48 protein-coding genes (2 of these 48 running past the window's edge) are annotated in these 57,671 nt (G+C 72.0%); 26 read left to right on the top strand and 22 right to left on the bottom strand.

What is annotated here, in order from left to right:
* The 8 genes in view from ACQP00_RS30850 to ACQP00_RS30815 are tightly spaced (at most 52 nt apart) and all read right to left on the bottom strand, a layout consistent with a single transcriptional unit that may run on beyond the window.
* A protein-coding gene (locus ACQP00_RS30850; protein ID WP_433201616.1) for a BTAD domain-containing putative transcriptional regulator crosses the window boundary here: on the bottom strand, positions 1-463 show its 5' portion. 2,645 nt of this gene lie to the left of the window's left edge; only the first 463 of its 3,108 coding nucleotides appear in the window; it begins with the start codon at positions 461-463; its stop codon lies off the left edge, out of view.
* Between the two features lie 13 nt (positions 464-476).
* Entirely contained in the window at positions 477-1,121 is a 645-nt protein-coding gene (locus tag ACQP00_RS30845) for a response regulator (protein WP_433224052.1), read from the bottom strand.
* Positions 1,122-1,131: 10 nt separating this feature from the next.
* Complete coding sequence (locus tag ACQP00_RS30840; RefSeq protein ID WP_433201613.1) at positions 1,132-2,412, bottom strand: sensor histidine kinase; 1,281 nt, start codon at positions 2,410-2,412, stop codon at positions 1,132-1,134.
* Entirely contained in the window at positions 2,382-3,227 is an 846-nt protein-coding gene (locus tag ACQP00_RS30835) for a lysostaphin resistance A-like protein (RefSeq protein ID WP_433201610.1), read from the bottom strand. Before ACQP00_RS30835 ends, ACQP00_RS30840 begins: the two co-directional genes overlap by 31 nt.
* 52 nt (positions 3,228-3,279) lie before the next feature.
* Positions 3,280-4,092: a metal ABC transporter permease gene (locus tag ACQP00_RS30830; RefSeq protein ID WP_433201607.1), complete on the bottom strand. Its 813-nt coding sequence runs from the start codon at positions 4,090-4,092 to the stop codon at positions 3,280-3,282.
* Positions 4,085-4,942: a metal ABC transporter permease gene (locus tag ACQP00_RS30825; protein WP_433201604.1), complete on the bottom strand. Its 858-nt coding sequence runs from the start codon at positions 4,940-4,942 to the stop codon at positions 4,085-4,087. The genes ACQP00_RS30830 and ACQP00_RS30825 overlap by 8 nt, the downstream gene beginning before the upstream one ends.
* A gap of 5 nt (positions 4,943-4,947) precedes the next feature.
* Entirely contained in the window at positions 4,948-5,658 is a 711-nt protein-coding gene (locus ACQP00_RS30820; RefSeq protein ID WP_433201601.1) for a metal ABC transporter ATP-binding protein, read from the bottom strand.
* Positions 5,651-6,580 carry a metal ABC transporter substrate-binding protein gene (locus tag ACQP00_RS30815; RefSeq protein WP_433224050.1) on the bottom strand — a complete coding sequence of 310 codons (930 nt, stop codon included), beginning with the start codon at positions 6,578-6,580 and terminating at the stop codon, positions 5,651-5,653. Before ACQP00_RS30815 ends, ACQP00_RS30820 begins: the two co-directional genes overlap by 8 nt.
* A gap of 83 nt (positions 6,581-6,663) precedes the next feature.
* Here ACQP00_RS30815 and ACQP00_RS30810 point away from each other — a divergent pair, with 83 nt between their 5' ends.
* Entirely contained in the window at positions 6,664-7,353 is a 690-nt protein-coding gene (locus tag ACQP00_RS30810) for a peptidylprolyl isomerase (RefSeq protein WP_433201598.1), read from the top strand.
* Between the two features lie 229 nt (positions 7,354-7,582).
* On the opposite strand, the gene ACQP00_RS30805 is transcribed toward ACQP00_RS30810, so the two are convergent.
* From ACQP00_RS30805 to ACQP00_RS30785, 5 genes are all read right to left on the bottom strand, one after another.
* Complete coding sequence (locus tag ACQP00_RS30805) at positions 7,583-7,969, bottom strand: SCO5389 family protein (RefSeq protein ID WP_433201595.1); 387 nt, start codon at positions 7,967-7,969, stop codon at positions 7,583-7,585.
* Positions 7,950-8,918, bottom strand: coding sequence for an ATP-binding protein (locus ACQP00_RS30800; RefSeq protein WP_433201592.1), 969 nt, complete (start codon positions 8,916-8,918; stop codon positions 7,950-7,952). The genes ACQP00_RS30805 and ACQP00_RS30800 overlap by 20 nt, the downstream gene beginning before the upstream one ends.
* A 104-nt stretch (positions 8,919-9,022) precedes the next feature.
* Positions 9,023-9,703 carry a hypothetical protein gene (locus ACQP00_RS30795; RefSeq protein ID WP_433201589.1) on the bottom strand — a complete coding sequence of 227 codons (681 nt, stop codon included), beginning with the start codon at positions 9,701-9,703 and terminating at the stop codon, positions 9,023-9,025.
* A gap of 29 nt (positions 9,704-9,732) precedes the next feature.
* On the bottom strand, positions 9,733-10,662 hold the full coding sequence (locus ACQP00_RS30790) for a Ku protein (protein ID WP_433201586.1): 930 nt from the start codon (positions 10,660-10,662) through the stop codon (positions 9,733-9,735).
* A 93-nt stretch (positions 10,663-10,755) separates the two neighbouring features.
* Entirely contained in the window at positions 10,756-15,321 is a 4,566-nt protein-coding gene (locus ACQP00_RS30785; RefSeq protein WP_433201583.1) for a LamG-like jellyroll fold domain-containing protein, read from the bottom strand.
* Positions 15,322-15,666: 345 nt separating this feature from the next.
* Between ACQP00_RS30785 and ACQP00_RS30780 the strand changes: the two genes are divergently transcribed.
* Entirely contained in the window at positions 15,667-22,533 is a 6,867-nt protein-coding gene (locus ACQP00_RS30780) for a polymorphic toxin-type HINT domain-containing protein (RefSeq protein ID WP_433201580.1), read from the top strand.
* A gap of 13 nt (positions 22,534-22,546) precedes the next feature.
* Positions 22,547-23,068, top strand: coding sequence for an Imm21 family immunity protein (locus ACQP00_RS30775; protein ID WP_433201577.1), 522 nt, complete (start codon positions 22,547-22,549; stop codon positions 23,066-23,068).
* A 15-nt stretch (positions 23,069-23,083) separates the two neighbouring features.
* On the opposite strand, the gene ACQP00_RS30770 is transcribed toward ACQP00_RS30775, so the two are convergent.
* Together ACQP00_RS30770 and ACQP00_RS30765 are read right to left on the bottom strand one after the other, a co-directional pair.
* The gene (locus tag ACQP00_RS30770; RefSeq protein WP_433201574.1) at positions 23,084-23,743 is read right to left on the bottom strand and encodes a permease prefix domain 1-containing protein; all 660 of its coding nucleotides are present in this window, start codon (positions 23,741-23,743) and stop codon (positions 23,084-23,086) included.
* Positions 23,740-24,057, bottom strand: coding sequence for a PadR family transcriptional regulator (locus ACQP00_RS30765; RefSeq protein WP_433201571.1), 318 nt, complete (start codon positions 24,055-24,057; stop codon positions 23,740-23,742). The genes ACQP00_RS30770 and ACQP00_RS30765 overlap by 4 nt, the downstream gene beginning before the upstream one ends.
* Before the next feature lie 107 nt (positions 24,058-24,164).
* Here ACQP00_RS30765 and ACQP00_RS30760 point away from each other — a divergent pair, with 107 nt between their 5' ends.
* The 7 genes from ACQP00_RS30760 to ACQP00_RS30730 are packed head-to-tail and all read left to right on the top strand — an operon-like array spanning position 24,165 to position 31,687.
* Entirely contained in the window at positions 24,165-25,367 is a 1,203-nt protein-coding gene (locus ACQP00_RS30760; protein ID WP_433201568.1) for an ROK family protein, read from the top strand.
* A gap of 11 nt (positions 25,368-25,378) precedes the next feature.
* Positions 25,379-26,449 carry a sugar ABC transporter substrate-binding protein gene (locus ACQP00_RS30755; RefSeq protein WP_433201565.1) on the top strand — a complete coding sequence of 357 codons (1,071 nt, stop codon included), beginning with the start codon at positions 25,379-25,381 and terminating at the stop codon, positions 26,447-26,449.
* On the top strand, positions 26,437-27,183 hold the full coding sequence (locus ACQP00_RS30750) for an ATP-binding cassette domain-containing protein (RefSeq protein WP_433201562.1): 747 nt from the start codon (positions 26,437-26,439) through the stop codon (positions 27,181-27,183). Before ACQP00_RS30755 ends, ACQP00_RS30750 begins: the two co-directional genes overlap by 13 nt.
* Positions 27,180-28,319 (top strand): sugar ABC transporter permease, encoded by a 1,140-nt coding sequence (locus ACQP00_RS30745; RefSeq protein WP_433201559.1) that lies wholly within the window; start codon positions 27,180-27,182, stop codon positions 28,317-28,319. The genes ACQP00_RS30750 and ACQP00_RS30745 overlap by 4 nt, the downstream gene beginning before the upstream one ends.
* Before the next feature lie 14 nt (positions 28,320-28,333).
* Positions 28,334-29,656 carry a GH1 family beta-glucosidase gene (locus tag ACQP00_RS30740; protein ID WP_433201556.1) on the top strand — a complete coding sequence of 441 codons (1,323 nt, stop codon included), beginning with the start codon at positions 28,334-28,336 and terminating at the stop codon, positions 29,654-29,656.
* A gap of 19 nt (positions 29,657-29,675) precedes the next feature.
* On the top strand, positions 29,676-30,485 hold the full coding sequence (locus ACQP00_RS30735; protein WP_433201553.1) for a phosphotransferase: 810 nt from the start codon (positions 29,676-29,678) through the stop codon (positions 30,483-30,485).
* Between the two features lie 5 nt (positions 30,486-30,490).
* The gene (locus ACQP00_RS30730) at positions 30,491-31,687 is read left to right on the top strand and encodes an alpha-amylase family glycosyl hydrolase (protein WP_433224048.1); all 1,197 of its coding nucleotides are present in this window, start codon (positions 30,491-30,493) and stop codon (positions 31,685-31,687) included.
* Here the strand turns inward: ACQP00_RS30730 and ACQP00_RS30725 are convergent.
* Positions 31,651-31,830, bottom strand: a complete 180-nt coding sequence (locus tag ACQP00_RS30725) for a DUF6767 domain-containing protein (protein ID WP_433224046.1) — start codon at positions 31,828-31,830, stop codon at positions 31,651-31,653. The two genes, ACQP00_RS30730 and ACQP00_RS30725, sit on opposite strands and share 37 nt — an antisense overlap.
* Before the next feature lie 92 nt (positions 31,831-31,922).
* On the opposite strand from ACQP00_RS30725, the gene ACQP00_RS30720 reads away from it, so the two are divergent.
* Positions 31,923-32,360 (top strand): MSMEG_6728 family protein, encoded by a 438-nt coding sequence (locus ACQP00_RS30720; RefSeq protein ID WP_433201550.1) that lies wholly within the window; start codon positions 31,923-31,925, stop codon positions 32,358-32,360.
* A 4-nt stretch (positions 32,361-32,364) separates the two neighbouring features.
* On the opposite strand, the gene ACQP00_RS30715 is transcribed toward ACQP00_RS30720, so the two are convergent.
* From ACQP00_RS30715 to ACQP00_RS30705, 3 genes are all read right to left on the bottom strand, one after another.
* The gene (locus tag ACQP00_RS30715; RefSeq protein WP_433201547.1) at positions 32,365-32,790 is read right to left on the bottom strand and encodes a hypothetical protein; all 426 of its coding nucleotides are present in this window, start codon (positions 32,788-32,790) and stop codon (positions 32,365-32,367) included.
* 85 nt (positions 32,791-32,875) lie between these two features.
* Positions 32,876-33,859 carry a hypothetical protein gene (locus tag ACQP00_RS30710; protein WP_433201544.1) on the bottom strand — a complete coding sequence of 328 codons (984 nt, stop codon included), beginning with the start codon at positions 33,857-33,859 and terminating at the stop codon, positions 32,876-32,878.
* Positions 33,853-34,170, bottom strand: a complete 318-nt coding sequence (locus ACQP00_RS30705) for a PadR family transcriptional regulator (protein ID WP_433201541.1) — start codon at positions 34,168-34,170, stop codon at positions 33,853-33,855. Before ACQP00_RS30705 ends, ACQP00_RS30710 begins: the two co-directional genes overlap by 7 nt.
* Positions 34,171-35,076: 906 nt before the next feature.
* On the opposite strand from ACQP00_RS30705, the gene ACQP00_RS30700 reads away from it, so the two are divergent.
* Genes ACQP00_RS30700 through ACQP00_RS30630 form a run of 15 tightly spaced genes read left to right on the top strand, consistent with a single transcriptional unit; the run spans position 35,077 to position 53,828 of the window.
* Positions 35,077-36,588 (top strand): NAD(P)/FAD-dependent oxidoreductase, encoded by a 1,512-nt coding sequence (locus tag ACQP00_RS30700; protein WP_433201538.1) that lies wholly within the window; start codon positions 35,077-35,079, stop codon positions 36,586-36,588.
* Entirely contained in the window at positions 36,585-36,857 is a 273-nt protein-coding gene (locus ACQP00_RS30695) for a phosphopantetheine-binding protein (protein WP_433201536.1), read from the top strand. Before ACQP00_RS30700 ends, ACQP00_RS30695 begins: the two co-directional genes overlap by 4 nt.
* Positions 36,858-36,892: 35 nt before the next feature.
* On the top strand, positions 36,893-40,729 hold the full coding sequence (locus ACQP00_RS30690; RefSeq protein ID WP_433201533.1) for a non-ribosomal peptide synthetase: 3,837 nt from the start codon (positions 36,893-36,895) through the stop codon (positions 40,727-40,729).
* Between the two features lie 8 nt (positions 40,730-40,737).
* On the top strand, positions 40,738-40,935 hold the full coding sequence (locus ACQP00_RS30685; RefSeq protein ID WP_433201530.1) for an MbtH family protein: 198 nt from the start codon (positions 40,738-40,740) through the stop codon (positions 40,933-40,935).
* Positions 40,932-42,449: an amino acid adenylation domain-containing protein gene (locus ACQP00_RS30680; RefSeq protein WP_433201527.1), complete on the top strand. Its 1,518-nt coding sequence runs from the start codon at positions 40,932-40,934 to the stop codon at positions 42,447-42,449. The genes ACQP00_RS30685 and ACQP00_RS30680 overlap by 4 nt, the downstream gene beginning before the upstream one ends.
* Before the next feature lies 1 nt (position 42,450).
* A complete protein-coding gene (locus ACQP00_RS30675) occupies positions 42,451-43,728 on the top strand; it encodes an ATP-grasp domain-containing protein (RefSeq protein ID WP_433201524.1) in 1,278 nt (425 codons plus the stop codon).
* Positions 43,725-44,963, top strand: coding sequence for an MFS transporter (locus ACQP00_RS30670; RefSeq protein ID WP_433201521.1), 1,239 nt, complete (start codon positions 43,725-43,727; stop codon positions 44,961-44,963). Before ACQP00_RS30675 ends, ACQP00_RS30670 begins: the two co-directional genes overlap by 4 nt.
* Before the next feature lie 13 nt (positions 44,964-44,976).
* Entirely contained in the window at positions 44,977-46,191 is a 1,215-nt protein-coding gene (locus ACQP00_RS30665) for an argininosuccinate synthase (RefSeq protein ID WP_433201518.1), read from the top strand.
* Between the two features lie 15 nt (positions 46,192-46,206).
* Positions 46,207-47,427, top strand: a complete 1,221-nt coding sequence (gene argG / locus ACQP00_RS30660; protein WP_433201515.1) for an argininosuccinate synthase — start codon at positions 46,207-46,209, stop codon at positions 47,425-47,427.
* 30 nt (positions 47,428-47,457) lie between these two features.
* Complete coding sequence (argH, locus tag ACQP00_RS30655; RefSeq protein ID WP_433201512.1) at positions 47,458-48,990, top strand: argininosuccinate lyase; 1,533 nt, start codon at positions 47,458-47,460, stop codon at positions 48,988-48,990.
* Complete coding sequence (locus tag ACQP00_RS30650; RefSeq protein WP_433201509.1) at positions 48,983-50,134, top strand: homocitrate synthase/isopropylmalate synthase family protein; 1,152 nt, start codon at positions 48,983-48,985, stop codon at positions 50,132-50,134. The genes argH and ACQP00_RS30650 overlap by 8 nt, the downstream gene beginning before the upstream one ends.
* A 2-nt stretch (positions 50,135-50,136) precedes the next feature.
* Positions 50,137-51,174, top strand: coding sequence for an isocitrate/isopropylmalate dehydrogenase family protein (locus ACQP00_RS30645; RefSeq protein ID WP_433201506.1), 1,038 nt, complete (start codon positions 50,137-50,139; stop codon positions 51,172-51,174).
* Positions 51,155-52,399, top strand: a complete 1,245-nt coding sequence (locus tag ACQP00_RS30640) for a 3-isopropylmalate dehydratase large subunit (RefSeq protein WP_433201503.1) — start codon at positions 51,155-51,157, stop codon at positions 52,397-52,399. Before ACQP00_RS30645 ends, ACQP00_RS30640 begins: the two co-directional genes overlap by 20 nt.
* Positions 52,396-52,884, top strand: a complete 489-nt coding sequence (locus tag ACQP00_RS30635; RefSeq protein ID WP_433201500.1) for a 3-isopropylmalate dehydratase — start codon at positions 52,396-52,398, stop codon at positions 52,882-52,884. The genes ACQP00_RS30640 and ACQP00_RS30635 overlap by 4 nt, the downstream gene beginning before the upstream one ends.
* Entirely contained in the window at positions 52,881-53,828 is a 948-nt protein-coding gene (locus ACQP00_RS30630; protein WP_433201497.1) for an aminotransferase class IV, read from the top strand. The genes ACQP00_RS30635 and ACQP00_RS30630 overlap by 4 nt, the downstream gene beginning before the upstream one ends.
* On the opposite strand, the gene ACQP00_RS30625 is transcribed toward ACQP00_RS30630, so the two are convergent.
* The 3 genes from ACQP00_RS30625 to ACQP00_RS30615 all read right to left on the bottom strand — a co-directional run.
* A complete protein-coding gene (locus ACQP00_RS30625) occupies positions 53,825-55,471 on the bottom strand; it encodes a DUF885 domain-containing protein (protein WP_433201494.1) in 1,647 nt (548 codons plus the stop codon). The two genes, ACQP00_RS30630 and ACQP00_RS30625, sit on opposite strands and share 4 nt — an antisense overlap.
* Before the next feature lie 91 nt (positions 55,472-55,562).
* Positions 55,563-56,924 (bottom strand): ABC transporter substrate-binding protein, encoded by a 1,362-nt coding sequence (locus tag ACQP00_RS30620; protein ID WP_433201491.1) that lies wholly within the window; start codon positions 56,922-56,924, stop codon positions 55,563-55,565.
* A 41-nt stretch (positions 56,925-56,965) separates the two neighbouring features.
* Positions 56,966-57,671, bottom strand: partial view of a carbohydrate ABC transporter permease gene (locus ACQP00_RS30615; RefSeq protein WP_433201488.1) — the 3' portion only. It continues 155 nt past the right edge of the window; 706 of the gene's 861 nt are visible here — the last part of the coding sequence; its start codon lies beyond the right edge, outside the window — the gene reads right to left on this strand; the stop codon is at positions 56,966-56,968.

The raw sequence follows: 57,671 nt of genomic DNA, 5'->3' as shown, positions 1-57,671 counted from the left end.
CGAAGCGGTCCTCCAGGGTGCTCAGGCGCAGCCCCTCGAGGCGGGTGACGGCCGCGTCGTAGGCGGCGCTCTCCTGCAACCCGACGTCCTGCATGGCGGCACCCCGCCACAGGGCGAGGGCGGCCGGCAGGTCCTGCTGCGGCCCGGGCGCGGCCAGCCGCTCGAACCGCACCGCGTCGACGGCGTCCGGGGCAACGGTCAGCCGGTACCCGTCGGTGTGCCCCTCGATCGAGCCGTCCGGCAGGACCTTGCGCAGCCGCGAGACGAGGCGCTGCAACGCGTTGGCGGCGTCGGCGGGCGGCTGCTCGCCCCAGATCCAGTCGACGAGCGTCGCCTTCGGGACCACCTGGCCCGGGCGCAGCGCGAGCGCGACGAGCAGCCCGCGCAGCCGCGCCCCGGGCACGTCGGCGAGCGCGCCGCCGGCCGTGCGTACCTCGAATGGCCCAAGTATCCCGATCTGCACCTGCGCGATTCTGTCACGCCTTCAGGTAGCGCAACACGGCCAGCACGCGCCGGTGATCTTCGTCGGCGGCGGCCAGGCCGAACTTGCCGAAGATGGCCGAGACGTGCTTCTCCACCGTCCCCTCGCCGATGTGCAGCAGCTGGGCGATCGCCGTGTTGGAGCGGCCCTCGGCCATGAGGGCCAGCACCTCGCGCTCCCGGGCGGTGAGCCGGTCCAGGGTCTCGCGCTGCCGGTTCGCGCCGACCAGCTGGCTGACCACCTCGGGGTCGAGCACGGTCTCGCCGGCCGCGATCCGGGTCAGCGCGGCCATGAACGCGCCGACGTCGGTGACGCGCTCCTTCAGCAGGTACCCGACTCCGCCCGCCCGCACCGCCAGCAGTTCGGAGGCCCAGCGCGCCTCGATGTACTGCGAGAAGACCAGCACCCCGAGCTGCGGCCGGTCCCGGCGCAGGGTAACGGCGGCGCGCAGCCCCTCGTCGGTGTGGGTGGGCGGCATCCGGATGTCGACCACCGCGATGTCCGGCTCGTGCGCGGCCACCGCGGCCAGCAGCGCGTCCGCGTCCCCGACGGCCGCGACGACCTCGTGACCGTACGTGTCGAGCAGCTCGACCAGCCCGTCGCGCAGCACGACGGCGTCCTCGGCGACCGCCACCCGCAGGCCCGTCGGGTCAGGCATGGTCGGGTACCTCCACGGTCAGGATGCTCGGGCCGCCCGGCGGGCTGTCGACGGTGAGCCGGCCGTCGAACGCGCGGAGCCGCTCGGCCAGCCCGTCCAGGCCGGTGCCACCGCCGGGCCGGGCACCGCCGCGGCCGTCGTCACGGACCACAAGCCTGATCATCCCGTACCGTCCGGTCACCGTCACCGCCACCTGCCCGGCGCCGCTGTGCTTGGCCGCGTTGTTCACCAGCTCGGTGGCGCAGAAGTACAGGCAGGTCTCCACCGCCGCCGACGGCCGCCGGGGCAGGTCAACGGCCAGCTCGACCGGCACGGCGCTGCGGGCGGCGACGGTCTGCAGGGCCGCCTCCAGGCCGCTGTCGAGGATCGGCGGGTGGATGCCCTGGGCCAGGTCGCGCAGCTCGCCGATGGCGTCGGTGGCCCCGCGGTGGGCGGCGTCGATGAGCGTGAGCACCCGGTCCAGGTCCGGCGGCTCGGTGCTCTGGTTCAGCATCGTGCGGGCCAGGTCGAGGCGCATGGCCAGGGCGACCAGCTGCGGCTGGGTGCCGTCGTGCAGGTCCCGCTCGATCGCCCGCAGCCGGGTCGCGGCGTCCTCCACGGCGTGCGCCCGGGTCCGCTCCAGGTCGCGGATGCGCTCGCCCGCGCCGCCGCCGCCGAGCAGGGCCCGCACCAGCCAGGCGTCGGGCGCGACGACCGCCCGCAGCACCCACGGCGCGGCGAGCAGCAGGATCAGCCCGGCCGCGCTGGTGGCCAGGGCGCGCGGCCAGGTGTCGAGGTACACGCCGCCGGCCAGGCCGAGCCCGTGGTGCGCGCGGCCGTCGTCGTCGAGCTGCACCGGCGGGAGCCGCCACCAGGCCGGATAGGCCAGTGCGACGAGGCCGTACCCGTAGCAGGCGAGGGCGATGACGGCGGCGAGCGCGGCGAGGGGCAGTTTCAGCAGGCGGTACAGCAGCGAACGCCACGCCACCGCGTCGCGCAGCCGCTCCCGGATCCAGCCGATCGGGCCCGACGCCGACCGGCCCGGGCTCGGCGCGGCGACGGTGACCCCGAGGAGCCGCCGGGCCGCCCAGCGGTCCACGGCCCCGGCCGCCCGCGCCCCGAACAGCGCGGCGGCCACGATCGGCAGCCCGATGACGGTGATGGACAGCGGGGTCCCGACGAGCACCATGGCCAGCAGCGGCAGCAGGCTCACCGCCGCCCAGGGGAGCCCGGCGAGGGCCCAGGCGAGCTCGCGCAGCCGCCTCACGACGACCGCCGCCGCTTCCAGGACCACAGGCCGACCAGCAACAGGACCTCCAGCACGATCGTCAGCACATCCGTGTCCGCGTTGTTCGGCCCGCCGACGAGCAGCGGCGAGCCGTCGAGCCGCAGGTGTACCAACGCGTTGTGGTAATCATCCTCACCGGCCACCCCGGTGCCGAACACGTAGTCCTGGGCCCAGTTCCAGGCGGCGTGGAAGCTGATCGCGGCCCACAGCGCCCCGCTGCGCAGCCGGGCCAGGATCATCAGCGTCGAGAACAGCACGTAGTCGAGCGTGCCGATGGCCAGGTGCAGCGGCCCGGACGAGCCGGCCAGGAAGTGCGGTGCGGCGAACAGCACGCCGACGAGCAGCACGGCGCCGGCGGTCGGCATGGCCTCGCGCAGGTTCTGAAAGATGTACCCGCGGTAGGCCACCTCCTCCACGGTCGCGCTCGTCAGGTAGAAGACCAGCCCGGCCGCCAGCAGCCCGGCCATGCCCACGGCGCCCCGTTCGGTCAGCTCGTACCCGGTGACGGTGGCCGTGCCGAGCGCGAGCTGCAGCGCGAACCAGGCCCCGATGACCGCCAGGCCCGCCGCGAAGCCCCCGGCGATCCACGCGACCTGCCGGCGGTCCGGCCGGATCAGGCCGATGTCGTGCCAGGGCCGCCGGTCGACGTACCGGCGGAACAGCGCGGTCAGGCCGACGACGGCCGCGGCCACGTCGAGGTGCGCGACGATGTTGCGGGTGACGCCGGGGTCGGGGCCGGCGAGCAGGTAAGAGAGGCCGCCGTAGAGCAGCAGCCAGCAGACGACGTATCCGGTGACGCGCCAACCGGTGGTGATGGCCATGGATGGCACGGTATTGCCGGCCGCGCCCGCGCAGAACGACGCTGACCGCCACCTATCGCTGGGGGACAGCCCCCAGGCGGGGCCGGGCGCGCGCGAGCATCGACACGATGAACGCGAGCGCGGCGAGGAGGCTGATGGCGCCGCCGGCCGCGATGTCGAGGGCGCGGGAGAGGTACAGCCCGCCGGCCGCGCTGCCCACCGCCAGGGCCACGGCCACGGCGGTCATCGGGACGAGGCGGTCCGTCCACAGCCGGGCCGCGCCGGCCGGGGCGACGACCAGGGCCAGGGTGAGGATGGTGCCGACGGCCGGGACCGCGGTGGCCACCACGGCCTCGATGAGCACCAGCACGAGCAGGTCGATCGCGCCGGTACGGTAGCCGGCCGCCCGCGCCCCGCCCGGGTCGAACGCGGTGAACAGCAGCTCCTTGTGCAGCACGGCGAGCACCAGCGCGACGGCGGCAGTGACGGCCGCGGCGACGACGAGGTCCCGGGTGCCGACGGTCAGGATGGAGCCGGTGAGGTACGCCGTGAGGTCCCGGGTGAACCCGTCCTGGGCCGCCATCAGGGCCACCCCGAGCGCGAACCCGGCCGCGAGCGCCACGGCGGTGGCGGTGCTGGAGTCGTGGCCGCGCCGCCGGGACAGGGCGGTGACGGCCAGGGCGGCCAGCACGCCGGCCGCGAACCCGCCCAGGTACAGGTTGAGGCCGGTCACCGCGGCGATCACGACGCCCGGGAACGTGGCGTGGGTCATGGCCATGGTGAAGAAGGCCTGTCGCCGCAGCACGACGTGGACACCGATGAGGCCACAGACGGTACCGACGAGAACGGCTTCGATCAGGGCACGGTTGAAGGCGATGTCAAGCACCGGCGGGCCTCCGGCGCACCAGGGCGGTCACGAGCATGGTGAGCAGGTGGACCGCGACGAGGGTGAGCACGACCGTGGCCCCGCCGGCCAGCCGCAGCCCGTGGCCGACCGACGCGTGGTAGCTCACGGCGAGCCCGAGATAGCCGGACAGCGCGGCCGCGGCGACGCCGATCGCGGTGATCGGGCCGATCCGGTCGGCGACCAGGCGGCCGGTCGCGGCCGGGACGACCAGCAGCGCGATGACGAGGATGGTGCCGACCGACTGCGCGGCGGCCACCACGACGAGCGCGACGGCGAGGTTGAGGATCAGGTCGAGCAGCCAGATCGGGTAGCCGAGCGCGGCCGCACCCTGCTGGTCGAACGCCCGCAGCAGCAGTTCCTTGTGCAGCAGGGCGAGGGTCAGCAGCACGACGCCGGCCACGAGCGCGGTCCGGGTGATCTGCCCGGTCGTCACGGTCAGCAGCCGGCCGAACAGGAACGAGGTCAGGTCGGCCGTGTACGACGAGCGCCGCGACACCAGCACCACCCCGATCGCGAACATCGCGGCGAGCAGCACGGCGAGGGCGGTGTCGTCGGTGACCCGCCGGACCCGGGTGAACGCGGTGAGCAGGATCGCCGTGACCGCGGCGGCGAGCAGCGCGCCGGGGAAGACCCCGCCGATGCCGCCGGTGATGAAGCCGAGCACGACGCCGGGGAACACGGTGTGGGTCATGGTGTCGGCGACGAAGCCGAGCCGGCGGGTCAGCACGTGGACGCTGACCACCCCGGCGAGGACGGCGAGCAGCAGCAGCTCGATGAGCGCGCGGCCCATGAACGGGGCCGTGAAGGGCGCGACGAACGTGGCATGCATGACGCTCACACCTGGTAGGCGGCCTGGAGCCGGTCCATGGTCAGGGTCTCGTCCGTCGGCCCGAACCCGATCATGCGCCGGTTGAGCAGGCAGGCGTAGTCGCTGACGTCGTGGGCGAGGGTCAGGTCGTGGGTGGAGATCAGCATCGCGGTGCCCCGGCCCTTGGCCGCGGTGAGGACCTCGATCAGGGCCTGCTGGCTGGTCGCGTCGACGCCGTTGAAGGGCTCGTCGAGCAGCAGCAGCCGGGGTTGCTGGGCGATCGCCCGGGCGAGCAGCACGCGCTGTCGTTGACCGCCCGAGAGGGTACCGAACGTGGCCCGGGCGCGGCCGGCCAGCCCGACGCGCTCCAGGGCCTCGGCGGCGGCCTGTCTGTCCTCGCGCGAGGGGCGGCGGAACCAGCCGATGCGGCGGTACCGTCCCATGAGGACGACCTGCCCGGCGGAGACCGGGAACTGCGCGTCGAGGGTGTCCGCCTGCGGCACGTAGGCGACGTCCCGGCGGGCGGCGGCGGGGGAGCGGCCGAGCACGGTGATGCGGCCGCGGACGACCGGGACGAGCCCGAGCACGGCCTTGATGAGCGTGGACTTGCCGGCGCCGTTGGGCCCGATGAGCGCGACCACCTCCCCGGCGCCCACGGTGCCGGTCACGCCGGTGAGGACCGGCTCGGCACCGTAGGCGACGGCGGCGTCGTCGATGACGAGGGCCGGGTCAGGCACTCAGGGCCTGCACGATGACGTTGGTGTTGTGCTCTTCCATCTTCAGGTAGGTGTCGCCGTCGGAGCCCGCGGGACCCAGGGTGTCGCCGTAGAGCGAGTCCTCGCCGGCCACCACCTTCACGCCCGCCTGCTTGGCGATCGCCTCGGCGGTCTTCGGCGGCAGCGAGCTCTCGGAGAACACCGCTTTGGTGCCGGTCTGCTTGATCTTCGCCACGATCTCGTCGATGTCCCGCGCGGAAAGCTCGGCCGAGGTGTCGAAGCTGGGGATGATGGAGCCGACGAAGTCCAGCTTGTACCGCTCGATGTAGTACCCGAACGCGTCGTGGTTGGTCACCAGCTTGCGGTCGCCGGCCGGCAGCTTCCCGATTTTGGCCTCGATGTCGGCGTCGAGCTGGTCGAGCTGGGCCGAGTAGTCGGCGAGGTTCTTGTCGTACGTCGCCGCGTCGGCGGGATCGGCCGCGCTGAACGCCTTCGCGATGTCCTGCGCCATGATCTTCGCGTTGTGCGGATCGTGCCAGATGTGCGGGTCGCCCGCCGCCTCTTCCTCCTCGCCGTTGCCCTGCCGGACCTGCACGCCCTGGCTGGCATCGACGGTGGTGCCTTTGAACCCGGCCGAGGTGATGGTCGCGTCGAGCCACTTCTCCAGCCCGACCCCGCTCTTGACGACCACCTTGGCCGCCCCGATCGCGGTGATGTCGGCCGGCGTCGGCTCGTAGTCGTGCGGGTCGATGTTCGGCTTGAGAATCTGGGTGACGGTCACCTTGTCGCCGCCGATGTTCCGCGCGAAGTCGGCGACCTGCGTGGTGGTCGCGACGACGGCCAGCTTCCCGCCGTCGTCGCCCGCCTTGGCGTCTTCCGCGCAGGCGCCGAGCAGCCCCGCGAGCGCCAGAACCGTTATGGAACCCAGCAATTTACGTGTCATTGTGCTCACGCGGCCAGACGCTACTCGTTTTCATTTCCAATAACGAGCCGTCGCATCGCGATGTGCGCATGTACCGTGCACCCATGCTTCGTCGCTTCCGCGGTCTGCCGGCTCTGCTGCTGACCGCCTCGCTCCTGGCCGCCTGCACGACGTCACCGTCCGCCGGGCCGCCGGTCGCCGCGCCCGCTTCGCCGGCCGCATCGCCATCGGCCGCTGGGTGCCTTTGGAAGCCGGCCCCGGCCGGGCCCTCCGTCAAGGACGTCGGCACGCCTCCGGCCGCGCTGCCCAGTGCCACCGGGGCGACCATGGTCCTGACCACCAACCTGGGCGCGATCGAGATCGCCCTGGATCCGCGGGCGACCCCGTGCGCCGTGGCCAGTTTCGCGTTCCTGGCCGGGAAGGGCTTTTTCGACGGTACCGCCTGCCACCGCCTCATCACCGAGCTGCTGTTCGTCCTGGCGTGCGGCGACCCGTCCGGCACGGGCGAGGGCGGCCCCGGCTACCGGTACGCGGAGGAGCACCTCGGCAACGACAAGGGCTGGCTCCGCGGCTCGGTGGCGGTGTCCCACAACGACACCCGCGACGCGAACGGCAGCCAGTTCTTCGTCAACTACGCCGACAACCCGGAACTGCACCACAGCTACACGCCCCTCGGCACCGTCACGAAGGGCATGGACCTCATCGACAGGGTCGCCGCCGCGGGCGTCACCCCGGGCGGCACGACCCCGAAGCTCAGCCTCGTCGTCCAGCACCTGACCGTCGTGTACAGCTGACGGAAAAGGCACCCACGCCCGCGCTGAACGGCCGGCCGGCGGCGGCGGTCAGCGGCGGTTGGCGCGGCGGGCCAGCAGCACCACGACGATGATGATGACGGCGATGCAGCAGAGCCCCGGGGTTGCCATCCCGACGGCGTAGGCGACATTCTCGACGGAGGACATGAGCGGGCAGCGTAGATCATCTCCGGCCCGGTCACAATGGGCCGGAGATGCGACGGGCGGCGGTTCAGCAGTCGCGCAGCAGCGGCGACTGGTTCAGCAGCTGGCCGCGCGGGGAGACGAACGCCCGGTACCGCTCGCCGTCCACGGCCGACGGTGCGAACGCCGCGACCCGGTGGCAGTTCTGGAAGGCCAGGGTCACCCCGAAGTGCCGCTCCAGGCCGCCGCGGATCGCGTCGCTGGCCAGGGCCCGCAGCAGCTGCCCGCGCTCCGCCTCGCTCGGCGGCGGGACGCTGTGCTCGGCGAAACCGTCGGCGCCGAGCGCGCTGGCCACGCCGCTGATGACCTGCCAGGCGTACGGTAGCGACGAACGCACGCACGCGACGAACTCGGCGTCGTCGACCGGGCCGGCCTCGGCGCGCTCCAGCAGGGCGCTAGGAACGTTGAGCGACATGGTGCTCTCCAATCAGGAAGTCGGGCGAGATCTGGGCGGTGAGGTCGGCGCCCGCGCGGGTGTTGCCCCACGCGAGCGCGTTGCGGGTGTGGAACTCGGCGGCCTGCGCGGCGTACCGCGGCCAGTCCTTCACGCAGCCGTCGAGCGCGCCGCCCAACGACTGCAGAGCCTCCACATTGGACGGCTCCAGCGCCGGCAGGGGTAGGTATCGGCCGCGCTCGGCGGCCTTCACGAAGGCGGAACGGCTGAACCAGCACAGCAGGTCGTCGCCCACCTCGGCGCGCAGGAAGTCCACATCGGACTCGTCGTCGACCTTGTTGCCGACGACGGCGACGCGCACGTCGTGGTCGCGGGCGTAGCCGACGTACTGGCGGTACACCCCGACGCTGCGGATCGTCGGCTCGCACACCAGGAACGTCAGGTCGAACCGGGTGAACAGGCCGGACGCGAAAGAGTCGGCACCGGCCGTCATGTCGACGACCGCGTAGTCGCCCGGGCCGTCGGCGAGGTGGTTGAGCAGCAGCTCGACCGCGCCGACCTTCGAGTGGTAGCAGGCCACCCCGAGGTCGTCGGCGGCGAACGGGCCGGTGACCGCGAGCCGGACGCCGCCGACGGTGCGCACGAGGCGGTCCCACAGCGGGTTGGGCTCGTCGACGCGCACGAGCCGTGAACCTGGTCCGGGCGGGGTTGTCTTGAGCATCGCGGCGGCCGAGGCGATCAGCGGATTGTCCCCGCGCAGGTACTCCTTGATCTCGTCGAGGTGATCCCCGAGCGCGGGCAGCCGGGCGGCCTCGGCGGGGTCGGCCCCGAGCGCCACGGCCAGGTGCTGGTTGATGTCGGCATCGAAGGCGAGCACGCGCGGGGCGTCCCGGGCGGCCAGGTATCGGCAGAACAACGCGGCCAGGGTGGTCTTGCCGCTGCCACCCTTGCCGACGAACGCGGCTTTCATGCCTTCTTGATATCGGTTTTCATTTTCAAACACAAGCGAAACGCCCGAACGGACCCCGCGGGGTAGGTCAGGTGGCCTCTCGACCGGCCGATCCGGCGGGGCGGCTACTGCATGGTGGTGGCCGGCGGGTGATCGAAGGAGGCCGGGCAGCGGAACACGTACACGGCGTAGCCACGGTCGATGACCACGTCGGTCGGGCCGCTCGACGCCGCGGCCGGTTCCTCCAGCGGGCGCCAGGTGCCGTCGCCGCCCTCCCATTCGTGGGTGGCGGCGGTGAACAGCAGCGTCATCGGCGTACCGCAGGCAGAGCAGTCCATCGGCTGCGGGTCGGTCAGCGACCAGTTCGCGAAGCCGCCCACCTTCCAACCCGGAGCCAGTGACAGGTCCGACTGGCAGTTGACGCTGTCGTCGCGGTCCTCCTCCCACGCGGTGATCCGGGCGTCGAGGTCCGCGGGCAGCAGGCCACCGTACTGGTACTCCACGATCTGCTCCGGATGCACGACGCACGGCGTGGGCAGGTACGCGTCGTTGACGACGGGCGGTTCGGGAGCGGCGGCCAGCGGATCGGCGACGTCGGCGCTGCGCCGCCAGTACAGCTGGACCCGCGGGTTGCCGCCGAGCTCGGCATGGTCCAGCGGGCACCACAGCACCTGCAGCAGGTCCGTGCCGGGCGGACCGGCGAAGTCGGGGACGTGCCGGCGGTACAGCTGGGCGACCGGAATCAGCGGGATGGGCTGATGCGCCAGGTCGTGCGGCTCGGAGAAGTCGGCACGTGCGTTGCGCATGTGTTCGCGGCGGGCGAGCCGATGCTGTGTCAGGCCGCCTTCTTCTTGGGTGCCGCCCGCTTCTTCGGAGCGGCCTTCTTCGCCGCGGCGGTGGGCTTCTTCGCGGCGGTGGACTTCTTCTTCGGCGTGGCCGACTTGGAAGCGTTGGAGGCGGCGGCCTTCGAAGGAGCTGTCCGGCGGTTGCGGGCGGCCTCGACGCTCTGCCGCAGGACCTCCATCAGGTCGCTGACCCCGGTGGCCTCCGGCGGCTCCTCGGCCTGGGTGAGCTCGTCGCCCTTCACCTTGGCCTCGATCAGGTCCTGGACCCGATCCTGGTACGTGTCGCGGAAGTCCTTCGGCCGCCACGGCCCGCTCATCGACGCGATGAGCTGCGTCGCCATCCGCATTTCCGGCCGCGAAAGCGTGACCTTTCCCGGGTACCGGTCGAGCTCCCGCTTCGGGTCCCGGATCTCGTCGGCGAAGTACATCGTCTCCAGCACGAGCAGGTTCCCGTCGGCGCGGATCGCGGCCAGGTACTCCTTGCCCCGCATCACCAGCGTCGCGATCGCGGCCCGGTTGGACTCCTCCATGGCCGCCCGCAGCAGGGCGTAGGTCTTCTTCGTCTCGTCGCTGCCGGGCTCGAGGTAGTAGGTCTTCACGTAGTGGACCGGGTCGATCTCGTCCAGGTCCACGAACCGGTGGATCTCGAGGCTGCGCGACCGCCCCGGCGCGATCTCGTCCAGCTCGTCGGGGTCGAGCATCACGTACTGCCCGTCGCCCACGTCCGCGCCCTTGACGATGTCGTCGAACTCGACCTCTTTGCCGGTCCGCTCGTTGACCCGCTTGTACCGGATGCGGTCGCTGGTGCCCTTCTCGAACTGGTGGAACGACACCTCGTGCTCGTGCGTGGCCGGGTACATCGCCACCGGCACCGACACCAGCCCGAACGAGATGACCCCGCTCCAGATCGGACGCGCCATCGTCCCCACCTCCGACCTGTCACTTTCCCGCCCGGCCGGCGGGCAAACCCGGCGGGCCGGCCCTCCGGGGAGGACCGGCCCGCCGAGGTGCGGTCAGAGCCCGTTCGGGCCGCTGACGTACCGCGTGGTCGGGGCGGCGAACCCGCTGCCGGTCGACATGAAGCCCCACAGCGTGAACTGCTGGCTGCCCGGCGTGGTGCGGATGCCCAGCAGGTCCTTGTCGGCGTCGCCGTCGAAGTTGCCGGCCACGAAGTCCAGGTCGGCCCAGCTGTTCATCGCCGTCGCGCAGCCGGTGCAGGTGGCGGTGTCGGTCCAGACCGCGGGCGCGGCCAGGCCGGTGCCGGTGGACGTCCACTGCCAGAGCTGGCGGCCGGTGCCGGCGTTGTAGTACACGACGACGTCGGCCTTGCCGTCGCCGGTGACGTCGGCGACCACGGGCTTGGCCAGGGCCATGGACAGGCCGTTGGCGCCGCTGTCCCAGACCAGGGTGCGGCCGGTGAAGCGGGTGCCGTCGGACGGGTTGAACCAGATCGTCGTGCGGTTGTTGTCCTGCTGGTAGAACATCATCAGGTCGGCCTTGCCGTCGCCGTTGTAGTCGGCGACCCGGTTGGTGATCCGTTTGGCGTCCGCGTTGGAGAACTGGGCGCCGAGGCCGTACCACTCGACCGGGGCCAGCAGGCCGCGGTCGTCCGGATCGGCCGGGTTCTGGAAGCCGGCGAACGTGAAGACGTGGAAGCCGGCGGCGGCGTCGTCACGCATGATGACGAGGTCGCCCTTGCCGTCGCCGTTGACGTCCCCGGCGTCGACCTTGAGGTGGTCCAGCGGCCAGGTGCCGTCGCCGCTCTCCCACGCCAGCCGCGGCGCGTCGAAGCCGTCGCCGGTGGAGTAGAAGAGCCAGACCTGGCTGTTGCGGACCCACGCGCCGGGTTGCATCGCGTCGTTGCGCAGCGTCAGCGAGATGTCGGCCTTGCCGTCGCCGTTGAAGTCGGCCGCGTTCCACCGGGCCCCGTCGTGCTGCCAGCCCGAGGGCATGTCCCACGGTGCGAACTGGCTGTCCCACACCTCGATCGGGGTGGCCAGCGGCTGGCCGGTGCTGCTGGTCAGCTGCCACAGCTTCATCTGCTGATCCGGGTACGCCTGGATGACCAGCGAGTCCGCCTTGCCGTCGCCGGTGAAGTCGGCCGCGAGCTGGTGGGTCGCCGGCAGGCGCCGGGCCCGGTCGGCCAGCACCGCGATCTGCTGCGCGTTGAGGGCGCCGGTGTGGGCCATGACCTCGTCGATGTCGCCGTAGAGGAAGTCCACGGCGGTGCCGCTGGTCTTGCCGCGGCCGATGACGAGCGGGCCGGTGGCGTCCCAGTGCGGCGAGGTGTTCGCGGTGGCCTGCAGCGCCCCGTCGACCCACAGCTGCATCTGCTGGCGTTCGGCGTCATACACCCCGGCGAGGTGGGTCCATTCGCCGATGCGGGCCGGCTCGTTCGACATCACGCTGCCGGACGTGGCGGGATTGTCGGCGTCCTGGTCCGGGAGGTGGAACTCCCAGCGTTTCGAGCCGCCGTTGTACTTCAGGAAGAAGCTGCTGATCCGGTTGCCGTCCTGGCTCACGACGGTCTGCCAGTTCTCGCCCCGCAGCAGCCGGACCCAGGCGCTGACGGTGAAGCTGCCGTCGGTACGGACAGCGGGGCCGGCCGTGGTGACCTGACTGTTCGTGCCGTTCAGGCTGACCCCGTGCCCGGTGAAGCCGGGGCTGACCGCGGTGCCGTCGACCAGCGTCGCACTGCGGCCGTTGCCGGTGCGGTCGGCCGTGGTGCTCAGCCCGTCGTCGAAGCTCCACCAGGCCTCGGCCCGGCGGGTCATCCCGACGAACTCCTCCGGCGCGACCACCCGGTTGTAGGCGCGCACGTCGTCGATGTCGCCGTGGAACGGGGTGCCGGAGGAGCCGGTCCACAGCACCGAGCCGATGTCCAGCGGGCCGCCCGCCTTCCACACGGAGGTCACGGGCTTCTCGGCGACCTTGACGCCGTTGACGTACATCATCGCCTTCTTCGACCCGGCGTCGTAGACCCCGGCGATGTGGGTCCACACGCCGAGCCGCGCCGGGGTGGGCGCGGCGGCCCGGACCCACGAGGTGTTGCTGGCCTCGCTGTCGGCGGCGCTGACGGTGAAGCCCCACGACTGCGTGGTGGGCCCGTACGACAGGTTGAACGCGCTGACCCTGGTGCCGGCCGCGGTGACGACCGGCTCGTTGGTGGTCGGCAGGCTCGGGCCGGTCAGCCGGGCCCAGGCCGAGACGGTGTAGCTGCGGGTGGTGTCCAGGACCGGGCCGCTGGTGCTGACCCGCTGGTACCCGCCGGTCGAGTGCAGGTAGGTGCCGTGCTCCAGCTTGTCCTCGACGTGGTCGCCGACCCACTGCATGCCGCCGTTGCCGGTGATGGTCAGCGGCTTGTTCACGTCGTCGGGGTTGCCCGGGTACGCGGTGTCCGCCGCGCTCGTGCCGCTGCCCTCGTCGAGCTTCCAGTGCCCGACCGGGTCACTGGGGGCGCCGGCGACGTACTGGTAGTGGTAGGTGGTGCTCTGGTTGCCGGCGGCGTCGACGGTCTTGACGTGCACGAAGTTGACGCCCTGGGCCGTCGGGGTGAGCTGGACCGTCGGGTTGGCCCCGCTCAGGTCGAGCGACGTGGTCGGCGGGTCGCTCGGGCCGTACAACACCTTCGTCGCGTCGGCGGGCACCTTGAGCAGGAAGTCACCGGTGCGCCCGACACTGCCGTGGGGTGCCCCGTCGTCGGGATAGTCGACCGAGTCGACGTCGGCTGTTGCCGGTGGCAGCAGGTCGGCGGAGAGCGTGCAGGAGGCGCTCCACGAGCTCAGCCGGCCGTCGTAGGACATCACCTGCAGCCGGTACGAGCCGCCGGTGCCGAGCCACGCGGTGCTGACCTGCCAGCTCACCCTGGTGCCGTTGCCGACCGAGCCGCTGTCGAGGGTGCGCTGCAGCGAGCCGTCGGGGTTGTACACGTGCAGCAGGCCGTTGACGTTGTCGCCGTCCGGGTCGTGCAGGACCGCGCTCACCGAGTACGAGGCGCCGGCCCCGACCGCGAGCGTGCTGTCGCTGCAGCTCCGCCCGTCCACCGTGATGCCGTCGGCCGCGCCGGGCGGGTTGTTGTACCACACGTTGAGCCGCATCACCGCGCCGCCGTCGGGCGCGCTCCCGGCCTCCTTGAACCGCCGCCAGCTCTTGCACTCGCCTTGGGAGTCGCACGACTCGTTCATCGAGCGCAGCCCGAACTGCAGGTCCCCCCAGCCCAAGTTGGAGGCGTCCTGGGCGTAGGTGGTGACGGTGGTGTCGACCGCCAGGTCCCCGGCGCAGGTGCCGCTCTTGTTGCCCCAGGTCTCACTGCGCTCGGCGATGGAGGAACCCCAGCCGCCCCCGTGGTTGTTCCAGGTCAGGCCGGTGTGCATGCCGCTGTACCGGTAGATGCCGAGCTTGTAGTTCGACTCGTTGCAGGCCCAGGACCACGCGTAGCTCATCACGGTGAGGAAGTGCGCCTCCAGGACCTGCCGGCCGCGGAAGAAGTTCATGTCGAAGCGCATGAAGGCCCGGAAGTCCGACTCCACGCCGTTGGACCGGGTGCGCCCGACCGACACCTTGCCCTCGGGGTCGTTCTCCCGGTCGCCGCCGTTCCAGTACGACTTGTTCTTGTCCTGGGTGCTGACCAGCTGCCACGCGTTCTGGCCGGTCCAGTCCCACTTCGGATCGATCCGGATCGGGAACGTGGCGTCCTCGGCCAGCAGCACCCCCGGATCCGGCGTCATGAGCAGGCGGTCGCCGTCGAGCCGCACGCCGACCGTGCCGACCTTCGCCGCGTCCGACGGCCCCCACTCGCCGGTCTGCGCGGCGCCGGTCTCGCTGACCGCGGTCCGCGCGTCCCAGATGCTGGAGGTCGGCGTGCCGAACACGACCTTGCCGCTCGCGTCGGTCGCCGACAGCGTCTCGGCGCCGGTCTCGGCCACCTTGACGCCGACGGTGTGCAGGTCGAACGCGATCTCCCGCAGCGCCTTGCCGCGGGCCGCCTCGGGCGTCTTCACGACCAGGACCTTGCGCGCACCGGTACGGTCACCACGCACCTGCAGGTCCACGCCCGGCAGCACCTCGGCGTACGTCGCCACCGCACCGGACACGGTGGGCTTCGGCAGCGGCGCGGGCCACGTCATCGACAGCTCGTGCCCGGCGTCGTCGCGCAGCACCATGAGCGGGCCGGTCCCGCCGCCGGAAAAGGTCACCGCGGCCGGGGTGGCGGCGGTGCGGTAGGTGCCGTCGGCCTGCGGCTGCAGCGTCGTGTCGATCGCGCCCCACGTGCCGTCGGCCCGGCGGGCCCGCACCGGCTCGATGGTCTGCGTGGACATGAAGGAGCCGTCGGGCTCGGCGAACACCTGTCCCGTGGGGGACGTGAGCCCGCTCACCTCGATGCGCCGCTTGGTCTTCGCGGCCACGAACGACGCCGAGCGCTCGTCGGGCTGTTCGGTGATCGCGGCGTACCGGGCCGCGTCGGCGTCGGCCGGGTCGCCGCCCGACCGGACGAGTGCGGTGCCGGCGACCCCCGCGACGAGGGCGGCGGCCGCGGCCGTGGCGATCAGCCGCCGGCTCAGGAACCGATGTACGGGCAAGGTCTTTCCTCTCGGACCGGATGGGCACAGCACGACATCGAGGCCGCTCGGACGATGAGCGGCCTCGGACGAAATTCAGGTGAAGGGCGGGTGTCTACCGCAGGCAGGACCCGGTTGAGCGGCGCATGGTCGTTCCTCCCCGTGGTCGTCACGCGCGCAGTTCTGCGCGGAGCCTCTCACATCCGGCGGCCGTTCGGCACCCCGTTGACTGACGATCGTGGATGGCAGTAACGTCCGCGTCGCTTCGACGACTCTGTATGGGGGAGGGCCGCCGTGCTCGGTGTCAGCGCGCCAGGTGTCCAATTTGGATATTCCAGGATGCCGTTGCGGCAACGGTTGCGGGCCATGCTCGCGAGCGTGGCCGTCCTGGCCGTGGTGGGTGTCCTCGGTGAGGGGACCGCCTTCGCGGCGCCGCCCGCGCCGCCGTCGCTGCACGTCGAGCAGTCCGTGCCCGGCGGCCCGGTCGCGGCCAAGGCCCGCGACACCGATCCCGTCCTGGCCGCCGCGCTGCACGGCAACCAGGGATCAGCCGCCGCCCCGGCCGCGGCCAGCGCCGAGACGACCCTGTCGGCCCAGGCCCGCACGAAGGCGGGAGCGCTGCCGCTCGCGGTCGGTGCCGGCGCCGACGCGCAGAACCCGGCGCCGTCGAAGGTTCGCGTCGAGTTCCTCGACACCGCCGCCACGGCCCGCACCGGCATCCGCGGCCCCGTCTGGCGGATCGCCCGCGCCGACGGCGGCACCGCGGCCGCGAGCGCCTCGGTCGAGCTGGACTACACGTCGTTCCGCAACACCTACGGCGGCGACTGGGCCCAGCGCCTGCACCTGGTGCGGGTGCCCGAGTGCGCGCTGAGCACCCCGGCCGCCGCGGCCTGCCGCCCGGTCGACCTGCCGTCGTCACGCAACGACACCCGGTCCGGCAAGCTGACCGCGGAGGTGGCGCTGCCGGCGAAGGCTTATGCGGTACCACATCGGCTCGAGGATCCATCCGTCGCGCGACCGTCGGCGGCCGAGCTCAAGTCCTCCGGCGCCCTGTTCGCCGCCGTCGCCGGCGCGTCCGGCCCGACCGGCTCGTTCGCCGCCACCTCGCTGTCGCCGTCGTCGACCTGGAGCGCGGGCAACCCGACGGGCAACTTCGGCTGGAGCTATCCGCTGCGGGTGCCGCCGGGCCTGGGCGGCCCGACCCCCTCGATCGCCCTGTCCTACTCGTCGTCCTCGGTCGACGGCCGCTCGTCGGCCACGAACAACCAGCCGTCGATGATCGGCGAGGGCTTCGACTTCCACCCGGGCTTCATCGAGCGCCGCTACAAGCCGTGCGCCGAGGACATGACCGGCAGCAACACCACCGAGAAGACCGGCGACCAGTGCTGGGCGACCGACAACGCGACGATGTCGCTCAACGGCAGCGGCGGCGAGCTGATCCGCGACGACGCGACCGGTGCGTGGAAGCTGCGCAGCGACGACGGTTCGAAGATCGAGCGGTTCACCGGGGCCGTCAACGGTGACGACGACGGTGAGTACTGGAAGGTCACCACGACCGGCGGCACGCAGTACTTCTTCGGCCGCAACCGGCTGCCCGGCTGGGCGGCCGGCAAGAACGAGACCAACTCGACGTGGACGTCGCCGGTCTACGGCAACCAGGCCGGCGAGCCCTGCTTCAAGGCCGGCGACTTCGCGGGATCGTCCTGCCAGCAGGCGTACCGGTGGCAGCTCGACGAGGTGATCGACCCGTACGGCAACGCCATGTCGTACTGGTACGAGAAGGAGGGCAACCTCTACGCGGCCAACCTCAAGAAGGACCAGCCGGTCGGCTACACCCGCGGCGGCTGGCTCAAGCGCGCCGAGTACGGCCAGCGCGAGGACACGCTGTTCAGCGCGGCGCCGGTCGCACAGGTCGTCTTCGACGTGGCCGAGCGGTGCGTGCCCGGGTCCACCTGCGACTACTCGCACCCGGAGAACTACCCGGACACCCCGCTGGACCAGAAGTGCGACGCCGCGCCGTGCGACGAGAAGTGGTCGCCGACGTTCTGGACCACCAAGCGGCTCGCGAAGGTCACCACCCAGGTCGCCAACGGCGCCGGCGGCTATCGCGACGTCGACTCCTGGACCCTGCGCCACGAGTTCCCGTCGCCCGGCGACGGCACCCGGGCCGGGCTGTGGCTGGAGGCGATCACCCACACCGGCCACGTCGGCGGCGAGAAGGCGCTGCCGGAGGTCAACTTCGACGGTGTCCAGCTGTCCAACCGGGTCATGCGGCCCAACGACACCAACTCGACGATGAACTGGTGGCGGGTCGCCCGGGTCAACAACGAGAGCGGCGGGCAGCTCACCGTCACGTACTCCGAACAGGAGTGCTCCTACGCCGCCGGTATGCCGGCCCCGGAGTCGAACACCAAGCGCTGCATGCCGGTGAAGTCGCCGCGGCCGGGCAGCGACACCGCGACCGACACCGACTGGTTCCACAAGTACGTGGTCAAGGAGGTCACCGAGACCGACCGGGTGACCGCCCAGCCGCCGGTGGTGACCCGCTACGAGTACTCCGGCAACGCCGCCTGGCGCCTCGACGACAACGACGGCCTGGTCGACCCGAAGTACAAGACGTACGGGCAGTGGCGCGGCTACCCGGTCGTGCGCACGCTCGGCGGCGCCACCAACGCCACCCCGACCGTCTCCGAGACCCGGTACTTCCAGGGCATGAACGGCGACAAGCTGCCCGGGACGAACAATTTCCGCAGCGTCTCGGTGTCCGACTCGTTCGGCGGCAGCTATCCCGACGAGGACGAGTACGCGGGCATGCCGCGGGAGGTGATCGGCTTCGGCCCGGGCGGCGCGAAGGTCTCCTCGACCGTCACCGACCCGTGGCGCTCCGACGCCACCGCGACCCGCAACCGGGACTGGGGCAACGTCACCGCCCGGCGGGTCAACACCACCAGGACCGTGGTGCGCGGCCTGCTCTCCGACGGCACCTGGCGCACCATGGAGACCAGCAAGCACTTCGACTCGTACGGCACGGTCGACCAGGTCGAGGACCGCGGCGACGTGTCCACATCGGACGACGACCAGTGCACCCGGTTCACCTACGCCCGCAACACCGGGGCGTGGATCCTCAACCTGCCCACGCGGACCGAGACCGTCTCGGTGTCCTGCGCGGCCACTCCGAACCGCCCGGCCGACGTGCTGTCCGACGCCCTCACCCTGTACGACAACCAGGGCTACGGGGCGGCGCCGACCAAGGGCACGGTCACCGAGACGCAGACCCTGCGCGACTACACCGGCGGCCAGCCGGTCTACTACATGACCGGCAAGTCCACCGTGGACGGTTACGGCCGCGGCACCTCCAGCACCGACGCGCTCGGCTGGACGACGACCACCACGTACACGCCGGAGGTCGGCGGCCCGGTCACCCAGATCGCGAACAAGAATCCGCTCGACCACGTCTCGAGCGTGACCCTGGAGCCCGCCTGGGGCCTGGCGACCAGGCAGACCGACGCCAACACCAAGTTCACCGAGCTCGAGTACGACCCGCTCGGCCGGCTGGCGAAGGCCTGGTCGATCGACCGGCCGCGGTCGGCCGGCTACGGCCCGATCTCCGAGTTCGGCTACACCGTCGAGGCCGACAAGCCGATCGTCACCAGCACCAGGGCGCTCGGGCCCAACGGCGCGTACGTGACCACGTACGACATCTTCGACGGCCTGCAACGCCCGCGGCAGACGCAGGTCCCGGCGCCCGGCGGCGGCCGGATCGTCACCGACACCGTCTACGACAACCGCGGCTTCGTGGTCAAGCAGCACGGCGCCTTCTACAACGACGGCGCACCCGGCCCGGAACTGCTCGGCGTGGCCGACAACGTGGTGCCCGGCATGAACGTCACCGAGTACGACGCCGCCGGCCGGCCGGTCGCCGACGCGTTCTACCGGCTCGGGGTCGAGCAGTACCGCACCACGACGCAGTACCGCGGCGAGCGCACGACCGTCATCCCGCCGTACGGGGTCGCCGCCACCACGGTGAAGGGTGCCCGCGGCGAGACGCTCAAGGTGATTCAGCACGCCGGCCTGACCGATCTCGGCAGCGGTGACGAGACGCGGTACACGTACACGAAGGCGGGTCAGCTCGAGACGGTCACCGACCCGATGGGCACCGTCTGGACGAACCACTACGACCGCCAGGGCCGGCTGGTCAAGACCGAGGACCCGGACAAGGGCACCGGCGAGATCGGCTACAACGACGCGGGCCAGGTGACCTCGACCAAGGACGCCCGCGGCACGGTCATCGCGTACGCCTACGACAAGCTCGGCCGGCTCAAGACCACCTACGACGGCTCGACCACCGGGGCCAAGCGGACCGAGAACTTCTACGACCCGACCGGCTACAAGGGCCTGCCGAACTACGCGGTGCGCTACCAGGACGGCGCGCAGTACATCACCGGCGTCCGCTCCTACGACGCCGGCTACCGGCCCCTGATGACCCGGCTGCAGATCGTGCCGCCGTCGGGCAAGACGGTGCCGTTCCAGGGCGCCTACGACACCTCGTACACGTACAACGTCGACGGTTCGCCCGCGTCGGTGACGTACCCGAACGCCGGCGGCGACCTCGACGCCGAGCAGGTCCGCTTCGCCTACAACGACCTGGGCCTGCCCACGCAGACGTACTCCGCGCTGGGCTACTACGCCGCCGGGACCGACTACACCAAGTTCAGCGAGATCGAGCGGCTGACCCTGGACTACGACGGCCCGGAGGCGTTCGCGAGCAAGGTCGTCGCGCAGACGTTCACGTTCAAGGACGGCACCCGCCGCCTCGACGGCTCCAGCGTCTACGCGCAGAACGCGCCGGCGCTACTGTCCGACGTCAAGTACGACTACGACGGCCGGGGCCTGATCAGCTCCATCAAGGACACCGGGGTCGCTGCCGGCTCCGGCGACACCCAGTGCTTCACCCACGACAACCGCAGCCGCCTCACCGAGGCCTGGACCCCGACCTCCGGCGACTGCGCCCCGGCCCCGGCCGCCACCGCGCTCGGCGGACCGGCGCCGTACTGGAACAGCTGGACGTACGACAAAATCGGCAGCCGCCAGAAGGAGACTCAGCACACGGCGGCCGGCAACACCGAGCGGCGGTACAAGTACGACGACGCGACCAGGCCCCACTCGGTCACGTCGGTCGAGGTCACCGAGCCCGGCGGCACCGTGCGCACGATGAACTACGGCTACAACCAGGTCGGCGACACGATCAACCGCCTGAGCGCCACCGGTACCCCGCAGACGCTCACCTGGGGCAAGGAGGGCGAACTCAGCAAGGTCGTCGAGGGCGGCGACAGCACCGAGTTCGTCTACGACGCCGGCGGCAACCGCATCATCCGCAAGGACGCCAAGGGCGCGACCCTCTACCTCGGCGGCGAGGACCTGCGCCTGGCCACCGGCACCACGAAGCCGAAGACCACCAGGTACTACACCCACGCCGGCCAGACGGTCGCGGTCCGCGACGCGAGCGGCCTGTCGTGGACCTGCAGCGACCACCTGGGCACCAACAACCTGGTCATCAAGGAGAGCACGCAGGAGTACCAGGTCCGCCGCACCACCCCCTTCGGCCAGCAGCGCGGCACCGCCCCGGCGACGTGGCCCACGACGAAGGGCTACCTCGGCGGCGAGCAGGACCCGACCGGCCTGACCCACCTCGGCGCCCGCGAGTACGACCCGGCCCTGGGCCGCTTCATCTCGGTCGACCCGGAGCAGGACTTCTACAACCCCCAGATGATGCAGGGGTACTCCTACGCCAACAACAGCCCGGTCTCCAGCGCCGACCCCTCCGGCCGCCGCCCCGAGTCCGACGGCGAGGTGATGGAGCGCCGCCGCGAGGAGAAGGCCGCAGCCGGCGGCGGCTCGACCACCACGGGCGGCTCCAACACCAACAGCAACACCGGGGGCGTCTCGCAGGAGGAGGTCGAGAAGGCCAAAATCATCAAGGACACCCCACTGCTGGACATCGTCATCGACGCGGGCGGCGAGATCCTCATGGAGGTCCTGGGGATCAACGACATCCGCGACTGCTTCACCAAGGGCGACATCCTCGCCTGCGTCGGCGTGGCGTCCAACTTCATTCCCTGGGCGAAGATCGCGAAGCTACCGAAGATTGCCAAGGCGATTGAACGGGCGTACAAGGCCTATGACGCCTTCAAGGAGAAACTCGCCTGGGCGAAGGCGATCCTGCGGAAGGCCGACGACGCGGCAGCGGCGGCGGAGGCGGCCGCGAAGAAGGCCGACGACGTGGCCGAGCAGGCCGCCAAGCACGGCGACGACGTGGGCAAGGCCGCCGACGACATACCGGCGAGCGCCGACGACGCCGGCGAGGCGGTGGCGGACGCGGGCAAGGCGGATACGTGCAACAGCCTGCTGCCCGGCACCCCGGTCCTGATGGCCGACGGCACCACGAAGCCGATCGAGGATCTGCACGTCGGGGACGAGGTGGTCGCGACCGACCCGGCCACCGGCGCGACGGAACCGAAGCCCGTCACCACGACGATCCAGGGCGCCGGCGATAAGCGGCTCGTCGAGGTCACGGTCGCGACGGACGGGGGCAGGACGGCCTCGTTCACCGCGACCGACAACCACCCGATCTGGGTGGCGAGTGCCCAGGAGTGGCGCAACACGGCCGACCTGCGTCCGGGCGACACCCTGCTCACGCCCGACGGGGCCAGGGTCCGCATCCTGGCCGTGGCGGCGTACGGCGCCGTGGCGACGGTCCACAACCTCACCGTCCAGGACACGCACACCTTCTATGTGCTCGCGGGCACAACTCCCCTCCTCGTCCACAACATCAACAAGGCGGACTCCTGCAAGCTGCTGTTTCCCGGTGACAACGCGGGCGAGGGCGTCCCGGTCAGCACCTTCGGCAAATACAACGTCGCGGAATTCAAGTCGATCCAGCTCGACGGGGCGGCACGCGGTTGCCATCATTGCGGAGCCGACGTTCCCCGATCCTCAGGGCTCTGGACTCCGGATCATCAGCCGATCAGCAGTCTGGTGCCGGAAGGAACACCACAGGAGCTGTTCCCGCACTGCGGCCGCTGCGCGACCCAGCAGGGTAACTTCGCCATGAAACTGCTGACCGGTGGAACGCCCTCCGGTTTCCGCAAGAATCCTATGGGGTTGCTGGTGCCCACACGATTCAAGAGTGCCGGCTGGGCCAAGACCGCAAGCGGTCTGCTGATACCGGGGTGAGGTTGGAGTCGAGATGCGTTGGCTGCAGTCGTTCGGTGGCCCGCTGATCCTGTTGCCGAAGGAGTCCGTTCACCTCTGGGCGGGCTCCTACGGGCCGGATGGCGACGATGAGATCGACGAGGAGGAGACGGACTACTGGCGTATCTGCGAGACGGTCGAGGACTACGCCGACGTTGTGGACGTCCGTGGGGTCGAGGCCTTGGTCCTGGCCAACGGCGGGTGTCCTACGGCCTTCGTTGCCGCGGAGCGCCTGTTCGTGCAGGACATGGGCGAGGGGTTCCGGCTCGGCGCCCTGCAGACCGCAGCTCGCGCCCGATCGGCTGTCGAGTGGGCCAAGGTCGTCACGTGGAACTGCGCCGGTCCGTGCCTCATGTTCGACGCGAGTCTCTACGGGCCGAAGGTCCGCGAGCCGGAATGCCTCCCGATCGACCTCGTCGCCGGGACATACACGGTGCGCTCCGGATACTGGATCCCCGACTCGAACGACGAGAGCAACGTCGCACTGACCAGCCTCGAACTGGCGTCTCTGCGGTAAGTGACGGCTGTGGGCCTACGCCACCGTGGCGTTCGTCGGTGCCGGGGCCGATCGGCGGGTCGCATGGGTGTGCCGGGCGTACATCGTCAGGCCGACGCCGGCGAGGTTGGCCAGGGCGAAGCCTGTCAGCAGCGCGGCCGCGTGCCGGTGCAGGTTGGTCTCGCCCGAGGTCAGCGCCAGCGCGAGCGGCACGTCGACCAGCGCCGCGACGCCGCCCAGCGTGATCACCGCCGCCCCCAGCCAGCCGAACGGCGGAGCCGGCCGCCGCGCCGCCAGCAGTACCAGGGCTCCCAGGAGCAGCGCGGCCCCGATCCAGGTCGTCTGCCGGGCGATCGACGCGCTGCCGCCCCAGATGCCCAGGCTCAGGCCGGCAACGACATGGCAGCCGGCCAGCATGAGCAGGGTCCGGCCGGCCACTGCCGTCGCGGTCGAGGCGGCGGCGGCCAGGCGGGTGGGTTCGTGGACGTGCAGGAGCTGGGTGGCGACCTCGCCCGCGCCGCCGAAGTTCAGTACCGCCTCGCGCTCCGCCTGCTCCGGCGGCAGGCCCGCGGCGATGTGGGCGTCGGCCGCCGAGCGCAGGTGGTCCGCAGCCTCCTCCAGCATGCGGCGGCCCGCGGCGCCCTGCCCGGACAGCCGGTTGAAGAGGTCGTCGAGGTACCAGTCGATCTCGCTCACGCCCATCCCTCCACCACGGCGCGTACGCCGGCTTGAAAGAGTGTCCATTCCTTCTGCTTGACCGTGACCGCGTCCGCGCCCGCCGGGGTCAGCCGGTAGACGCGCCGCCGGCGGCCCGAGTCGGTGCTCCACTCGCTCTGCACGAGGCCGTCGCGTTCCAGGCGGTGCAGGGCCGGGTAGACCGTGCCCTCCGGCAGGTCGAAGGTGCCGTCCGACTGCTCGCGCAGGGCCGTGATGAGCGCGTAGCCGTGCCCCGGCTCGATCCGGCGCAGGGCGGTCAGCAGCAGCAGGTCCAGATGCCCCCGCAGGTCCATACCTAGCAATCTAGGTATAGCGGCTCCCCGGCGTCAACCGGGGGATTGTGCGCGGACTTATTTCAGACTATAAAACAATCATTGAACCAAGGGTTGGAGGACCGGCGGTGGCGAAGAAGGCTTCGGTCAAGGACGTGCGGCGGCGCAACCGAGCGCTGATCCTGCGGCACGTCTGGCTGCACGGGCCCACGTCGCGCAGCGGGGTGGGGACGGCGACCGGGCTGTCCGCGGCCACGGTGACCAACGTGATGAACGAGCTGCTCGCCGAGGGCACCGTGCGCGAGGAGGGGTTCCTGGACTCCGACGGCGGGCGGCGGCGGGCGATCGTGCGGGTCGCCCACGACGCGGGACTGGTCGTCGGGGCGGACGTCGGCGAGACCAAGATCGGGGTCGAGCTGTTCGATCTCGGCCTGAACCGGCTCGCCGCCCGGGAGTACCCGTTCAAGGGGCGGCGGATCGAGGTCGGCGAGGCGCGTACCGCGATCACCGATCAGGTCACCGCCATGCTCGCCGAGCTCGGCGTGGGGGCGGACAGGGTGGTCGGGCTCGGGCTCGGCGTGCCGGGCATCGTCGAGGAGGACCGCCAGCTCGTGCACGCCGAGGTGGTCGGCTGGCACGGGGTGGACTTCGGCGGGTTCGGCGACGGGCTCGGCATCCCGGCGTTCATCGACAACGGGGCCAAGTCGACCACGCAGGCCGAGGCCTGGTTCGGGGCGGCCCGCGACACCGACCACGCGGTCATGGTGCTCATCGGCGAGGGCGCGGGGGCCGGCATCATCACCGACGGCCGGCTGTACCGCGGCTCCTCCAGCAGCGCCGGCGAGTGGGGCCACACGAAGATCAGCCTCGACGGGCCGCACTGCCGCTGCGGGCGGGCCGGGTGCGTCGAGACGTTCGTCGGCGCGTCGGCGGTGCTCAACCAGTGGCGGGGGCCCGACGAGACCTGGCTCGGGCGGGAGACCGACGGCGTCGAGGCGATCCTGGCCGCCTGGCGGTCCGGCGACGCCGCGGCCCAGCGGGCCATCGACGGGCTCGTGCGCCACCTCGGGCTGGCGCTGTCCAACCTCGTCAACCTGTACAACCCCGAGAAGATCATCGTCGGTGGCTGGTTCGGCGACCGGATCGCGGCCGAGCTCCTCGTGGAGCTGCAGGCGGCGGTGCGCGCCTACGCCCTGGACCAGCCCGGCGGCGAGGTCGTGCTCGTGCGCTCCCAGCTCGGGCGCGAGGCCGCCGTGCTCGGCGCGGCCACGCTGCCCATCCATCAGCTCATCGAGTCCGGCGCCGGCATCGAGCGCCTCACACCCCTGTAAAGGACACCCCCATGCTGCGACGACTGCTCGTCTTGGCCCTGGTCCTGGTCACCGCCGCCGCCTGCACGCAGGGCTCGCCGGCCGCCGACAACACGACCAAGGACCTCACCATCGCCTTCCTGATGCCGTGCTCGACCTGCGCGGACCGGTTCGAGAGCAAGGACAAGCCCTACTTCACCGACGCCGTCAAGGCCATCGACCCCACCGTCAAGGTGATCGCGAACAACGCCCAGGGCGACGCCGCGGTACAGCTGCAGCAGGCCGAATCCGCGCTCACCAACGGGGCCAAGGTGATCGTGGTCAGCCCCTTCACCGCCGAGGCGGGCGCGTCGATCGTGGCCAAGGCCGACGCCGCGGGGGCCAAGGTGATCGCCTACGACGGCGCCGTCGAGGGGGCCGTGCCGGCCGCGTACGTCTCCTTCCAGAACGAGAAGGTCGGCGAGCTGCAGGGCCAGTACCTGCTGGACAAGCTGCCGCCGGGGGCCACCGTCGCGATGATCAACGGGGACATCACCTCCGGGCCCGGCCGGGAGTTCAAGGCCGGCGCGCACAAGGTGCTCGACCCGGCGTTCCAGTCGGGGCGGCTCAAGCTCGGCTACGAGTCCGACACCCCGAGCTTCGACCCGGCCAAGGGGCAGGCCGCGATGGAGCAGGGCCTGACCAAGCTCGGCGACGACGTCCAAGGCGTGATCGCGCCCAACGACGGGCTCGCCAACGCCGTCATCACGGCGCTCACCGCCCGCAAGCTCAACGGCAAGGTCCTCGTCACCGGCCAGGACGCCACCGACGCCGGGCTGGGCAGCATCATGGCCGGCAACCAGTCCATGACGGTGTACAAGTCGATCCGCGCCGAGGCGGAGGCCACCGCGAAGATCGCCGTCGCGCTCGCCAAGGGCGACCGGGCGGGAGCCACCGCGCTCACCACGAGCACGGTCGACAACGGCACGGGCAAGGTCCCGGCGCTGCTGCTCGACCCGGTCGCCGTCACCAAGGAGAACATCGCCGACGTGGTGATCAAGGACGGGTACAGCAGCAAGGACAAGATCTGCGCGGGACTGGCGGCGGACCAGTGCAAGCTGTAGCTCCGCCCACCCTCGAGCTCCGCGGCGTCGTCAAGCGGTACGGGCGCGTCGCGGCGCTCACCGAGGTCGGCTTCACGGCCACCGCCGGCGAGGTGGTGGCCCTGGTCGGCGACAACGGTGCGGGCAAGTCCACCCTCGTCAAGGCGATCGCCGGCACCCACCGCATCGACGCGGGCGAGATCCTGCTCGGCGGCGAGCCGGTCACGATCGGCTCGCCGAAGGAGGCCTCGGCCCTGGGCATCGAGACCGTCTACCAGGACCTCGCCCTCTGCGACAACCTCGACGTGACCGCCAACCTGTACCTCGGACGCGAGCGCCGCCGGCGCCGCTCGCCGCTGCTGGACCGGGAGGGGATGCAGGCGCACGCCGCCGCGATCATCGCCGACCTGTCCGCGCACCTGCCGGACCTCGCGCAGCCGGTCTCGGCGCTGTCCGGCGGGCAGCGCCAGGCCATCGCGGTCAGCCGGGCCGCGCTGTGGGGCTCCCGGATCGTGCTGCTCGACGAGCCGACCGCGGCGCTGGGGGTGGCGCAGACGGCGATGGTGTACGACCTCATCCGCCGGCTGCGCGACCGCGGCCTGGCCGTCGTGGTCATCTCGCACAACATGGCCGACGTGTTCGCCGTCGCCGACCGGATCACCGTGCTGCGGCTGGGCCGCAACGCGGGGGAGTTCAAGCCAGGCGTCCACACCACCGACGACGTCGTCGCGGCCATCACCGGGAGCCGCACGTGATCCGCAAGGCGAGCGGCACCACGACCGTCCTCATCGGACTCGTCCTGGTCTGGGGCATCTTCCAGGCCCTCAACGACAACTTCCTGTCCGCGCGGAACCTCTCCAACCTGCTGCTGCAGATCGCGGTGCTGGGCACGCTCGCGGTCGGCATGGTGATGGTGCTCATCCTCGGCGAGATCGACCTGTCCGTCGGCGCGGTGGCCGGAGTCAGCGCGGCGGTCCTGGCCCGGCTCATCGCCGATCAGGGCGCGCCGGCCTGGCTCGCGATCGCGGCCGCCGTCGCCACCGGCGCCGTGATCGGGCTGCTGCACGGGCTCGTCATCACCTCGGCCGGCATCCCGTCGTTCATCATCACCCTCGCCGGCCTGCTCGTGTGGCAGGGCGTGCAGCTCGCGCTCGTCGGCGACGGCGGGCAGATCCCGATCCGCGACACCGCGATCCGTTCGATCGCCTCCAGTTACGTCGTGCCCGGCTTCGGCTGGGTGCTCGCGGTGCTGGTGGTGGCCGGGTTCGCCGGCCTGCGGGCGCTGCGCCGCGCGCGCCGGGCCCGGCACGAGCTGCCCAATCCGCCGCTGCCCGCCGAGGTGCCCGCGCTGGTCCTCGTGGCCGTCGTCGTGCTGGCGGTGACGTGGCTGCTCAACTCGTACTTCGGGATCCCCTGGGTCTTCGTGCTCCTCCTGGCGCTCGCGGGCGCGGCCGGGGTGCTCATGACCGGAACCTCCTTCGGCCGGCACGTCACCGCGATCGGCGGCAACCGCGAGGCGGCCCGGCGGGCGGGCATTCCCGTCGCCCGTACCGTCGTCGTCGTCTTCGTGCTCGTCTCCGCGATCGCCGCGCTGGCCGGGGTCGTCGAGGCCTCCCGGCAGTTCTCGGCGTCCAACGCGCTGGGCGGCGGCACCCTGCAGCTCAACGCGATCGCGGCGGCGGTCATCGGCGGCACCAGCCTGTTCGGCGGCCGCGGCCGCATCTACCACGCGATCCTCGGCGCGCTCGTCGTCGGCAGCGTGCAGAACGGGCTCGACCTGCTCGGTGAGCCGGCCGCCGTGAAGAACATCGCCACCGGCGTCATCCTCGTCATCGCCGTCGTGCTCGACGCGCTCGGCCGCCGCCGTCGTGCGGCCCGCGGCTTCCTGTAGAAAGGCTCGTACACATGCGATTTCCCGACGGGTTCATCTGGGGCGCGGCCACCGCCGCCTACCAGATCGAGGGGGCCGCCGCCGAGGACGGCCGCGGACCGTCCATCTGGGACACCTTCAGCCACACCCCGGGCGCCGTCCTTCGCGGCGACACCGGCGACGTGGCCTGCGACCACTACCACCGCTGGCCCGCCGACCTCGACCTGCTCACCGAGCTGGGCGTCGGCGCCTACCGGTTCTCGGTCGCCTGGCCCCGCGTGGTGCCCGGCGGCGCCGGCCCGGTGAACCCGGCCGGCCTGGACTTCTACGACCGGCTCACCGACGGCCTGCTGGAGCGGGGCATCACACCCATGGTCACCTTGTACCACTGGGACCTCCCGCAGGCCCTGCAGGACCGCGGCGGCTGGGCCAACCGCGACACCGCCGCGCACTTCGCCGACTTCGCCGCGGTGGTGCACGACCGGCTCGGGGACCGCGTGCCGTACTGGCTCACGCTCAACGAGCCGTACTGCTCGGCGGTCGTCGGCCACCTGGAGGGCCGGCACGCGCCGGGGCTGCGCGACGAGCGGACGACGGTCACGGCCGTCCACCACCTGCTGCTCGCCCACGGGCTGGCGGTCGCGGCCCTGCGCGCCGGCGGGGTCACCGGCGCCGTGGGCATCACCTGCAACCTCACCTCGGTCCATCCGGCGAGCGACGACCCGGCCGACCTGGACGCGGCCCGGCAGGTGGATCTGCACGAGAACCGGATGTACCTCGACCCGCTCTTCCGCGGCGCCTACCCCGCGGACGCCGAGGCCCACTACGCCCACGTGACCGACTTCGGCTTCGTCCGCGACGGCGACCTCGAGCGCATCGCGGCCCCGCTGGACTTCTTCGGCATCAACTACTACGAGCGCCACCACGTCCGCGCCGACGGCGGCGGCGGCTGGCAGCGGATCCCGCCCGCGCACCCGACGGTGACCGGGATCGGCGTGCACCCTGAGGGGCTCGGTGAGATCCTCGACCGGGTCGCCAAGGAGTACACGCCGCTGCCGCTGGTCGTCACCGAGACCGGCCTGGCGCTGCACGATTATCCCGGACCGGACGGCGAGATCGCCGACGACGAGCGGATCGCATTCTTCGACGGGCACATCCGGGCCGCCCACGCCGCGCTGGAGCGGGGGGTGCCGTTGTTCGGCTTCTTCCCGTGGTCCTTCATGGACAACTTCGAGTGGGCGTCGGGCTACGGCGTGCGGTACGGCGTGTATTACGTCGACTACCCGACCCAGCGCCGCATCCCCAAGCGCAGCGCCCGCTGGTACGCCGGCGTCATCAAGGCGAACGGCATCGACTGAGTCCCCGTACGATCAAAGCGTGCTCGAAGACCTCCGGCCCACGCCGGGCCAGCACGGGCAGCGGCGCACCTATTTCGCGCGGTGGCGCGGTGAGCAGGTGGTCGTGAAGTGGGGCCTGGACCCGGATCTGCCCGAGAAGATCCCGTACGTCGCCGGGCAGATCGCCGAGCTGCGGAGCCGCGGGATTCCGGCCGCGCCGGTGCTCGCGCACGGGACGATGCCCGGCGGCGGGTACGCCTGGCTGCAGCCCCGCCTGCCCGGCCGCCCGGCCCGGCCGACCCCCGGGCTGCTCGACGAGGTGCTCGCGCTGCTCGACCGGATGCGGGCCGCGCCGGCCGGGCCGCACCGCAGCGACTACAACGCCTGGCTCACGCAGGTGGTCCGCGACGACGCGGCCGGCTACTGGGCCAACGCCGCTGCCCTCGGGGCGGACGCGCGCGCATTGTGTGCACGTGTCCGCGATTCGGTGGACATGTCACGGACGCCGGCGGCCGCGCTCGATTACGTGCACATCGACCTGAATCTCGGCAACATCCTCACCGACGGCGACACCATCGTCGGGCTGATCGACCTGGAGAACCTCGGCATCGGCAGCGGGGCCACCGACGTGGCCTGCCTTGCCGCCGACTGGCACCGGCACGGCGCGCCCGGGCTCGCCGAGATTGTCCATTATGGACGTTCGCGGCACGGCGAGGAGGCGTGGCGGTGGGCCGTCGCCCACGAGATGGCGAGCCGGCTCGGCTGGCGCAGCGAGCACTTCCAGGCCCTCGACCCGGCGGCGGAGGTCGCCCCCGCGGCCGCCTGGTTCGACGCGGTTTATGCTGACTGACCGTGATGTGGTGGCAGTTGTACCCGCTGGGCTTCACCGGCGCGCCCGTGCGCCCCGAATCTCCCGTCGAAGGCGTCACGCATCGCCTCGGGCGGATCGAGGGCTGGCTCGACCACGTGGCCGGACTGGGCCTCGACGGCATCGCGCTCGGCCCGATCTTCGCCTCCCAGACGCACGGGTACGACACCCTCGACCACTTCCGCATCGACCCGCGGCTCGGGGACGACGCCGACTTCGACCGGCTCGTGGCCGCCGCCCACGCGCGCGGGTTGCGCGTCCAGCTCGACGGCGTCTTCAACCACGTGGGCCGCGGGCATCCGCTCGTGGCGGAAATGGTGAACCCGGCCGTATTCGAGGGACACGACTCGCTCGTCGTGCTCGACCACGCCTCGCCCGCCGTGGCCGATCTCGTGGTGCGCGTCATGACGCACTGGCTGGACCGGGGCGCCGACGCGTGGCGGCTCGACGCGGCCTACGCGGTGCCGGACGAGTTCTGGGCGGCCGTGCTGCCCCGGGTGCGCGAGCGGCACCCCGAGACCTGGTTCGTGGGCGAGATCATCCACGGCGACTACGCGGGCATCGTGCGGGCGTCCACGATGGACTCGGTCACCCAGTACGAGCTGTGGCAGGGCTTGTGGCACGGCATTGCCGACCGGAACTTCTTCGAGCTCGCGCACGCGCTGAAGCGGCACAACGACCTGCTGGCCACGTTCGTTCCGGCCACGTTCACCGGTAATCATGACGTGTCACGGATCGCCTCGGCGGTCGGACCGGACTTCGTGCCGCACGCCCTCGCGGTGCTGCTGACCGTGGCGGGCGTGCCGAGCATCTACGCCGGCGACGAGTACGGCTGGACCGGCGTCAAGGAGGAGCGGCTCGGCGGCGACGACGCGGTGCGGCCGGAGTTCCCCGCGCAGCCGCTGCCGGACAACGACCTGACGCGCGTGCACCGGCAGCTGCTCGCCCTGCGGCGGGACCGGCCGTGGGTCGTTCGGGCCCACACGGACGTCGTGCACCTGGACAACCGCCAGACCGTGCTGCGCACCGCGACCGGCGAGGGTGCGCTGATCGCGGCGCTCAATCTGGCCGAAGAACCGGCCACGGTACCGGCCGCGGGCGCGAGCATCCACGCCGCCGGCAACGGGACGCTCGACGGCGACCGGGTTCACCTGCCCGCGCGCGGCTGGGCCGTCCTCAGCTGAAACGCGTGCATCTCGGCGCGCAGCTCGGGATCGCTCATCACCAGGTACACCACCGGACAGTCCTGCGGCCCCGACGCGTTCGGGTGACACAGCGTGCACGGCTGGCCCGGCCGGAGCGGGCACCGCGCATCCGGGCGGCGCATGCTGCTCATAGGTCCACCGTCCGCCTGGACCCGGCGCGCCGGCAGGGCCGAAAGTCCCGGTATCGAGGGGCCGGGCCGGGTAACAGTGCGGTGTGCAGACGTTCCTGCCCTATGCGGACTTCGCGGCCAGCGCCGCCGTGCTCGACCAGCGGCGGCTCGGCAAGCAGCGGGTCGAGGCGCTCCAGGTGCTGCGCGGCCTCGTCGTGCCCGGCTACGGCTGGCGGCACCACCCCGCGGTGAAGATGTGGGCGGGGTGCGAGGAGGCGCTCGTGCGGTACGGCCTCGACATGTGCGCGGCGTGGACGGCGCTCGGGCACGCCGACACCGTCGCCGGCACGCTCATCACCGAGCGCGGCGCGGCCCGCACCCAGGAGAACCTCGCCGCCGCCGGGGCGCTGCCGGTGTGGCTCGGCCGCGAGGACGTGCACCGCAGCCATCGTTCCGCGTTGGTACGCAAGGATCCCGCCTTCTACGGCCCCCTGTTCCCCGACGCCGACCCGGAAGAACCGTACGTCTGGCCCGCCGCCTGACCGTTCACCCGCCGGTGGTCGACCCGGGCCGGACGATCATCAGCACCACGACGACCGCCCACAGCAGGTTGAACACGCCGGTGACCATCCCCAGCCGCCCGGCCGCGGCGACATCGGCGGCCCCGCTGACGAACCGCCGCTGCCGGGGCAGGATGACCAGCCCGAGCAGCGCCGCGGCGGCCATGGTCAGCCCGATCGAGGCGAGCAGCCACGCGTCGCCGAGCACCCCGAGACTCACCGCCGTGGCAAGGCCGAACAGCGGCACGGCGAGCCCGAGCGCGGCGTACATCACGCAGATTCGGTGCAGCAGCCGCAACGCGGCCCCGTCCCCGCGCCGGGCGACGGCCGGAAACATGCTCGCCGCCACGGTCACGGGCCCGACGGCCACGATCGCGGCGAGCACATGGATGCTCAGCAGCACTTTGCTCACGGCCGTCGAACCTAGATCCACCGCCGCCTGCGCGGGAGAGGCGTGGATGCCACATGCCGACGGGATCCGGCCAGGTAAGCCGCGTTCAGCCGATGCGTGCGGCCGTCCAGCGACGGACGGCGCCCACGACGGTCAGCGCGAGCGCGGCGAGCCCGGCGAGGAACAGCAGTACGACGTAGGGGTCCTGCACCTCGATCCGGCTGTTGGCGAGGTCGTCGACCGGGGAGAGGGCCATCGGCACCAGATCCGGGATCAGCCGAGCGGGGCCGTAGGTGGACAGCGCCAGCACCTGCGCGAAGACCAGCAGCGGCGTCAGCGTCGCCACGCACAGCGCGGTCAGCCAGATGTCCCGGGTCCGGTCCCGGCGTCGCGCGCCGAGGAGGACCGCCGCCGCGACGCCGACTCCCGTCACGACCATGGCGCCGCCCGCGCTGCCCGGGACGGGCGGGAACACGAGCTGGGCGACGAGCCACCAGCCGGCCGCCACGAGCGCCGCCGTTGCGCCGGTGCGCAGGGCCGGCCCGGACAGGTCAGTGCGCTCGGCGGTGACCGACAGCACGGCCAGCAGACAGGCCGTCAGGACCACACCGAACACCGGGAGCCCGACCATCGCCTGCTCCCGGGCCGAGCCGTGCGAGCCGGCGGCGGAGACGAACGTGGCGGCCAGCGCGCCGACCAGGCAGGTGCCGCCCGCGCGGAGTGCGCGCGGGGCAAGGCCGATGCCGACCGGGCCGAGCGCGCCGCGATGGCGGCCCCACCAGGCCAGGCTCAGCAGGAGCGCCACGACGGCCACGGCACCCCAGCGCAGCGGCGGATAGGCCACGCCGGCCGTGCCGCGCACCGCGGCGGCGAGGGCCACGGCGGCCAGCAGCGGGTAGCCGACCGCCCGGATGACGGCCGGCTGGGCCAGCACGACGCCCAGGCAGCCCATCGCGTGCCGCCGGCGTTCGCGGCCGGGCCCGATCGCCGTTGACTCGGCGCGCATGGCCCGGCCCCAGTCGCGGCGATCGGGCGGCAGCAGCGCCGTCGCCAGCGCGAGCAGCCGGTCGGCGCCGTCGCGGCTCACCACGCGCCGCGCAGTTCGGTGCGGGTCGCCGGCGCGGGCCTGGCCGGCGCCGGTGTGAGCTCGGCGGCGGCCGCGACCCCGGCGTCGGTGAGGCGGTAGAGGTGCCGCGGCGGGCGGCCCGCCGGAGGGTCGGTCTCCCATGACGCGGCGAGGAGTCCGCGGTCGGTGAGCCGGATCAGGATCGGGTACAGCGAGCCGGCCTTCAGCCCGACCTCCTGCCCCAGCTCGTAGCCGTAGCGCGAGCGGCCCGGACCGGCGGCCAGCGCCAGCAGCACGGCCACGGTCTGCGGGGACGGTCGTCGGCCTCGGGTCACTGCACAACTCCATCCGGCTGGTCGAGTCGCCTCGGGGTGATGCGACCGCCACGATAACTCTATCTACATAGAGAATGACTGCCCATCGTCCGGCGCCGCGCCACGCCGAACTCGCCGAGTTCCCCGACGCGCTGGAGCGGCGCACCCGCGAAGCGCCCGACGAGCCCGCGCCGCCCGGGCTGGGCGTGTCAGACTGTTTGCCTGCCGGAAAGCAATGTCACGGCGTTTACATCGGCTGCAACCGAGTGTTACGTGGCCGCTGAAAAGATGGTCTGCAACCCGTGACGGTGCTCGTCGGTCGCGTGATCCAATACCCGCCGCCAAGCATCGCATTTCGTATGGTGAACGAATGTCATAGTGACATCAATGGATCTCTGACGGCCGTGTCGAATCATTCGGGTGCGGTCGAATCGGGAAGAGAACCACTGCTCAGTGGCGGATTCGGTCGGCCACGTAAAAGATCGGCGATCATCGTTGCGCAGACCTGCCGGTCAACTTCCCCCGGCAGAAAACCGATAAACATCAATGATGGGTTGCGGCTCGCAGTCGGGCCCGTCTAGGCTTCCCAATGAAGTCGCTCGGAGATCAAATGCGAGCGGCGTGAACTGCCGAAGTGGCCTCAGGGGCCGCCAGATTCGGGGCTCTGGACGGGGGTAACGGGGACTCTCAAGATCTGCACGGGCGCCTCACTGATCATTGCTCGAATCGATCGTGTCCGCCGCACGACCGTGCCCAGATCCTGCCTGGTCGTCGCGCTCCGAACCCAACTCGAATTGGCCGAAAAGCAGCGTGCGCAAAAACCGGCGACGAGGCCGGTCGATTCACCGTGTCCTACGGAAACAAACAAATCGCCGGCCGGCGATTCGATGGCCCATGTCCGTGAACGGGATGTACGGAGGATTGCCAATGGAACACCGTCAGGTTGCCGATCCCGCAGTGCCCAGGCAGGCCGACGTCGTCATCGTCGGGAACGGGGCGCTCGGGCTGTTCCTCGCCGACGAATTGCTGGAGCGGCGCGCCGGATCCGTGGTCGTGGTCGGGCCGAGCGATCGCGACGCCGGGGCCAGCCGGGCCGCCGGGGCGATGCTGGGCTGCTTCGGCGAGACGACCTCCGAGTCGCTGCGCACGGACGCCGCGCGCACCCGGTTCGAGCTCGGCGTGCGCGGCCACGAGCGCTGGCCCGACGTGCTGCGCCGGCTGGAGGAGTACTCCTCGACCGGGTTCCCGCTGCAGGTCGCCACCGAGACCCACGTGGTGCTCAACGCCATCGGCGCGGAGCTCGACACCGTGAACTTCGAATCGATGCTCAAGGCGCTCGACGAATACGGCAAGCCGTGGTCGGAGGTCGACCCGCAGGACATTCCCGGCTTCCGGCCGCGGACCGACGCCCGGGCGCTGCGCGCGGTGTGCCTGCACGAGGAGGGCGCCGTGGACGGCCGGGGCGTGCTCGCCGCGCTCGAGAACCGGCTCACCGCGACCGGTGTCACGCTCGTCGACTCGACCGTCCGGCGGCTGATCGGATCCGGTGACGCCGTGACCGGGGTCGAGCTGGCCGACGGCACGGTCATCGAGGCCGGCGCCGTCGTCGTCGCGGTCGGGGTGCGCAGCGAGGCGCTCGTCCGCACCGTCGCCGCGGACCTCGAGCTGATCCCGATGTTCGCCGGCCTCGGCTTCGCGATGATCGCCCAGCGCACCGCGGGAACGCCGTTCAGCAGCGTGGTGCGGACCCCGAACCGGGGCTTCGCCTGCGGGCTGCACGTCGTGCCGGCCGGGCCCGGGCGCGAGTACATCGGGGCCACCAACCGGCTCGTCGACGACGTCTCCAACGTCACCTGGGTCGCCGACGTGCGCTACCTCGCGCAGTACGGCATGCAGCAGCTGGACGAGCAGATCGCCCGGCACGAGGTCGTGCAGTGGCTCAGCGGCAACCGGCCGGTGACCCTGGACGGCTTCCCGATGATCGGCTGGCTGCCGATGAACGGGCTGTACCTCATGACCGGCACCTACCGCGACGGCTTCCACTGCGCGCCGCTGCTGGCCACGCACGTCGCCAACGAGCTGCAGGGCAAGCCCGGCACCATCGACCCGATGTTCAGCCCGACCCGCCGCCCGATCGTGACCCGCACGATCGACTGGTCGGTCGAGGAGTACGTGCAGCACAACATGGCCGCCTGGTTCGAGACCGGCGCCGAGGCCGCCCCGCAGATGACGACCACCCAGCTGGCCGCCTTCTACCGGGCCCGCGGCACCGAGGCCTACGAGAAGCTCGGCGTCGACTACGCGCTCGGTCCCGACGTGCTCTGGTACGCCGAGGGCAGCCTGGTCGGAGCCCGCCGGGTCGCCCGGTACCTGCGCCGCGTCGGCGGCGAGACCCCCGTCCTGGCCCCGGCCAGCAGCGGCATTGGAGATGCGCGGTGAGCACAGCAGATGAGTCCGTCCGGGACGTCGTGCGCAAGCTCGTCGAGGACCAGCTCAACGTCGGCGGCCGCGAGCTCGACCCCGACGACGACCTGTGGAACCTCGGCATGACCTCGCTGAGCTGCATGGGTCTGATGCTCAACCTCGAGGACGCCCTCGACGTCGAGCTGCCGACCGAGCTGCTGCAGCACGAGACGTTCCGCAGCGTCAACACGATCGTCGCCGCGATCGACGGCGCCCGCGAAGAGGACGCCTCGACGCTCGCCTGACCACTGTCCGAATCTCTGCATTGGGCGAAGGTGCCATGCCTCGACGCGAGAAACGTCCAGCCAATCCGGACCCGCTGACCCGCACCAGCGAGCCGGGCCACTACCCGCTGTCGGTGGGCCAGGAGCGGCTCTGGTGGCTCCGCGAGCTCGGTTCCGCGCCCGACCAGTACCACATCCATGGCGGTTGGCGGTTCCCCAAGGGCCTCGATCCGGAGGCCATCGCCACCGCCCTGCGCGGGCTGGTGCGGCGGCACGAGATCCTGCGCACCCGGTTCGTGCTGGGCGCGCAGGGCACCCTCGCGCAGGAGGTGCGGGACGATGTCGAGATTCCGATCACCTGGGCCGGACGGGACTGGGACGCGGCGGTCGAGGCGGCCGCGACCGAGCCCTTCGACCTGGCCCGCCCGCCGCTGTTCCGCGTGGTCGGCGCGGAGCTGGGGGACGGCCCGGCGCTCTACATGGCCCTGCACCACATCGTCACCGACCGGTGGTCGATGGACGTGCTGCCGCGGGACCTGATGGAGCTGTACCACGCCGCGCTGGAGGACCGGCCGGCGCAACTGCCGCCGCTGCCGGTGCAGTACGGCGACTACGCGGCCTGGCAGCGCCGGTTCCTGACCGGGGAGCGGCTCGAGGCGCTGCTGGGCTGGTGGACCGGGACGCTGGGCGGTCGCGAGCGGCCGGAGCTGCCGCTGGACCGCCCGCGCCCGGCGACCGCCGACGGCACCGGCGCCGAGGTGACGGCGGTGGTGTCCGCGGACATCACCGCCGAGCTGACGGCCCTCGCGTGGCGGTCCCGCGCGACGCCGTTCATCGTGGTGACGGCCGCCCTGGCCAAGACCCTCGCCGACCAGACGGGGCAGCCGGACGTGGTGGTCGGGGCGATCGTCTCCGACCGGCCCCACCGCGACCTGCAGGACGTCGTCGGCTTCTTCGTCAACACGGTGCCGGTGCTCGTCGACACGTCCGGCCCCGACCTGACCTTCGCCGAGCTCATCGTGCGCACCCGGGACGCCTGGATGGCCGCCGACGCGCACCAGGACGCGCCGTTCGAGGAGATCGTCGGGGCGCTGCGCGGCGGCACCGCGGACCGGCGCAACCCGGTCTTCGACGTCGCGGTGAACTACGGCGGCGACCGGCTCAGCCTCACCGAGCTGGAGAACGCGCCGATCTGGTGGTATCCCGAGGTCCCGTCGACGGCCCGGTTCGACCTGTCGCTCACCGCGATGCCGGTCGACGGGCAGCTGCGGGTCACCATGTTGTACCGCCCCGACCTCTTCGAGCGGGCGCCGGTCGAGGCGCTGACGTCGCGGTACACGAGGCTGCTCGAACTGGCGGTCGCCGCACCCGACACGCCGCTGCGGGCGCTGCCCCTCACCCCGGCCGCGGAGGTCGAGCGGCTGCACGCCGGCAACGACCCGAGCCCCGCACCGCAGGCCACCGTCGTCGAGCTGATCGAGGCGCAGGCGGCGGCCCGGCCGGACGCGTTCGCGATCGCCGCGCGCGACGGGCGGCTGTCGTTCCGGCAGCTCAACGAGCGGGCCAACCGGCTGGCCCGGCACCTGCTCACCCGCGGCGCCGGACCGGAGCGCGTCGTGGCCGTCTGCCTCGATCACAGCATCCATCGGTACATCGTGCTGCTCGCCATCGCCAAGGCCGGCGCGGCGTATCTCCCGCTCGACCCCGCGCTGCCCGCCGGACGCCTGCGGTTCCTGCTCGACGACGCGGCGCCGGTCCTGGCCGTCGTCAGCCCGTCGCTGCGCGGCGCGCTGCCGGAGCACGCCACGCCCGTGTTCGAGCCGGACCAGCTCGACCTGCCCGGCTCCCCGGCCGGCAACCCGCCCGCGGCGGCGCGGCCCGGCAACCTGGCCTACCTGATCTCGACCTCCGGCTCGACCGGCGCGCCGAAGTCGGTGGCGGTCATGCACCTCGGCCTGAGCCGGCTCTGCGCGGGCGCACCGCGATACCTCGACCTCGGCCCGGGCACCACATTCTTCCAGGCCGGCCCGCTCTCCTTCGACGTGGCCGCGCTGGAGTGGGCGCAGCTGGCCCACGGCGGGCGGGTCGTGGTGGCCGACGCCGGTACCCTCCAGGAGTCCCTGCCCACCGTCGTGCGCGACTTCGCGGTGACCACGCTCAAGGTGGTCTCCCCGCAGCTGGACCTGCTCGTCGACGGCGGCCTGGAGTATCTGACCGGCCTGCGCCAGCTCGTGGCGGGCGGCGACGTGGTCAACCCGAAGAGCTTCGCCGCGGCCCGCCAGGCGCTGCCCGGCTGCCGGGTGACGGCCTCGTACGGCCCGACCGAGTGCACCGTCCTCGCCACGGTCTTCGAGGGCGCGGTCGACGGCGGGCGGGTGCCGATCGGGCGGGCCGTGCCGCACACCCGCGCGTACGTCCTCGACCGCGAGCTCAACCACGCCGGCGTCGGCATGCGCGGCGAGATCTACCTGGCCGGCGACGGGCTCGCCCGCGGCTACCAGGGACGGCCGGGGCTGACCGCGGACCGGTTCGTGCCCGACCCCTCCGGTCCGCCCGGCGCCCGCATGTACCGCACCGGCGACCTCGGCCGCTACCGGCCCGGCGGCGACATCGACTTCCTGGGCCGCGCCGACCGCCAGGTGAAGATCCGCGGCTTCCGGATCGAGACCAGCGAGATCGAGCACGCGCTGCTGCGCCGGCCCGGCATCACCTCGGCCGTCGTGGTCCGCGCGGAGCTCGACACCGGGCCGTGCCTGGCCGCCTACGTCGTCGCCGACGAACCCCTGGACCGGGCCGAGCTGCGCGGCGCGCTGCGGGCCACCCTGCCTGCCTACATGGTGCCGGACCACGTCATCGAGCTGCCGCGGCTGCCGCTGACCGCCAACAACAAGGTGGACCGGGCCGCGCTCCCGCCGGTCCTCCTCGACGCGGCGGACGCGGACGACGAGCCGGCGAGCGGGCTGGCCGCCCGGGTGGTGGAGGCGTGGTCGGCGGTTCTGGGCCGGCCGGCGCCGCTGCACGGGGACTTCTTCGAGCAGGGTGGGCATTCGCTGCTCGTACCCCGCGCCACCGCCGCCGTCCGCGCGCTGCTCGGCCGGGAGGTCCCGCTCCGGCTCATGATGGAGCACCGCACCCCGGCCGCGTACGCCGACGCGCTGCTCCGCGAGCGCGAGCCCGACCTCGCCGGGGCGTCGCGGGAGCACCGCCTGCACCGGCGCGACCGGCCCAGCGCGGCCCTCGGCGGCGACCGGCGGCTGGACCTGTTCGTCTCCGGCACCGACCCCGCGGCCGAGGTGCGCCGGCTGCTCGTGGTGCTCGACGGCGCCGAGTTCGTGGACATCATGCGGCTGCCGGCGATCCTGGACCGGCTCACCGTGGCCGGGCAGATCCCGGTGACCGCGGCGGTCTTCATCAGCCCGGCCGGCTGGGCGGCCCGCCGCACCGAGCTGCTCGCGGGCGGCTACGCCGACGTCCTCGCCGACGAGGTGCTGCCGCAGCTGCTGGACTGGCTGGGGGAGCGCTGCCGGGTGGAGCGGGCCACCGCGCTCGGCGCGAGCCTGGGCGCGGTCGCCGCCATCCGGGCCGCCCTGCGCCGCCCGGACCGCTTCGACGGCGCCGCCGCGATCTCCGGCCCGCTCACCGACCACGACCTCGGCGCGGATGCCGGGCGGAGCCTCGCGCGCTTCTACCTGGCCGCCGGGCGGGACGAGGCCGACATCCTGCTCGACGACGGGCTCAGCCTCGTCGAGGCGACCCGCAAGACCGGCGCCGAACTGGCCGAGCGCGGCCACGTCGTGCGCACCGAGACCGCCGCCGGCGGCCACACCTACGCCGCCTGGGAGGCGATGCTCCCGGAAGCCCTGCGGTGGATCTTCGACGAGCGGCAGGACTGAGGGAGAAGATGTTCGACGACGAGCAGCGGGAGTTCCGGGTCGTGGTGAACGACGAGGAGCAGTACTCGATCTGGCCCGCCGACCGCGAGCTGCCTGCGGGCTGGCGGGCCACCGGCCCGGCCGGCACCCGGCAGGAGTGCCTGGACCACATCGACGAGGTCTGGACCGACCTGCGTCCGCTGAGCCTGCGCCGGGACATGGCGTGAGCGAGACCGTCGGCGAGCTTTTCGCGCACCAGGTCCGGCGGCAGCCGCAGGCCCTGGCCGTGCGCACGCCCGGGCGGACGTGGACGTACGCCGAGCTCGACCGCGACACCGCCCGCCTCGCACACCGGCTCCACGCCCGCGGGGCCGGTCCCGGCACGGTCGTGGCGATGCCGATCCAGCGCGGCCCGGCGGCGCTGATCGGGCTGCTGGCCGTGATCCGGGCCGGCGCCGCCTGCCTCCCGATGGACCCCGCCGGCCCGCCCGAGCGCAACCGGGAGGTGCTGCGGGAGGCGGGTTGCACGCTCGTCCTCACCGACGCCGACGTGATCCTCGACGATCCCGGTGATCGGCCGACCGGCGACGGGCTGCCGGTGCCGGGGCCGCAGGATCTGGCGTACGCCATCACCACGTCCGGCTCGACCGGCCGGCCCAAGGTGGTCGGCGTCCCGCACGCGGCGATCGTCAACTGCATCCGGGCCTGCCACGACGACCTCGACCTGATCCGGCCGGACGACGTCGTGCTGTGGACGGCCGCGCCGACCGTCGACGTCACCATGCAGGACTGCCTGATGGCGCTGGCCTGCGGGGCCGCCGTCGCCATCCCGGCGCCGGGGGAGCTGCAGGGCACCCGCCTGGTCCGCGACGCCCGCGAGCTCGGCGCGACCGTGCTGGACCTGCCGGCGGCGCTGGTCGGGCCGTACGGCCGGGCGCTGCTGCCCCGGCTGGCCGCGGCCGGCGTGCGGCTGGTCATCACCGGCAGTTCCCAGCTGGACGGGCGCGGCCTCGCCGACGCGGCCGGCACCATGGTCGTGCACAACGGCTACGGCCCGACCGAGGCCGCGGTCGCCGTCACCTGGTACCGCTGCGACCCCACCACCCCGCAGCGCACGCCGATCGGCCGGCCGATCCGCGGGGTGCGCATCCACCTGCTCGACGACGACGGCCGGGAGGTCGCGGCCGGGCAGCCCGGGCAGGTCTGCATCGCCGGGGAGGCGCTCGCCCGCGGCTACCTCGGCCGGCCGGCCCGCACCGCCGCCGCGTTCCTGCCCGATCCGCTCGCCGGCGTCCCGGGCGGGCGCATGTACGCCACGGGCGACCGCGCGATGCTCGCCCCGGACGGCAATCTCGTCTATCTCGGCCGCCTCGACGACCAGGTGAAGGTCGACGGTCACCGGGTCGAGATCGGCGAGGTGGAGCACGCCCTGCGCGCCTGCCCGGGCGTCATCGACGCGGCAATTGTGATCCACGAAAAGGCGCCCGGCGGAACGGCGATCGTCGCCTATCTGACGGGTGCGCCGTCCGCCGATGAGGAGCTGGTGAATTTCCTCCGCGACCGCCTGCCGAGCTATATGCTGCCCCGGTTCTATGTCTGGCTCGACATGCTGCCCCTGAACCGTCCGGGCAAGGTGGATCGCGCCAAGCTGGCCGCAATGCCGATCACCGAAATGGTGATGGGACCGGGCCGTCGCGATGCACCGCGGACCTCGTTGAAGGAGATGCACCGTGGTGGATGAAATGGGTCGTGCGACCTCGGCAAAGGCGGAACCAGCGGACGCGGAGGCGGACCTCCGGCCGGCGGTGCTGGTGATCGGCGGCAAGACGAAGATCGTCGAGAAGGCGAACGACCTCGGATTGCGGGTCGTCTACGTCCAATATCCGAATTCGTACCGCCGGGAGCACTGGGAATACGTCTCCCAGGCATTGCTGCTGGACTATTCCGACCTCGATCGGCTGCTGCCGCTGGTGCGCGCGTTGCATCAGGCGTATCCGTTCCGCAAGGTCGTTTCGCTGTTCGAGCTGGGGCTGCTGCCGGCCGCGAAGATCGACGAGATGCTCGGCCTCGGCGGCAACTCGGTGGCCACCGTCGAAATGCTGCTCGACAAGTCATTCATGCGCCGGCACCTCAACGCGCTGGGCGTCAGCCCGGTCGCGCACGCCGTGGGCCGCGGCGAGGACGACCTGCGCCGGTTCGTGGCCGAGCACGGGCTGCCGGTGGTGATCAAACCGACCCGGGAGGCCGGCAGCATCTGCGTCTTCGTGGTGCGCGAGGAGGCCGAGCTGGCCCCGGTCGTGGCGCGCTACCACGAGCTGGGCACCACGTTCGACGCCATCGACCTGGCCGGGCCGATGGACGCGTTCCTGATGGAGGAGTACCTCGACGGCCCGGAGATCAGCGTCGAGTCGCTGAGCTTCGCCGGCCGCCACGTCGTCGTCGGGATCACCGACAAGGTCACCGGCCCGGCCTTCGTCGAGCTCGGCCACGCCACGCCCAGCCGCCACCCCGCCGAGCAGCTGGCCGAGGTCGAGGAGCTGGTGCATCGCTTCCTCGACGCGGTCGGCCTGCGGGAGGGCCCCGCGCACACCGAGCTCAAGCTGACCTCGCGCGGGCCGCGGATCATCGAGTCGCACAACCGGGTCGGCGGCGACCGGATCAACGAGCTGACCGAGCTCGCGTACGGCGTCGACATGGACCGCTACGCGCTCGCCATCCCGTTCGGCCTGGTCGAGCCGCTGCCGGGGCGGCCCGCAGCGGTGCAGGGGGCGGCGATCCGGTTCCTCACCCCGCCGCCCGGGCGGGTGGTGGCGATCCACGGCACCGACGACATCGCCGACGACCCCGCGCTGGTCGAGGTGGAGATCGAGGTCGAGCCCGGCGACGTCGTGCGGGAGCTGCGCTGGAGCGAGGACCGGGTCGGCCACGTGATCGCCCGGGGCGCCACCACCGACCAGGCCATCGCCAACTGCGAGCGGCTCGTGGCCACGCTGCGCATCGAGACCGAGCCGGTCCGATGAGCGCGGAGCCACGCTTCCGCGACGCCGTGCGCCACCTTCCGGCCCGGGTATGGCTGGTCAGCGCGGGCATCCTGGTCAACCGCGCGGGGAACTTCCTGCCGATCTTCATCGTCCTGTACGTCACCGTCACCCACCATTCGCCGTGGATGTCCGGCCTCGTGCTGGGCGTCGCCGGGCTCGGCAACGTGCTCGGCAACGCGGTCGGCGGGCACCTCGCCGACCACCTCGGCCGGCGCTGGACGATGACCGTGTCCGGGCTCGCCACCGCCGCGCTGACCGCGTGCATCCCGCTCGCCGGCCCGCTCGTCGTGCTCGTGGTGCTCGTCGGGCTGGTCGGGGTCGCCTCGCAGCTCTACCGGCCCGCCGCGGCGGCGCTGCTCGTCGACGGGCTGGACCACCGCCAGCGCCTCGCCGCCGCCGGTGTGTTCCGGTTCGCGATGAACATCGGCGCCGCGATCGGCGGGGTCGCGGGCGGCGTGCTGGCCACCGTGTCGTACGAGTGGATGTTCTACAGCAACGCGCTCGCCGCGCTCGTCTTCGCGATCGTGACGGCCGTCTTCGTCCGCGACCCGGCGGCCTACGCGGACGCCAAGGCGGACGCGGATGCCACGCCGCAGGAGGCGGGCGGCTACCGGGCCGCGCTGGCCGACCGGCGGCTGCGGCGGTTCCTGGCGATGACGTTCGTGGCCGAGGCGGTGTACATCCAGTCGACCGTCGGCCTGCCGCTGCACGTGACCGCCAAGGGGCTGACGCCGGCCGACTTCGGCTTCCTGATCGGCCTCAACGGCCTGCTCGTGCTCGTCTTCGAGCTGCCGATCACCGCCGCGGTGTCCCGGCGCCGCCCCGAGTACGTCCTCGCGGTCGGCAACCTGCTCACCGGTGTCGGCCTCGCGCTGACCGTCTTCGCGGGCTCGATGGTGTGGCTGGGCGCGACGGTCGTGCTGTGGACGGCGGGGGAGATGCTCTACGCCTCGATGGCCGCGGCGTACATGGGCGGCCTGGCCCCGGCCCACCTGGTCGGCCGCTACCAGGGCCTCTACGGCGCCACCATCACGGCCGGGAACGGTCTCGGCCCGCTCATCGGCGGTGTGGTCTATGCCGCCAGCACCAACGTGTTCTGGGCGCTCGTCGCGGTGGCCGGCACCTGGTCCGCCCAGCTGTGCCTGCCGCCGCTGCGCCGCCGCTCGCAACAGCCGCCGGTCGAGCACCTGCAACCGGCTCAGGAAGTGCCATGACGGGGAGGGACCCATGCCTGAACGCCCGAAGAAGATCGTGCTCGCCTACTCCGGCGGCCTGGACACGTCGACCGTGCTCAAGTGGCTGCAGGAGGAGTACCAAGCAGAGGTCATCGCGTTCATCGGCGACCTCGGCCAGCCCGGTGACATCGCCGAGGCGGCCGCCAAGGCCGAGCGCATCGGCGCCGCCAAGGTGGTGGTCCGGGACCTGCGCGAGCGCTTCGTCACCGGCTTCGCGTTCCCGTGCCTGATGGCGGGCGCGCTGTACCAGGGCCGCTATCCGATGGCCTCGTCGATCGGCCGGCCGCTGCTGGCCCAGGAGATGCTGGCCATCGCCGAGGAGGAGGGCGCGGACGCGGTCGCGCACGGCTGCAGCGGCAAGGGCAACGACCAGCTGCGCTTCGCCCTCGCCGCGGCCGCGATCCGGCCCGACCTCACGATGATGCAGCCGCTGCTGGACTGGCCGCTGCACAACCGCGAGGAGCAGGTCGCCTGGGCCCGCGAGCGGGGCATCGAGGTGCCGGTCTCGGCCGACGCCACGTACAGCTACGACGAGAGCGTCTGGGGCCGCAGCATCGGCTGCGGCCCGATCGAGGACCTCGGCGTCGCGCTGCCCGAGGAGGTGTTCACCTGGACCCGCTCGCCGCAGCAGGCCCCGGACACCCCGCAGCGGGTCCGGATCGGCTTCGAGCAGGGCCGCCCGGTCTCGCTCGACGACGACAAGGCCGACCCGGTCGAGCTGGCCGTGCGGCTCAACGAGCTCGCCGGCCGGCACGGCGTCGGGCGCATCGAGCACATCGAGGACAAGGTCGTCGGCATCAAGTCGCGGGAGATCTACGAGACGCCCGCCGCCGTCGTGCTGCACCGCGCGCACCAGGACCTCGAGGAGCTCACGCTCGACCAGGAGACCCGCGAGTTCAAGGCGGGCGTGGCCCAGCGCTACGCGCGGCTGGCCTACGCCGGCTACTGGTTCTCCCCGCTGCGCCGCTCGCTCGCCGCGTTCGTCGAGGACACCCAGCGGTTCGTCACCGGCGAGGTCGAGGTCGAGCTGTACAAGGGCAGCTGCCGCATCGTCGCGCGCCGGTCGGACTACGCCCTCTACGACTACGCACTGTCCACGTACGACAGTCAGGACACGTTCGACCACGAGGCGGGCCGCGGCTTCACCCGCATCGCCACGCTGCCGGACCGCATCGCCGCGAAGATTCGTCGCACGCCCGTCGCCTGAGCCGAGGGGACCATCATGACGACTGTCCAGAAACCCGTGACGAAGGTCGCCCTCGCCTACTCGGGCGGCCTCGACTCCACCGTCTGCATCAAACTGCTGGAGCGCGAGTACGGCGCCCAGGAGGTCATCCTCGTCATGGTCGACGTCGGCCAGGGCGAGGAGAGCCTGGCCGAGGCCCGCGAGCGGGTCGCCCACCTGCCCCTGGAGCTGTTCCTCGTCGACGCCCGGCGGGACTTCACCGACACGTGGATTCCCAAGGCGATCGCCGCGAACGGCAGCTACGGCGGCTACCCGCTGTCGAGCTCGATGACCCGCCAGCTCATCGCGGCCAAGGTGGCCGAGGTGGCCCGGGAGCAGGGCTGCGACGCGGTCGCCGAGGGCTCCACCGGCAAGGGCAACGACCAGTTCCGCTTCCACAACACGTTCACGCTGCTCGCACCCGAGCTGCGGGTCGTCACCCCGATCCGGGACCTGAACCTGTCCCGGGTCCGCGAGCGGCTGCTGGCCCAGGAGTTCGGGCTGACCTTCAAGGAGGGCATCAGCGACGACCGGACCTGCTGGGGCCGCTCGATCGGCAGCGGCGAGATCGAGGACCTGCAGCGGCAGGTCGACCCGGACGAGTACATCTGGTGGCACCCCATCGGCGCCACTCCCGCCGCGGCCCAGCGCATCACGGTGGAGTTCGACGAGGGCCGGCCGGTGCGCGTCGACGGCGTGCGCGGCATGGACGCGATGATCGGCCTGCTCAACGAGGCAGCCGGCCGGCACTCCATCGGGCGCATCGACGTGCTCGAGGACGGCATCATGGGCCTCAAGTCGCGGGAGGTGTACGAGGCCCCGGCCGCCAGCGTCCTGCTCGCCGCGCACCGCGACCTGGAACGGCTCTGCCTCACCAAGCGGGAGCTCGCCTTCAAGGCGGGCGTGGACGCCACCTGGGCCGAGCTGGTGTACCACGGGCACTGGCACCATCCGCTCAAGCACCAGCTCGACGCCTTCATCGCCGAGTCGCAGCGCTGCGTCACCGGCGAGATCACGCTCGACCTGCACGCCGGCAACGCCATCGTGGCCGGCCGCCGCTCGGAGCAGTCGCTCTTCGACCCGGCGGTGCGCTCCATCGAGCAGGACAGCTTCGACCAGAGCGGCATGAGCGCCGTCGTGGAGACCTACGCCTTCGAGAACGTCTTTCTCGGCGGGCGGAGCCGGCGCCAGGCCGTCATTCAGGCACCCGAGATCTAACAGCCAGATCCAGCAGACCAAAGGGGAACCATGTACAGCAGCAGCAGCTTGTGGGGTGGCCGCTTCCAGGAGCAGATCGCCTCGACGGCCCTGGAGTACACCGAATCCCTGGCCGTGGACGCCGCGATGTTGACCGAGGACGTCTGGGGCAGCAAGGCCCACGTCATCATGCTCAACGCGGGCGGGATCATCGACGACGAGGACGCCCGCGCCATCCTGAGCGGCCTGGGCAGCGCCTCCCGGGAGATCGACGAGCAGACCTTCGCCATGGACGTCGCCGACGAGGACGTCCACATGAACGTCGAGCGGTACGTCACCAGCCGGCACGGCAAGCGCGGCGCCCGGATGCACACCGCCCGGTCCCGCAACGACCAGGTCGTCACCGACACCCGGATGCACACCCGGACCCTGGTCCTCGGCGTCGAGCAGGAGCTGATCGCCCTGCAGGAGACGCTGCTGGCCCTGGCCGCCGACCACGCCGACACCCTGACCATGGGCTACACCCACACGCAGCACGCGCAGCCGATCACGATCGGCTACTGGGCGACCGCCTACGTCAGCATGTTCCGCCGCGACCTGACCCGGCTCAGCCAGGCGTACCGGTCCACGGACATCAACCCCCTTGGGGCCTGTGCCCTCGCCGGCACCTCGTTCCCGACCGACCGCCGGCTGACCACCGACCTGCTCGGCTTCGCCGCGGTCCAGGAGAACGGCCTCGACGCGGTCAGCTCGCGCGACTTCGGCCTGGAGTTCCTCGCCGCCCTGGCGATCATGGTCTCCAACACGTCGAAGATGGCCGAGGAGATCGTCTACTGGTCCACCCACGAGTTCCGGCTCGTGGAGGTGGCCGACGGATACGCCATGGGCAGCTCCATCATGCCGCAGAAGAAGAACCCGTGCGTGGCCGAACTCATCAGGGGCAAGACCGGCAAGGTGTACGGCCGGCTGGTCGAACTGCTCACCACGATGAAGGGCATCCCGACGGGGTACAACCGGGACCTGCAGGAGGACAAGCCGCCGATCTGGGAGGCGGCGGCGTCCGCGCTGTCGACGGTACGGACGCTCAACGGCCTGCTGTCGACCCTGCGCTTCAACGAGGGCCGGATGCGCGAGCTGGCCCACAAGAACTTCGCGCTGGCCACGGAGGTCGCCGACTACCTGGTCAAGACCCAGAACATCCCGTTCCGGGAGTGCCACCGGATCGTCGGCGAGGCGGTCGGCACGCTCTACCGCTCCGGCCGCACGTTCGAGGACGTCCAGGCCACGGTCGACGCGCTGGCCGCGGCCGGGGCGACGGTCACCGCGCAGGAGCTCGCCCCGGTGCTCGACCCGGTGGTGTCGGTCAACAGCCACACCAGCCTGGGCGGCACCGCGCCCGCCGAGGTGCTGCGCATGGTCAAGGCCGAGCGGGACTGGCTGGAGGCGCACAAGCAGACCTTCGACGAGCGCCAGGAGCGCATCGAATCGGCGTACCGGCGCACCGAGGCGGTCAGCGCCGCGATCATCGCCGGCAGCAGCGTCCACGACGCCCTGCATTCGCTTGGGGGGAACCATCATGGCTGACCACGTGCAGATCAGCGACACCACGCTGCGCGACGGCGAGCAGGCCGCCGGCGTCGCGTTCGGGCTGGCCGCCAAGGTCGAGATCGCCCGGCAGCTCAACCAGCTCGGCGTCGACGAGATCGAGGCGGGCTTCCCGAGCGCATCGGAGGCCGAGATCGAGGCGATCCAGGCGGTGTCCAAAGTGGTCACCGGCCGGCGCACGGCGGTGCTGCTGCGGGCCCTGCGCGCCGACATCGACAAGGGCGCCGAGGCGCTGAAGTTCGCCGAGCAGCCGGTCGCCACCGTCGTCGCGCCCGTCTCCGACCTGCACATCCGGGTCAAGTTCGGCAAGACGCACGACGAGGTCCTGGAGATGGTCGAGGACTCGGTGCGCTACGCCTCCAAGCGGTTCCAGCAGGTGATCTTCTCCGGCGAGGACGCGACCCGCACCGACCTTGCGTCCCTGGAGCGCTTCTACCTGGCCGCGCTGTCGGCCGGCGCGTCGATGGTGAGCATCCCGGACACCGTCGGCTACGCCCAGCCGGAGGAGTTCGGCCAGCTCGTCGCCCACATCCGGGCGCTGATCGGCCCGGACGTCGGGCTGCGCATCCACTGCCACAACGACCTCGGCGTGGGCGTGGCCAACTCCCTCGCGGCGGTACGCCACGGCGCCAACATCGTCAGCTGCACGTTCAACGGCATCGGGGAGCGGGCCGGCAACGCGGCCCTGGAGGAGATCGTCGCCGCGCTGGCCATCCGGGAGGACTACTACCGGCGCAAGACCCGGCTCAAGCTCGACGAGATCTACGCCACGAGCCAGCTGGTGAGCCGGCTCAGCGGCGTGGCGATCGGGCACACCAAGCCGATCGTGGGCGACAACGCGTTCGCCCACTCGGCCGGCATCCACCAGCACGGCGTGCTGCGGGACCGCACGACGTACGAGATCGCGTCCCCGCAACTGGTCGGCGCCCCCGAGCGGGGCCTGGTCATCGGCAAGCACACCGGCCACCACGGCCTGCGGGCCAAGCTCACCCAGCTGCGGGTCGACCTGCCCAGCCAGGCCGCCTTCGACCGGGTGCTGGCCGAGGTCAAGCTGCGCGCCCACAACGGCACCGACATCGACGACGCCACCCTGCTGTCCATCGTGGACGGACTGGGGCGGTAGGCGTGCGACCGCGGCTGTGCGTGATCCCGGGTGACGGCATCGGCCAGGAGGTCGTGCCGGTCGCGGTCGACGTGCTGCGGGCGGTGCTGCCCGAGGTGCGGTGCGAGCCGGCCGAGGCGGGCTGGGGCTGTTTCCAGGCCCGCGGCGAGGCGGTGCCGCCGGAGACCCTGGCGGCGGTGCGGCGCTGCGGCGCGGCCCTGTTCGGGGCCACCGCCTCTCCCGGCCGGTCGGTGCCGGGCTACCGCAGCGCCATCCTGACCCTGCGCCAGCAGCTCGGCCTGTTCGCGAACATCCGCCCGGCGGCCAGCCGGGCGGGCCTGTCGCCGCGGCCGGGCGTGGACCTGGTGGTGGTCCGGGAGAACACCGAGGACCTGTACGTCGGGCGGGAGTCCCGCGACGGCGACGTCGCCACCGCGCTGCGGGTCACCTCGGTGGCGGCGAGCCGGCGCATCGCCCGCACGGCGCTGCGCGTGGCCGACGCCCGGGGCGCGAAGAAGCTCACCATCGTGCACAAGGCGAACGTGCTGCCGGTCACCGACGGGCTGTTCCGCGACTGCGTCCGCGAGGAGATCGCGGCCTGGGACGGGCCCAGCGCGGGCATCGCGGTCGAGGAGTGCTACGTCGACGTGGCCGCGCTGCGGATGGTCGGCGCCCCCGAGTCGTTCGACGTCATCGTCACCACCAACCTCTTCGGCGACATCCTCTCCGACGCCGCCGCGCACTGGAGCGGCGGCCTGGGCGTCGCCCCGTCGCTGAACCTCGGCGACGGGGTCGGCATCGCCGAGCCGGTGCACGGCTCGGCCCCGGACATCGCCGGGACCGGGGCCGCCAACCCCGCGGCGGCGATCCTCAGCGTCGCCCTGCTGCTGGAGCACGTGTGGGAGCGGCCCGACCTCGCCCGGCGCGTCGAGCGCGCGGTGGACGGCGCCCTGGCCGCCGGAGTGCGGGCCCCGGTGCTGGCCACGGTCCGCGCCGGCGTGCTGGAGCAGCTCGCAACGGAATCCTCTGACGGAGGTACACATGAGCCAGACGCTTTCTGAACAGATCCTCTCGCACGCCGCCGGGCGTCCCGTGCGCCCCGGTGACCTGGTCATCGTCCGGCCCGACGTGGTCATGGGCCACGACTCGCTGACCCCCAGCATGATCGAGATCATGCGGGACCAGCTGGGCGTGCCGCACGTGCTCGACCCCGACCAGCTCGTCCTGGTCATCGACCACGTGGCCCCGGCCACCTCGGTCGCCACGGCCAACACGCAGAACACCATCCGCGCCTTCGCCCAGGAGGAGGGCATCCGGCTGTTCGACGCCGGCCGCGGCATCGCCCACCAGGTGCTCGTCGAGGAGGGCATCGCCCAGCCCGGCAAGATCGTGGTGGGCTCGGACTCGCACTCGTGCGGGTACGGCTCGGTCGGCGCCTTCGGCAGCGGCTTCGGCTCCACCGACATCGCGCTGGTCTGGGCCACCGGCCAGATCTGGCTGCGGGTGCCCGAGACGCTACGGGTGCTGGTGACCGGCCGCTTCCGGCCCGGCGTCGACGTCAAGGACCTGGCCCTGAAGCTGTGCCGGGACCTGACCATCGAGGGCGCCACGTACGAGACCATCGAGTACCACGGCCTCGACTGGCTGCCGCTGCCCGGCCGGCAGACCCTGGCCAGCATGGCGGTGGAGCTGGGGGCCAAGGCCGGGATCGTGCCGCCGACCGGGGTGGTCGCCGAGCAGTTCACCGTGCCCGACTGGCTCTACGTCGACCCGGACGCGCAGTACAGCCGGACCGTGACCGTCGACCTGGACACGCTCGAACCGCAGGTGGCCAAGCCGAACTCGGTGGACGCCGTCGTCGACCTGTCGGAGGTGCAGGGCACCGAGGTGTCCGTGGTGTTCCTGGGGACCTGCACGAACGGGCGGTACCAGGACCTGCGGGCCGTCGCCGACTTCCTGCGCGGCCGGCGGATCGCCCCGGGCGTGCGGATGATGGTCACGCCCGCCTCGGCCCAGGAGATGGAGAAGGCGGCCGCCGACGACACCCTGGCCACCCTGCTGCAGGCCGGGGCCGTGCTCGGCTCGGCCGGCTGCGGCCCGTGCATGGGGCGGCACCAGGGCACGCTCGGCGACGCCGACGTCTGCCTGTCCACCGGCAACCGCAACTTCCGCGGCCGGATGGGCTCGCCGAAGTCGCAGATCTACCTGGCGTCGCCGCTGGTGGCCGCCGCGACCGCGCTGACCGGCCGGATCAGCGATCCCCGCGAGCTCGGGAGTCCCGCATGACCAGGGTGTGGAAGTTCGGCGCCAACGTCGACACCGACCAGATCGTCCCCGGCCGGTACGCGCCCTACCTGCGTCCGAACGAGGACCTGGGCAAGGCCGCGTTCATCGAGGCCCGCCCGGAGTTCGCCGAGCACGCCGAGCCCGGCGACGTCATCGTGGCCGACCGGAACTTCGGCTGCGGCTCGTCGCGGGAGTACGCCCCGCTGGCCCTGCGCAAGCGCGGGATCGCCGCTGTCGTGGCGCCGAGCTTCGCGCGCATCTTCTACCGCAACGCCATCAACCTCGGCATCCCACTGTTCGTCTCCGACGAGATCGCGGCGGCGGCCCGGGACGGCGAGGCGGTGGAGCTGGACCGGGCGGCCGGCCGGATCACGCTCGGCGGGCGCGGCTACGACCTGCCCGCGCTGCCGAGCTTCACCCAGGACATCATCGACGCCGGCGGGATCGTCAACTTCGTCAAGGCCAACGGAAGGTTCCCGGGGTGAGCCTGGCCTCGCTGGCGCACGCCTCCGGCAATCCCCGCTGGATCTGGAGCGACGGCAAGATCATCGCCTGGGACCAGGCCACCGTGCACGTGAACGCGGCCGGGCACGCCGGGGTGACCGCGGTGTTCGAGGGCATCAAGGCCTACGTCAGCCGGGACGGCGGGCACCTGCAGGCGTTCCGGCTCGACGACCATCTGGCCCGGCTGCTGCACTCGGCCCGGATCTGCCGGCTCGACGTGCCGTTCGACCTGGCCGAGGCGCGGGAGGGCGTGCTGGAACTGTTGCGGGTCAACGAGTACCGCACCGACACCTACGTCCGGCCCTGGATCTTCCCGGAGGGCGTCATCCGGGAGGTGATGGTGCCGGACGGGGCCCGCTGCCGGCTCGTCATCGACTCCTGGCCGTTCCAGAGCGCCCTCGGCGCGCCGCGCGGCTGCCGGGCCGCGGTCAGCTCGTGGACCCGCCCGCCCGACGCGTCGACCCCGGCGCGGGTCAAGGCGTTCGCCAACTACCACAACGGCCGGCTGGCGCTGATCGAGGCGCGGCAGAACGGCCACGACTTCCCGATCCTGCTCAACGACCGGCGCAAGGTGAGCGAGGCGCCGAGCTCGTGCGTCGCCCTGGTCCGCGACGGTCAGGTGGTGACGCCGTCGCTCACCAGCGACGTGCTGCAGAGCATCACGGCGGGCACCGTGGCCGAGCTGTGCGCGCAGCTCGGGATCGCCATGGTGCACCGCGAGGTCGACCGCACCGAGCTGTACCTGGCCGACGAGCTGTTCCTCATGGGTACCGGCGTCGAGGTGCTGCCGATCGGCGCGATCGACGGCCTGCCGGTGGGCGACGGCTCCGCCGGGCCGGTGACGAGCCGGATCCGCCAGGCGTACCAGGATCTCGTCCGCGGCGCCGGCTCGCCCGCGCACGCCGGCTGGCTGTCACCGGTCTAGGACACGGCCTGATCAGGAGGGAGCACCAGGTCCCGCAGCGTCCCCAGCCCGGCCGGCCCGCGGCGCAGCGCGTCCATGTGGAACTGCCGCAGGTCGAACGCGGCGCCGCGGCGGGACCTGGCCTCCTCGCGCAGCTCCAGCCAGAGCCGCTCGCCGAGCTTGTACGAGGGGGCCTGGCCGGGCCAGCCGAGGTAGCGGTCGATCTCGTCGCGGGCCCGGGCGGTGTCGGTCAGCGTCCGGGTGGCCAGGAACTCCAGGCCGAGCTCGGGCGTCCACCGCTCGCCCTCGTGGAAGCCGGTGCCGGCCGGGATCGCCAGCTCCAGGTGCATGCCGATGTCGACGATGACCCGGGCCGCGCGGAACAGGCTCTTGTTGAGCATGCCGAGCAGCTGGCCGTCGTCGAGGTACCCGAACTCGCGCATGAGCCGCTCCGCGTAGAGCGCCCAGCCCTCGCCGTGGCCGTCGATGAAGCACAGCAGCCGCTGGAACCGGTTCAGCCCCGCGGTGCCGACCGCGGTGCCGATCTGCAAATGGTGGCCGGGGACGCCCTCGTGGTACACGGTGCTCAGCTCGCGCCAGGTCGAGAACTCCTCGCGGTCGCGGGGCAGCGACCACCACATCTGCCCGGGACGGCTGAAGTCGTCGGCCGGATTCGTGTAGTAGGCGCCCATCCCGCCGCCGGACGGCGCGATGCGGCACTCGAGGCGCATCAGCTCGTCGGGGATGTCGAAGTGCTTGCCGCGCAGCTCGGCCAGGGCCCGATCGGACAGCTCCTGCAGCCATTGTTCGAAGGCTTTCTGACCCCCGATGGTGTACTTCGGGTCGGCGTCGAGCACCGCCGCCGCCTCGGCCGGCCCGCCGCCGCCGGCGATCCGCGCGGCGGTCTCGAGCAGCTCGCGCTCGACGCGGCCGAACTCCTCCCAGCCCCACGCGTAGGCGTCGGCGAGGTCCAGGTCGGCCCCGAGGTACTTGCGGGACCACAGCCGGTACACGTCGGCGCCGACGGTGTCGTGCCGGCCGGCCCGCGGCGCGAGCTCCTCGGCCAGGAACCGGCCCAGCTCCGCGTAGGCCCCGGCCGCGGCCCGCGCGGCTTGCTCGTCCGGCTGGTCGAGGCCGGTGAAGTACCCGTCGGACCAGGTGCGGCACTGCTCGACGACCCGCTCCACCTGCCGGATGGCGGGCACGATCCCGTGGTCGGCCGCGGCCAGCAGCGAGACCTGGTATCCGGCCAGCGAGGCGGGCACCTGGCCGAGGCGGCGCGCGATCGCCGCCCGGTCGTCGTCGGTGTCGGTCGGCATGAGGTCGAAGGCCTGCCGGACCTCCTGCACCGGGCTCCACGTCATGTTCAGTGATCCGGCCGGCAGCCCGGCCGCGTGGATCTCGACCTCGAGGCCGATCCGCTCGGCGAAGACCGCCTTGGCGACCCGTTCGGCCTCGTCCCGCGGATGTGCGGCTTCGATCGCGCGCAACGCCTGCCGGGCAAGCTGCTCGCGTTCCCGGTGGCCCTCGGGCGAGAGGTCCGGCAGTGAGTCGTCGTGGCCGGTGATGCCGAACTCGGTGGCGGCGGTCGGATACAACCGCGCATAACTGTCCACATAGGAGTTGCAGATCTCGTGCACCCGCGGTTCCAGGGAAGCGGTCACGATCGATATGTTAGCGGAGTCGACGGCGTTTGTGGACGTCCGGTCGCCCGGGGCTGCGACGCCTGAACGCCGCGGCCCCGGGCGGATCGCATTACTTCAGGTTCGGCTTGACCTGCGTGTTGTAGATGCCCTCGAGGGTGCCCTTGAGCTTGGTCATCTGCGTCTGGACGTCACCGTTCTTGGTGAGGATCTCGGCGCAGGTGTTGGCCATCTCCTGGTCCGCGCCCGGCAGGAACACCCGGGCCCAGTCCTGGTTGCGGGTCACCGCGAGCTGGTCGATCGCGACCTGCGCCTGCGGCGTCTTCGACGTCAGCGAGGACGTGTCGGCCGACTTGCGCACCGGCATGTACCCGGTCGCCGCCGCGAACTTCAGGGTGTTCTCCGGCGAGGTCAGGAACTTGAGGAAGGTGGCCGCCGCGACCTGGTTCTCGGGCTTGATCTTCGGGATGCCGACGCCGGCGCCGCCCGTGGGGCAGACCGGGGACGTCGACTTCGGGCCGCCCGGCAGGAAGCCGGCGCCGACGTCGAACTTGGCGACGTTGAGGATGCCGACCAGGCTGCCGGTCGAGCCGACGGTCGCGGAGACCGCACCGGCCGAGAGGTCCTGGGTGGAGTCCTTGCCGGCCACGCCCGACCACTTGCCCTTGTACACCGCGTCGGCCAGGAACTGCAGGCCGGCGACCGCCTCGGGCTTGTCGCAGGTGACGTCGAAGCTCTCCTTGGCCGACCAGCCGCCGTTGTACCCCCAGAGGTTGTTCTGGAAGCTCCAGCCCGCGTAGCCCGCGAGGGCCGGCAGCTGGAAGGCGTTCTGCAGGCCCGCGTTGGCCGACTTGAGCTTCGGCGCCCACTCGGCGAACTCGTCCCACGTCTTCGGGGCGCGGTCCGGCAGGCCGGCGGCCGCCCAGTGCGCCTTGTTCCAGTAGAACAGCGGGGTGGAGCGGGCCCACGGCACCGCCCAGGTCGCGTTCTTGTACTTGTAGTCGCTCAGCAGCTGCTCGCGGTAGTCGCTGGTGTCCCAGTTGAGGGCCTTGAACAGCGAGTCGAGCGGGACGATGGAGTCCTGCAGGTAGTACCGGAACCACCACACGTCCGACAGCACCACGAGGTCGGGCAGCGTGCCGCCGGCCTGCGCGGCCTGGAACTTCTGCGCGATGTCCTCGTAGTTGGAGCCGGCCGAGACCAGCTGCACCTTGATGTCGGACTGGCTCTGGTGGAACGCGTCGATGATCTGCTGGGTGACGGCCTGCGAGCCGCCCGGGTTCGACGTCCAGAACGTGATGGTGCCGGCCGGCTTCACGCCGGTGTAGTCGTTCTGCTCGGGCTGGGTGGACGGGGCGTCCGACGACGTCGACGGACCGCCGCCGCACGCGGCCAGGGCCGCCGCGGTCAGGCCACCGGCGGCGAGGCCGAGGAACCTCCGCCGGCTGAAGTCGGTCGGCTGCGACAAGGACACGCTGAACCTCCTGATTGATGGATGTGTGCGCCTGACCCTCGTCATCCCTTGACGGCACCTTGCGTCAAGCCGGTGACGATGTAGCGCTGCAACGCGGCGAAGACCACGAGCACGGGAAGAAGCACCATGACGGTTCCGGCCATGACGATGCCGTAGGAGGCGGCCGCGCTCTCGCTGTTGTGCAGCAGCGTCAGGCCGACCGGCAGGGTCATCATGTCCGGGTTGGAGACGATCACGAGTGGCCAGAGGTAGTCGTTCCACTCGAAGACGATGTTGACCAGGGCCACGGTGGCGATGCTGGGCGCCGCCATCGGCACCACCATCCGCCACAGCCGCCGCCAGTGCCCGGCCCCGTCGACCTCGGCCGCCTCCAGCACGTCGGCCGGCAGCTGCAGGAACGCCTGGCGCAGCAGGAACGTGCCGAAGCCGCTGCCGAGCCCGGGCAGGATGATGCCCCAGTAGGTGTCCTGCCCGCCGAGGCTGCTGATGAAGGTGAAGTTCGGCACCACGCTCACCTGCGGCGGGACCATCAGCGTGGCCAGTACCGCGAAGAAGACCCAGCGCTTGCCCGGGAACCGCACGAACACCAGCGCGTAGGCGGTGACGATGGACAGCAGAACCTTGATCCCGGCGCCGACGACGGTGACGACGGCCGAGTTGAGGAACAGCCGCGGGAAGGGGACCTCCCGCGCGGCCTCGGCGTAGTTGGCCACGTGCCACGGGTCGGGCAGCACCACGAGGTCGCGC

The organism is Dactylosporangium sp. CS-047395, assembly GCF_050942185.1.
Taxonomy (GTDB): Bacteria; Actinomycetota; Actinomycetes; order Mycobacteriales; family Micromonosporaceae; genus Dactylosporangium.
This window is presented reverse-complemented; position numbering and strand designations above follow the sequence as displayed.

What these genes read in the sequence shown, in the direction of transcription:
- ACQP00_RS30835 (WP_433201610.1), bottom strand. Translation starts at nt 3,227, where the DNA reads ATGGCCATCACCACCGGTTGGCGCGTCACCGGATACGTCGTCTGCTGG.
- ACQP00_RS30825 (WP_433201604.1), bottom strand. Translation starts at nt 4,942, where the DNA reads ATGCATGCCACGTTCGTCGCGCCCTTCACGGCCCCGTTCATGGGCCGC.
- ACQP00_RS30815 (WP_433224050.1), bottom strand. Translation starts at nt 6,580, where the DNA reads ATGACACGTAAATTGCTGGGTTCCATAACGGTTCTGGCGCTCGCGGGG.
- ACQP00_RS30810 (WP_433201598.1), top strand. Translation starts at nt 6,664, where the DNA reads ATGCTTCGTCGCTTCCGCGGTCTGCCGGCTCTGCTGCTGACCGCCTCG.
- ACQP00_RS30805 (WP_433201595.1), bottom strand. Translation starts at nt 7,969, where the DNA reads ATGTCGCTCAACGTTCCTAGCGCCCTGCTGGAGCGCGCCGAGGCCGGC.
- ACQP00_RS30800 (WP_433201592.1), bottom strand. Translation starts at nt 8,918, where the DNA reads ATGAAAGCCGCGTTCGTCGGCAAGGGTGGCAGCGGCAAGACCACCCTG.
- ACQP00_RS30795 (WP_433201589.1), bottom strand. Translation starts at nt 9,703, where the DNA reads ATGCGCAACGCACGTGCCGACTTCTCCGAGCCGCACGACCTGGCGCAT.
- ACQP00_RS30790 (WP_433201586.1), bottom strand. Translation starts at nt 10,662, where the DNA reads ATGGCGCGTCCGATCTGGAGCGGGGTCATCTCGTTCGGGCTGGTGTCG.
- ACQP00_RS30780 (WP_433201580.1), top strand. Translation starts at nt 15,667, where the DNA reads ATGCTCGCGAGCGTGGCCGTCCTGGCCGTGGTGGGTGTCCTCGGTGAG.
- ACQP00_RS30775 (WP_433201577.1), top strand. Translation starts at nt 22,547, where the DNA reads ATGCGTTGGCTGCAGTCGTTCGGTGGCCCGCTGATCCTGTTGCCGAAG.
- ACQP00_RS30765 (WP_433201571.1), bottom strand. Translation starts at nt 24,057, where the DNA reads ATGGACCTGCGGGGGCATCTGGACCTGCTGCTGCTGACCGCCCTGCGC.
- ACQP00_RS30755 (WP_433201565.1), top strand. Translation starts at nt 25,379, where the DNA reads ATGCTGCGACGACTGCTCGTCTTGGCCCTGGTCCTGGTCACCGCCGCC.
- ACQP00_RS30740 (WP_433201556.1), top strand. Translation starts at nt 28,334, where the DNA reads ATGCGATTTCCCGACGGGTTCATCTGGGGCGCGGCCACCGCCGCCTAC.
- ACQP00_RS30730 (WP_433224048.1), top strand. Translation starts at nt 30,491, where the DNA reads ATGTGGTGGCAGTTGTACCCGCTGGGCTTCACCGGCGCGCCCGTGCGC.
- ACQP00_RS30725 (WP_433224046.1), bottom strand. Translation starts at nt 31,830, where the DNA reads ATGCGCCGCCCGGATGCGCGGTGCCCGCTCCGGCCGGGCCAGCCGTGC.
- ACQP00_RS30700 (WP_433201538.1), top strand. Translation starts at nt 35,077, where the DNA reads ATGGAACACCGTCAGGTTGCCGATCCCGCAGTGCCCAGGCAGGCCGAC.
- ACQP00_RS30690 (WP_433201533.1), top strand. Translation starts at nt 36,893, where the DNA reads ATGCCTCGACGCGAGAAACGTCCAGCCAATCCGGACCCGCTGACCCGC.
- ACQP00_RS30685 (WP_433201530.1), top strand. Translation starts at nt 40,738, where the DNA reads ATGTTCGACGACGAGCAGCGGGAGTTCCGGGTCGTGGTGAACGACGAG.
- ACQP00_RS30675 (WP_433201524.1), top strand. Translation starts at nt 42,451, where the DNA reads ATGGGTCGTGCGACCTCGGCAAAGGCGGAACCAGCGGACGCGGAGGCG.
- ACQP00_RS30670 (WP_433201521.1), top strand. Translation starts at nt 43,725, where the DNA reads ATGAGCGCGGAGCCACGCTTCCGCGACGCCGTGCGCCACCTTCCGGCC.
- ACQP00_RS30665 (WP_433201518.1), top strand. Translation starts at nt 44,977, where the DNA reads ATGCCTGAACGCCCGAAGAAGATCGTGCTCGCCTACTCCGGCGGCCTG.
- argG (WP_433201515.1), top strand. Translation starts at nt 46,207, where the DNA reads ATGACGACTGTCCAGAAACCCGTGACGAAGGTCGCCCTCGCCTACTCG.
- argH (WP_433201512.1), top strand. Translation starts at nt 47,458, where the DNA reads ATGTACAGCAGCAGCAGCTTGTGGGGTGGCCGCTTCCAGGAGCAGATC.
- ACQP00_RS30650 (WP_433201509.1), top strand. Translation starts at nt 48,983, where the DNA reads ATGGCTGACCACGTGCAGATCAGCGACACCACGCTGCGCGACGGCGAG.
- ACQP00_RS30640 (WP_433201503.1), top strand. Translation starts at nt 51,155, where the DNA reads ATGAGCCAGACGCTTTCTGAACAGATCCTCTCGCACGCCGCCGGGCGT.
- ACQP00_RS30635 (WP_433201500.1), top strand. Translation starts at nt 52,396, where the DNA reads ATGACCAGGGTGTGGAAGTTCGGCGCCAACGTCGACACCGACCAGATC.